The 57,671-nt window shown below is 57.0% G+C and carries 49 protein-coding genes and 2 tRNA genes (1 of these 51 cut by a window edge); 23 read left to right on the top strand and 28 right to left on the bottom strand.

Annotated elements, in window-relative coordinates:
* Together egtB and AC3DKS_RS06635 are read left to right on the top strand one after the other, a co-directional pair.
* On the top strand, positions 1-218 hold the 3' end of the coding sequence (gene egtB, locus AC3DKS_RS06640) for an ergothioneine biosynthesis protein EgtB (protein ID WP_272607554.1). It extends 943 nt beyond the left edge of the window; the window shows 218 of its 1,161 coding nt (coding positions 944-1,161); its start codon lies beyond the left edge, outside the window; its stop codon occupies positions 216-218.
* Positions 219-231: 13 nt separating this feature from the next.
* Positions 232-1,200 carry an L-histidine N(alpha)-methyltransferase gene (locus tag AC3DKS_RS06635; protein ID WP_272607555.1) on the top strand — a complete coding sequence of 323 codons (969 nt, stop codon included), beginning with the start codon at positions 232-234 and terminating at the stop codon, positions 1,198-1,200.
* A gap of 140 nt (positions 1,201-1,340) precedes the next feature.
* On the opposite strand, the gene AC3DKS_RS06630 is transcribed toward AC3DKS_RS06635, so the two are convergent.
* The gene (locus tag AC3DKS_RS06630) at positions 1,341-1,637 is read right to left on the bottom strand and encodes an isoamylase early set domain-containing protein (RefSeq protein WP_015755840.1); all 297 of its coding nucleotides are present in this window, start codon (positions 1,635-1,637) and stop codon (positions 1,341-1,343) included.
* A gap of 320 nt (positions 1,638-1,957) precedes the next feature.
* Positions 1,958-3,043 carry an aminotransferase class V-fold PLP-dependent enzyme gene (locus AC3DKS_RS06625; protein ID WP_015755841.1) on the bottom strand — a complete coding sequence of 362 codons (1,086 nt, stop codon included), beginning with the start codon at positions 3,041-3,043 and terminating at the stop codon, positions 1,958-1,960.
* Positions 3,044-3,091: 48 nt separating this feature from the next.
* Here AC3DKS_RS06625 and AC3DKS_RS06620 point away from each other — a divergent pair, with 48 nt between their 5' ends.
* Positions 3,092-3,481: a 2TM domain-containing protein gene (locus tag AC3DKS_RS06620; RefSeq protein ID WP_272607556.1), complete on the top strand. Its 390-nt coding sequence runs from the start codon at positions 3,092-3,094 to the stop codon at positions 3,479-3,481.
* The gene (locus AC3DKS_RS06615; protein WP_272607557.1) at positions 3,478-3,975 is read left to right on the top strand and encodes a dihydrofolate reductase; all 498 of its coding nucleotides are present in this window, start codon (positions 3,478-3,480) and stop codon (positions 3,973-3,975) included. The genes AC3DKS_RS06620 and AC3DKS_RS06615 overlap by 4 nt, the downstream gene beginning before the upstream one ends.
* Here AC3DKS_RS06615 and murI read toward each other — a convergent pair.
* The 8 genes from murI to AC3DKS_RS06575 form a co-directional block, all read right to left on the bottom strand.
* Positions 3,972-4,772, bottom strand: a complete 801-nt coding sequence (murI, locus tag AC3DKS_RS06610) for a glutamate racemase (protein ID WP_272607558.1) — start codon at positions 4,770-4,772, stop codon at positions 3,972-3,974. The genes AC3DKS_RS06615 and murI overlap by 4 nt on opposite strands.
* Positions 4,773-4,834: 62 nt before the next feature.
* On the bottom strand, positions 4,835-5,344 hold the full coding sequence (locus tag AC3DKS_RS06605) for an OmpH/Skp family outer membrane protein (protein WP_041327340.1): 510 nt from the start codon (positions 5,342-5,344) through the stop codon (positions 4,835-4,837).
* A 45-nt stretch (positions 5,345-5,389) separates the two neighbouring features.
* Positions 5,390-6,217 (bottom strand): OmpH/Skp family outer membrane protein, encoded by an 828-nt coding sequence (locus AC3DKS_RS06600; RefSeq protein WP_015755846.1) that lies wholly within the window; start codon positions 6,215-6,217, stop codon positions 5,390-5,392.
* Positions 6,218-6,321: 104 nt separating this feature from the next.
* Positions 6,322-8,940 carry a BamA/OMP85 family outer membrane protein gene (locus AC3DKS_RS06595; protein ID WP_015755847.1) on the bottom strand — a complete coding sequence of 873 codons (2,619 nt, stop codon included), beginning with the start codon at positions 8,938-8,940 and terminating at the stop codon, positions 6,322-6,324.
* A gap of 4 nt (positions 8,941-8,944) precedes the next feature.
* Positions 8,945-9,685: an undecaprenyl pyrophosphate synthase gene (gene uppS, locus AC3DKS_RS06590; protein WP_015755848.1), complete on the bottom strand. Its 741-nt coding sequence runs from the start codon at positions 9,683-9,685 to the stop codon at positions 8,945-8,947.
* A gap of 11 nt (positions 9,686-9,696) precedes the next feature.
* On the bottom strand, positions 9,697-10,392 hold the full coding sequence (gene porG, locus AC3DKS_RS06585) for a type IX secretion system protein PorG (RefSeq protein ID WP_272607559.1): 696 nt from the start codon (positions 10,390-10,392) through the stop codon (positions 9,697-9,699).
* A 117-nt stretch (positions 10,393-10,509) separates the two neighbouring features.
* A complete protein-coding gene (locus AC3DKS_RS06580) occupies positions 10,510-11,385 on the bottom strand; it encodes an NAD kinase (protein WP_015755850.1) in 876 nt (291 codons plus the stop codon).
* 5 nt (positions 11,386-11,390) lie between these two features.
* Positions 11,391-12,047 carry a CBS domain-containing protein gene (locus tag AC3DKS_RS06575; RefSeq protein ID WP_015755851.1) on the bottom strand — a complete coding sequence of 219 codons (657 nt, stop codon included), beginning with the start codon at positions 12,045-12,047 and terminating at the stop codon, positions 11,391-11,393.
* Positions 12,048-12,132: 85 nt separating this feature from the next.
* On the opposite strand from AC3DKS_RS06575, the gene AC3DKS_RS06570 reads away from it, so the two are divergent.
* The 7 genes from AC3DKS_RS06570 (at position 12,133) to clpX (ending at position 19,215) form a co-directional block, all read left to right on the top strand.
* Positions 12,133-12,846 carry a pyridoxine 5'-phosphate synthase gene (locus AC3DKS_RS06570; RefSeq protein ID WP_272607560.1) on the top strand — a complete coding sequence of 238 codons (714 nt, stop codon included), beginning with the start codon at positions 12,133-12,135 and terminating at the stop codon, positions 12,844-12,846.
* Positions 12,846-13,616, top strand: a complete 771-nt coding sequence (locus AC3DKS_RS06565; RefSeq protein ID WP_272607561.1) for an alpha/beta fold hydrolase — start codon at positions 12,846-12,848, stop codon at positions 13,614-13,616. The genes AC3DKS_RS06570 and AC3DKS_RS06565 overlap by 1 nt, the downstream gene beginning before the upstream one ends.
* A gap of 129 nt (positions 13,617-13,745) precedes the next feature.
* Complete coding sequence (locus AC3DKS_RS06560; protein WP_272607562.1) at positions 13,746-15,248, top strand: SGNH/GDSL hydrolase family protein; 1,503 nt, start codon at positions 13,746-13,748, stop codon at positions 15,246-15,248.
* A 29-nt stretch (positions 15,249-15,277) separates the two neighbouring features.
* Complete coding sequence (locus tag AC3DKS_RS06555; RefSeq protein WP_041327342.1) at positions 15,278-15,625, top strand: phage holin family protein; 348 nt, start codon at positions 15,278-15,280, stop codon at positions 15,623-15,625.
* Positions 15,626-15,720: 95 nt separating this feature from the next.
* Entirely contained in the window at positions 15,721-17,043 is a 1,323-nt protein-coding gene (gene tig, locus AC3DKS_RS06550) for a trigger factor (protein ID WP_012813587.1), read from the top strand.
* A 174-nt stretch (positions 17,044-17,217) separates the two neighbouring features.
* Positions 17,218-17,898, top strand: a complete 681-nt coding sequence (gene clpP, locus AC3DKS_RS06545) for an ATP-dependent Clp endopeptidase proteolytic subunit ClpP (RefSeq protein WP_041326859.1) — start codon at positions 17,218-17,220, stop codon at positions 17,896-17,898.
* Between the two features lie 81 nt (positions 17,899-17,979).
* Positions 17,980-19,215: an ATP-dependent Clp protease ATP-binding subunit ClpX gene (gene clpX / locus AC3DKS_RS06540; RefSeq protein ID WP_272607564.1), complete on the top strand. Its 1,236-nt coding sequence runs from the start codon at positions 17,980-17,982 to the stop codon at positions 19,213-19,215.
* Here the strand turns inward: clpX and AC3DKS_RS06535 are convergent.
* A complete protein-coding gene (locus AC3DKS_RS06535) occupies positions 19,190-19,762 on the bottom strand; it encodes a hypothetical protein (protein ID WP_272607565.1) in 573 nt (190 codons plus the stop codon). The two genes, clpX and AC3DKS_RS06535, sit on opposite strands and share 26 nt — an antisense overlap.
* A gap of 235 nt (positions 19,763-19,997) precedes the next feature.
* Positions 19,998-21,527 (bottom strand): GH3 auxin-responsive promoter family protein, encoded by a 1,530-nt coding sequence (locus tag AC3DKS_RS06530; protein ID WP_272607566.1) that lies wholly within the window; start codon positions 21,525-21,527, stop codon positions 19,998-20,000.
* Between the two features lie 60 nt (positions 21,528-21,587).
* Between AC3DKS_RS06530 and AC3DKS_RS06525 the strand changes: the two genes are divergently transcribed.
* Together AC3DKS_RS06525 and AC3DKS_RS06520 are read left to right on the top strand one after the other, a co-directional pair.
* Positions 21,588-22,382 carry a DUF2797 domain-containing protein gene (locus tag AC3DKS_RS06525; protein WP_272607567.1) on the top strand — a complete coding sequence of 265 codons (795 nt, stop codon included), beginning with the start codon at positions 21,588-21,590 and terminating at the stop codon, positions 22,380-22,382.
* A gap of 96 nt (positions 22,383-22,478) precedes the next feature.
* Entirely contained in the window at positions 22,479-23,189 is a 711-nt protein-coding gene (locus tag AC3DKS_RS06520; RefSeq protein ID WP_272607568.1) for a TVP38/TMEM64 family protein, read from the top strand.
* 8 nt (positions 23,190-23,197) lie between these two features.
* Here AC3DKS_RS06520 and AC3DKS_RS06515 read toward each other — a convergent pair whose 3' ends face one another.
* From AC3DKS_RS06515 to sppA, 3 genes are all read right to left on the bottom strand, one after another.
* A complete protein-coding gene (locus AC3DKS_RS06515) occupies positions 23,198-25,945 on the bottom strand; it encodes an AsmA family protein (RefSeq protein WP_012813596.1) in 2,748 nt (915 codons plus the stop codon).
* A 108-nt stretch (positions 25,946-26,053) separates the two neighbouring features.
* A complete protein-coding gene (locus tag AC3DKS_RS06510) occupies positions 26,054-26,764 on the bottom strand; it encodes a queuosine precursor transporter (RefSeq protein WP_012813597.1) in 711 nt (236 codons plus the stop codon).
* Positions 26,765-26,766: 2 nt separating this feature from the next.
* Entirely contained in the window at positions 26,767-28,521 is a 1,755-nt protein-coding gene (gene sppA / locus AC3DKS_RS06505; protein ID WP_474731613.1) for a signal peptide peptidase SppA, read from the bottom strand.
* A 94-nt stretch (positions 28,522-28,615) separates the two neighbouring features.
* Here sppA and folK point away from each other — a divergent pair, with 94 nt between their 5' ends.
* Positions 28,616-29,773 (top strand): 2-amino-4-hydroxy-6-hydroxymethyldihydropteridine diphosphokinase, encoded by a 1,158-nt coding sequence (folK, locus tag AC3DKS_RS06500; protein WP_272607570.1) that lies wholly within the window; start codon positions 28,616-28,618, stop codon positions 29,771-29,773.
* A gap of 129 nt (positions 29,774-29,902) precedes the next feature.
* On the opposite strand, the gene AC3DKS_RS06495 is transcribed toward folK, so the two are convergent.
* On the bottom strand, positions 29,903-30,439 hold the full coding sequence (locus AC3DKS_RS06495; protein WP_012813600.1) for an RNA methyltransferase: 537 nt from the start codon (positions 30,437-30,439) through the stop codon (positions 29,903-29,905).
* A 170-nt stretch (positions 30,440-30,609) separates the two neighbouring features.
* On the opposite strand from AC3DKS_RS06495, the gene mutS reads away from it, so the two are divergent.
* The 4 genes from mutS (at position 30,610) to AC3DKS_RS06475 (ending at position 35,496) form a co-directional block, all read left to right on the top strand.
* Positions 30,610-33,225, top strand: coding sequence for a DNA mismatch repair protein MutS (gene mutS, locus AC3DKS_RS06490; protein WP_272607571.1), 2,616 nt, complete (start codon positions 30,610-30,612; stop codon positions 33,223-33,225).
* A gap of 140 nt (positions 33,226-33,365) precedes the next feature.
* On the top strand, positions 33,366-35,063 hold the full coding sequence (gene ggt, locus AC3DKS_RS06485) for a gamma-glutamyltransferase (RefSeq protein ID WP_272607572.1): 1,698 nt from the start codon (positions 33,366-33,368) through the stop codon (positions 35,061-35,063).
* A 228-nt stretch (positions 35,064-35,291) separates the two neighbouring features.
* A tRNA-Gly gene (locus AC3DKS_RS06480) sits at positions 35,292-35,367 on the top strand.
* Positions 35,368-35,411: 44 nt separating this feature from the next.
* Positions 35,412-35,496: transfer RNA gene (locus AC3DKS_RS06475), tRNA-Leu, on the top strand.
* Positions 35,497-35,785: 289 nt separating this feature from the next.
* Here the strand turns inward: AC3DKS_RS06475 and AC3DKS_RS06470 are convergent.
* Together AC3DKS_RS06470 and AC3DKS_RS06465 are read right to left on the bottom strand one after the other, a co-directional pair.
* Positions 35,786-37,654: a DUF885 domain-containing protein gene (locus tag AC3DKS_RS06470; RefSeq protein ID WP_420592506.1), complete on the bottom strand. Its 1,869-nt coding sequence runs from the start codon at positions 37,652-37,654 to the stop codon at positions 35,786-35,788.
* Positions 37,655-37,792: 138 nt separating this feature from the next.
* Entirely contained in the window at positions 37,793-38,635 is an 843-nt protein-coding gene (locus AC3DKS_RS06465) for a DUF6503 family protein (protein ID WP_272607574.1), read from the bottom strand.
* Positions 38,636-38,776: 141 nt separating this feature from the next.
* On the opposite strand from AC3DKS_RS06465, the gene AC3DKS_RS06460 reads away from it, so the two are divergent.
* The 3 genes from AC3DKS_RS06460 to AC3DKS_RS06450 all read left to right on the top strand — a co-directional run bounded on the left by AC3DKS_RS06460 (position 38,777) and on the right by AC3DKS_RS06450 (position 41,112).
* Positions 38,777-39,421 (top strand): SanA/YdcF family protein, encoded by a 645-nt coding sequence (locus AC3DKS_RS06460; RefSeq protein ID WP_272607575.1) that lies wholly within the window; start codon positions 38,777-38,779, stop codon positions 39,419-39,421.
* A gap of 80 nt (positions 39,422-39,501) precedes the next feature.
* Complete coding sequence (locus AC3DKS_RS06455) at positions 39,502-40,752, top strand: NRAMP family divalent metal transporter (protein WP_272607576.1); 1,251 nt, start codon at positions 39,502-39,504, stop codon at positions 40,750-40,752.
* Positions 40,753-40,920: 168 nt separating this feature from the next.
* Positions 40,921-41,112: a hypothetical protein gene (locus AC3DKS_RS06450; protein ID WP_012813607.1), complete on the top strand. Its 192-nt coding sequence runs from the start codon at positions 40,921-40,923 to the stop codon at positions 41,110-41,112.
* Between the two features lies 1 nt (position 41,113).
* On the opposite strand, the gene AC3DKS_RS06445 is transcribed toward AC3DKS_RS06450, so the two are convergent.
* The 10 genes from AC3DKS_RS06445 to AC3DKS_RS06400 all read right to left on the bottom strand — a co-directional run bounded on the left by AC3DKS_RS06445 (position 41,114) and on the right by AC3DKS_RS06400 (position 54,786).
* The gene (locus AC3DKS_RS06445) at positions 41,114-43,039 is read right to left on the bottom strand and encodes an OmpA family protein (RefSeq protein WP_272607577.1); all 1,926 of its coding nucleotides are present in this window, start codon (positions 43,037-43,039) and stop codon (positions 41,114-41,116) included.
* 9 nt (positions 43,040-43,048) lie between these two features.
* Positions 43,049-44,044, bottom strand: coding sequence for a PorP/SprF family type IX secretion system membrane protein (locus AC3DKS_RS06440; RefSeq protein ID WP_012813609.1), 996 nt, complete (start codon positions 44,042-44,044; stop codon positions 43,049-43,051).
* Position 44,045: 1 nt separating this feature from the next.
* Complete coding sequence (locus AC3DKS_RS06435) at positions 44,046-48,755, bottom strand: Calx-beta domain-containing protein (protein WP_272607578.1); 4,710 nt, start codon at positions 48,753-48,755, stop codon at positions 44,046-44,048.
* 145 nt (positions 48,756-48,900) lie between these two features.
* A complete protein-coding gene (gene fabD / locus AC3DKS_RS06430) occupies positions 48,901-49,788 on the bottom strand; it encodes an ACP S-malonyltransferase (RefSeq protein WP_012813611.1) in 888 nt (295 codons plus the stop codon).
* Between the two features lie 158 nt (positions 49,789-49,946).
* The gene (locus AC3DKS_RS06425; protein ID WP_012813612.1) at positions 49,947-50,492 is read right to left on the bottom strand and encodes a cupin domain-containing protein; all 546 of its coding nucleotides are present in this window, start codon (positions 50,490-50,492) and stop codon (positions 49,947-49,949) included.
* A gap of 84 nt (positions 50,493-50,576) precedes the next feature.
* The gene (locus tag AC3DKS_RS06420) at positions 50,577-51,020 is read right to left on the bottom strand and encodes a helix-turn-helix domain-containing protein (protein ID WP_272607579.1); all 444 of its coding nucleotides are present in this window, start codon (positions 51,018-51,020) and stop codon (positions 50,577-50,579) included.
* 12 nt (positions 51,021-51,032) lie between these two features.
* Entirely contained in the window at positions 51,033-51,401 is a 369-nt protein-coding gene (locus tag AC3DKS_RS06415; protein WP_272607580.1) for a hypothetical protein, read from the bottom strand.
* Positions 51,402-51,474: 73 nt separating this feature from the next.
* On the bottom strand, positions 51,475-52,005 hold the full coding sequence (locus AC3DKS_RS06410; protein WP_272607581.1) for a gamma carbonic anhydrase family protein: 531 nt from the start codon (positions 52,003-52,005) through the stop codon (positions 51,475-51,477).
* A gap of 53 nt (positions 52,006-52,058) precedes the next feature.
* Positions 52,059-52,787 carry a LytR/AlgR family response regulator transcription factor gene (locus tag AC3DKS_RS06405; RefSeq protein WP_012813615.1) on the bottom strand — a complete coding sequence of 243 codons (729 nt, stop codon included), beginning with the start codon at positions 52,785-52,787 and terminating at the stop codon, positions 52,059-52,061.
* Position 52,788: 1 nt separating this feature from the next.
* On the bottom strand, positions 52,789-54,786 hold the full coding sequence (locus AC3DKS_RS06400; protein ID WP_272607583.1) for a tetratricopeptide repeat-containing sensor histidine kinase: 1,998 nt from the start codon (positions 54,784-54,786) through the stop codon (positions 52,789-52,791).
* Between the two features lie 205 nt (positions 54,787-54,991).
* On the opposite strand from AC3DKS_RS06400, the gene AC3DKS_RS06395 reads away from it, so the two are divergent.
* Together AC3DKS_RS06395 and AC3DKS_RS06390 are read left to right on the top strand one after the other, a co-directional pair.
* Complete coding sequence (locus AC3DKS_RS06395) at positions 54,992-56,182, top strand: vWA domain-containing protein (RefSeq protein ID WP_272607584.1); 1,191 nt, start codon at positions 54,992-54,994, stop codon at positions 56,180-56,182.
* 182 nt (positions 56,183-56,364) lie between these two features.
* The gene (locus tag AC3DKS_RS06390; protein WP_012813618.1) at positions 56,365-57,414 is read left to right on the top strand and encodes an adenylate/guanylate cyclase domain-containing protein; all 1,050 of its coding nucleotides are present in this window, start codon (positions 56,365-56,367) and stop codon (positions 57,412-57,414) included.
* The last annotated feature ends 257 nt before the right edge of the window (positions 57,415-57,671 follow it).

Below are 57,671 nucleotides of genomic sequence, written 5' to 3'. Positions count from 1 at the left end.
ACCGCTGGGAATGGACCGGAAGTGCCTACCTGCCCTATCCGGGATACCGGAAAGCCCCGGGGGCGCTGGGCGAGTACAACGGGAAATTCATGGTGAGCCAGCACGTGTTGCGCGGCGCTTCGGTGGCCACCCCACATGGCCATTCCCGGCCGACGTACCGCAATTTCTTTCACCCGCACCTCCGGTGGCAATACACCGGCCTCCGGCTGGCCCGCTAAATTTCAATATCCGATGCAGCAAAAAACACCCACTGCCACAGAGGCCTTCTCCGAAGCGGTCCGCAAGGGACTGACCCAATACCCGAAAAGCCTGCCCTCCCGATTCATCTACGATGCCCGGGGGGATGCCCTATTCCAGCGCATCATGGAAATGCCCGGCTACTACCTGACCCGGTGCGAAACGGAAATATTCAACCGGCACAAGGAGGCGATCGCCAGCCGGTTTGCCGACACCGGTTCCCCTTTTAACCTCATCGAACTCGGGGCCGGGGATGGAAAAAAGACCCGGTTGCTGCTCCGGGAGTTGCTCCGGCTGGATACCCCTTTCAGCTATATGCCGGTGGATATCAGCGAGAATGCGCTCTCCGGGCTGGTGGCCACACTAAAGCAGGAACTCCCCGACCTCCGGTGTTCCCCCTGGCAGGGTACCTATTTTGAAGTCCTCCGGGAAATCGGCCGGATGAAGGACCAGCGCAAAGTGATCCTTTTCCTGGGGTCGAATATCGGCAACCTGTTGCACCCGCAGGCCCTGTCGTTCTTAAAGGAACTCCGGGAAACTATGGGCCGTGAGGATTATTTGTTTATTGGCTTTGACCAGAAAAAGGACCCGGCCACCGTCCAGGCGGCCTACGACGACCCCGAGGGGATCACCGAAGCCTTCAACAAGAATATCCTCGGGAGGATCAACCGGGAGTTGGGCGGTACATTCGACCCGGGGAAATTCCGGCATTGGGAGGTCTACGACCCGGAGACGGGCACGGCAAAAAGCTACCTGGTGGCCGGGGAACCCATGCGCGTGGAGGTTCGGGATCTGGACCTGGAGGTGGAATTTGAACGATGGGAAACGATCCACACGGAGATCTCCCAGAAGTATGACGACCGGGTGGTGGAATGGCTTGCCCGCGAGGCCGGGCTGGTTATCGACGGCCACTATGCGGATTCCCGCGGGTACTACAAGGACTACCTGTTTCGTTTGGCCTGATGCCGCAGGGCCCGCCCGATCCGTTCAGTCCGTCGAAAACCCGGTTGCCGGAAACGGGCTTCCCCCGCGTAGCCCTATAAAACAAAAACGGGACGCAGCCGAAAGGCCACATCCCGCTTTGCGCTTTGCATTGCGTATTCCTAGATTTCGATCACGGCATTTTCAGCACCGGCAAAATCGTTCCACTGGTAGCGGTCGGCAGCTTCGTCATTGACATAGGCCCCGTCTACCAGGTAGCGGAATTCGTAAGAGCTTTCGCTGGGCAGGTCAAAGGTGCCCTTGAAGGTGCCGTTCTTCAGTTTTTTCAGGAGGCTCCCCTTGGGATTCCAGTTGTTGAAGTCCCCGACGACTGCAACTTTCTTTGCATCTTCGGCCGGGACGGTGAATGTTACCTTACAGACCGGCTTGGTTTTCAGGTATTGTTTTTTAATCGCCATAATTGGAGTGTTTTCAGTGAATTTGTGTACTTGTAAATAACGCGACAAAACAAATCACAAAACCCTTATAAAACAATAAGTTAAAGCAGAATTATGAATTTGATAAAATTGGATTTACAATGCGTCTAAGTTTTTAATAAACCCGGCATTCCATTAGCAGTCGTGTAAGTATTCACCCGACAGGTTTTCGGAAGCGCTCGACAGGTTTTCGGGAGCGCTCGACAGGTTTTCGGAAGCTCTCGACAGGTTTTCAAGAGCGCGCGGCTGGTGTTTCGGGAGCGCGCGGCAGGATTTCGGCAGCCCGGGATCAGGCAACAGGGTTATTTCAGCAGTTCCACCAACTGGTCCAGGTCGTTCTCCGAATTGTAGCAATGGAAACTTACCCGGATCCCTCCCCCCCGCCTGGAGCAGACCAGGCCGGCGCCGCTCAGGCGCTCCATCAGGGCGTCTTCGGAGCGGGGAATGTTGAAAATCGTACTGTGGCGGGGCCGGTGTACAACCGGGGTATCCAGCCCGAGGGATTGCAAGGCCTCTACCACCTGGGCACTCATGGTGCGGCTCTGCGCCTCAATCACATCCAGGCCAATGTCCTGCAGCAATTCCAGGGATTTGTTCAGGCTGCCGAAGCAGAGCAGGTCCAGGTGCCCGGGTTCCAGGCTGCGCGGGAGGGATATCCCCTCCCGTCCCGAAAGGTCGTGTCCCGAGGCGTTAAAGCCCGAGGAAGGAGGTTGGAATCGCTCCGTTGCCCCCTGCCCGAACAGCATAAATCCATTGCCATTTCCCCCCAGGAGCCATTTGTACCCGCTTGCCCCCAGCACGTCGATGCCGCTGGCTGCCAGATCCAACTGGAAGGCGCCGAGATACTGGGTCCCGTCCGCAATGATCAGCAGGTCCGGAAATTCGGATTTCACGCGGGCCAGGAAATCCGGTTCAATCAGCAGGCCGTCTATCCACCGGACGAGGCTCAGCGCCAGCACATCCACGGGCCCTGTGCGCAGCGCCCCGAGGATCTGCTCCTCTGGCGAAGGGTCCGACGGGAGCACCTCTACCCGGAAATCCCGACTGAGAAACGGCCAGTTCAGGGACGGGTAATCCCCTTCCAGCAAAACTACCCGGCTCCCTTTCGGCAGGCCTTCCAGCAGGAGGTTCAGGCCAATGGAAAAGTTCGGGACAAGGGCCACCTGGCCAGCCGGGCAGCCAAAACAGGCTCCTATGCGCTCCCGGGTCCGGTCCAGGATATCCAGGCAGTCCATCTTATGGACGCTGCCGCCAATGAGGTAGTCCAGGTCGTGCTCCTGCCGCCACTCCAGGACGGATTCGTGCAGCAGTCCCCAGGCTGCTGTGTTCAGGTAGGTATATCGCCTCAGGGCGGGGAACTGGTTGCGGAAGTGCCGGAATGGAGTCATGCAGGAGGCTCGAAAAGGGTTATCTTTGCTTTAAAGATAGCCATTCGGATGTTCTCCAAAAACAAAAATAACCGGGAGCTGGACCTGGAACAACACGAACAGGTGGAATACGCCCAAAGCCGTATCCGACAGAAAAAACGGCTTTACGCGCATTTTGTGATCTTCCTGATAGGCAGCGTATTCCTGATCGTCATCAATAAGATCCTGAAATACGGGGCGGAATACGACTGGTTCCTCTGGGCGATGCTCCTCTGGGCCTTCCTCCTGGCGATCCACCTGGTCAACGTCTTCATCACCAACCGGTTTATGGGCCGGGAATGGGAACGCGCCCAGCGCGAACGCCTGGTCCGGAAACAAAAAGAGCGCATCCGGGAGCTGGAATCGGAAATCGCCCCCACCCCCCCTCAAGGCGATACCCCGAAAAAAAAAGCGCCGTGAAAGAGATTATCCTCATTGCGGCTGCAGGGGAAAACAACGAGCTGGGCCGGGAATCCGACCTGCCATGGCACCTCCCTGACGATTTTAAGCGTTTTAAAGAGCTGACCATGGGGCACCCGATGATTATGGGGCGCAAAACCTTCGACACCTTCCCAAAACCCCTGCCCGGGAGGAAACACATCATCCTCACACGAGATCCGGACTATCGGCCAGACCATCCGGCATGTCGCGTGGCGGATTCCATGGACCGGGCCCTGGAAGCAGCGGACGGGGCGGAAACCGTCTATATTATCGGAGGGGGTGAGATCTACCGCCAGGCGCTGCCACTGGCTACGAAAATTGAATTGACGCGTGTTCACGGCACCTTCCCGGCGGACACCTTTTTCCCGGAAATCGACCTGGACGACTGGGATCTCACAAACTCCCACCGGCATCCCGCGGATGCGCAACACGCACACCCCTTTACCTACCAGACCTACGAGCGCAAATCTTAGAATGCTTCTCTCCGGGGAACCAGTTTATGCCCCAATTGCAGAAGCACTTGCCGCATCACGCCGGGATCCCCGTTGGTCAGCAACTCGTGGCGTACCGGGCCGCCGGCGTCCCACAACAGCCCTTCCCTTTCCAGGATAGCCCTGGACTGCCGGGCCACGGGAAGCCCGCAGTCCAGGATCCGGACCCCTTCGGGCAGCAGGTGCTCCAATGTGGGCTTCAACAATGGGTAGTGGGTGCATCCGAGTACCAGGTAGTCGATCCCCTGGAGGAGCATCGGTTTGAGCAATCGCTCCAGGATATCCCGCAATTCCGGATCGTCCGGCCCGGCGGATTCGATGCGTTCCACAAGATCCACCCCTTCCTGCTCCACAATTTCGATGCCCGATCCGAAATTCCGCGACGTAGAGGCGAAGAGGGAGCTGGAAAGCGTCCCCCGGGTGGCCAGCACGCCGATTTTCCCCGATCGGGAATTCAGGGCAGCGGGTTTGATGGCGGGCTCGATCCCGATAAACGGCACCGGGAATTCGGCCCGTAACCGGTCAATCGCATTCGTGGTGGCGGTATTGCAGGCTACCACGATGAGTTTACAACCCCGCTCCAGCAGCCAGCGCGTATTCTTGCGTGCAAGCTCCAGGATGGCCCCGGGCGATTTTCCGCCATAGGGAGCGTTGGCACTGTCGGCCAGGTAGATCGTGTGCTCGGCAGGCAGCAAACGAACCAGTTCGTGCCAGATCGTGAGCCCCCCGACCCCTGAGTCGAATACCCCCACGGGCGCTTCTCTCGGATTTCGTTCCATTACCCGTAAAAATAAAAAAACCGCCCGGGGAGGGGCGGTTTCTCAATCTATTAATTTTCGCGTCAGAAGCCTAGCTCCTGCTTTACGTCGCTGAGCAGGTCCTTGCCGGTTGCCACAATCACCCCGGAACCCGGGCTGGAATCCAGAACGTACTGGAAGCCCTGGGCCGCAGCCACCTTTTCGATGGCAGCCTTGGCTTTCTTGGAAATCGGGTCGAACAGTTCCTGCTGCTTCTTGGCCAGCTCCTGCTGCGCAGCTTGTTGCGCTTCGCCGATATTCCTTTCAAAGCCCTGCAGTTCCAGCGCCCGCTTCTGGTTTTCTTCCTGGGACATGGAACTCGCTTCGTTGTTGTATTGCGTGAATTTGTTCTGCAATTCATCCAGGGAACTCTTGATATCCGCCTGGTAGGTTTCCTGGAGCTTCTTCAGCTCCGCCTGGGCAGCCTTCATTTCCGGCATCTGCTGCAGGAGCTCCGCCACATTGATGTGTGCCGTCTTGTGTTGCGCCTGGACAAAACCGGTGGCAGCCACAAACATAACTACTGCTACTGCTACCTTAATTACTTGTTTCATGATTTCTAATTTGCTATTTGAGTTTACTATTTATTGAATTGCCAGTTAGTTATCCGTTATTGTATCCTTGGCCTGTTCGGTGGCATTCTGCCGTTCTTCCTCCCGGGCCTTGCGTCGGGCCTCCCGCTCTTCGAGGAGCTTCTGGCGCCGGGCCTCGTAGGCCTTTTTCCGTTCTTCCCGCAACTTCAGCTGCTGCGCCCGGTAATCCTCGGCTTCCCTGGCGCGGGCCTCGGCGGCCTCCTCGGCGCGCTGCTGGCGCTCTATCAGGGCCTCCGAAACCGGCTCCTCCGCCTCTTCCGCTTCGAAATCCTCGAGGCGGTCGTTCCGCTGCTGCGGGGGGCTGCTGACCCTCCGCGTCCGGGCGATTGAGCGCAATACCAAGTCGCTGATATCGTGCCTTTTTTCGGAGTACAACATTACAACATCCGCAGATTTATCAAAAATAAAATCATAACTTTTATTGGCTCCGATTTTCTGTACTTCGTTGAAAACCTGATCCTGTATCGGCTGTATCAAACGCTGTTTCTGCAACACCAGATCGCCATTCGGTCCAAATCGATCCTGCTGGTAATCCAGCAATTCGTTTTCCAGGATTGCAATTTCTTCTTCCCGCTCGGCGATCAATTCATCCGTCAACAGTACCCGCTCTGCCTGCAGGTCCTTCTTTTGCTGGTCGATGGCTCGTTGCCGCTCTTCGACTTCCGATTTCCACTGCAGTACCTTGTTGTCCAGCTGGTCACTGGCTTCCCGGTACTCCTCGACGTTCTCCAGGATGTACTCCATGTCCACATACCCGATGCGGACGCCGCGCTGGGCCAGGGCCATTCCGGAAATGCAGAGGGTCAGGGCTGCACAAATAAATTTTGATCGCATCACAGAACTGTTTTGTCTAATAGAAAATATCGTGCCAAAATTATTAAATCTTTTATAATGAACGACTTAACAAATATGGAAATCCGGAAAAACCGATGCGTCGACTAGAATTGCTGCCCGATGATGAAGTGCGTCTGCCACCCGCTGGGCCCCGGATTGCTGTCGGGCCGGAGGTCGTCGTCGAACCCGTACCCGAAATCGATACCCAACAAGCCAAAGGCAGGCATGAAAATCCGCAGCCCCACCCCGGCCGATCTTTTTATTTGAAACGGATTAAACTCCTGAAAATTGTTGAAGGAGTTCCCTGCTTCTGCAAAAATCAGGGTGTAGATGGAAGCGGTGGGCTTCAAAGTGAGCGGATACCGCAATTCCATGGAGTACTTGTTGTAGACAATCCCGCCTTCCTGGTCCTGGGTAAGCGGGTCCACCGGCGTCAGGGAATTGTTCTCGTACCCGCGGAGCTGGATGGTCTCCCGCCCGTCCAGGGTAAAGTTTCTGCCCAGGCCGTCCCCGCCCAGGAAAAACCGCTCAAAAGGCACCTTGCCCACGTCCGAATTGTAGTTTCCGAGGAAACCAAATTCCGCATTCGTGCGCAATACGAGCTTGTCGACGATCCGCGTATACCAGTCCGCCTTGAATTTCACCTTGTAGTATTCCAGCCAGCGGAACCGCTCCTGGTCAATCTCCTCGAGCCGCTGTTGCAGGGCCGGGTCGGAAGGCTGCCCGAGTTGGGCGTCCTCTAGTTGCTGCTGGACGATTTCCTCCCCTTCCGCTTTCAGCGACCCGTAGTCTTTGTCGCTGAAAAAGGAATACGGGGGCGTGAATTTCGCGCTCAGTTCAATGTTGCTCCCGTAAAGCGGAAAGATCGGGCCCGGCCCGGAGGAGTTCCGGGTAATCCCGATGGTGTACGCCAGGGAATTCGAACGGCCGTTGCCAAAATTGAACAATCCGGTCCGGTAATTCTGGAAATCGTAGATCTGGTAGCTCAGCGCATGGGAGATGACGAAAAAGTCGTCCGGCCATTGGACCCGCTTGGCCAGCCCGGCAGAAATCCCGGTGATGGAAAATTGCTGGTCCTTGTCCACGTCAATCTGGCCGCTGCTGTTAAAACTCGCCAGGAACTGTTGCGTTCGGGATAGCGACAGGCTAAAGCGCACGGGTTTCCGACCTCCGAGCCAGGGTTCTGAAAAGCTCAGGGAATACACCCGGAAGGTCCGGCTCGCCTGCAACCTAAGGGCAAAACTCTGGCCATCGCCCATCGGTACCGGCGAATAGGCCTCCCCATTGAATAAATTCTGGATGGAAAAGTTGTTGAAGGAAAGCCCGAGGGTGCCGATAAAGCCTCCGCCCCCGTATCCCCCCTGGAGCTCAATCTGGCTCGCGCCGGATTCCACCAGGTCAAATTTCAGGTCTACCGTCCCCTCGTTCGGGTTCGGGTTTTCGATTTCCGGTTTAATCTGTTCCGGGTCGAAGAACCCGAGTTGCCCGAGTTCCCGGATGGTCCGGATAATATCGTCCTTGCTGTATCGCTGCCCGGGTTTCGTGCGGATATCCCGGTAGATGACGTGGTCGTTTGTCTTGTTGTTCCCGCTAACCGTTACGCGGTCCAGGAAGGTCTCCTTCCCTTCGATAATCCGGATCTCAAAATCGATGGTGTCGTTCTCGGCCGACACCTCCACCGGGTTGATCTGGGAAAACAGGTAGCCGTTGTTCTGGTAGAGGTTCGTCAGGTCGTCCCCGTCCGGTTTCGTGTCGTCGGCAATCCGCTTGCGCAACAGTACCCCGTTGTACGTATCGCCTTTTTTGATGCCCAGCACCTGGCTGAGCTGCCGGTCCGAGTACACCGTATTCCCGACAAAGTCGATTTCGCCAAAGTAGTATTTGTCGCCCTCCTCCACCTGGATGCGGATATTGATATCGTCATTAGACAGGCGTTCGATGCTGTCGGAGAGCACCCGGGCGTCCCGGTAACCGTTCTCGGCGTATTTGTCGATCAGCGACTTCAGGTCTTCCTGGTAGTCGTCTTCGATATACTTGGACTTTTTCCAGAAGCGACCGAACCGCTTCTCCTTGGTATTCTTCATGGTCCGCCGCAACTTGGCGCCGGATAGCTTTTCATTTCCCTCAAAGATTATATCCTTGACCTTTACCCGGTTGCCTTTGTCGATGTTGATCACCATGTTGCGGGCATTCGTCTCGGTGGTATCCACCGAGGTGGCAATGGTTACCTGCGCATTGAGGAATCCTTGTTTGCGATACTTGTTCTCGAGGAAGTTCTTGGTGTTGGCAATCAGGCTCTCGGTGATCTTTTTGCCTTTTTTCAGGTCCGTATCGTCCGCAATATCGGGAACCTTGCGCTTTGGGATGCCGTAAAAGGTCACGTTGTTGAGGGAGGGCCGTTCCTGGATGCTTAGTTCCAAGAAGATTTCTTCCCCTTCCACCCTTTCTATATAAAAGGTCACATCGCTGAACAGGTCCAGGCCCCAAAGCTTTTTGATGATATCGCTGATCTGGTCGCCGGGCACGGTGATGGGCTGGCCCTCGCGGAGGCCCGTGTAGGTTTTGACTGTCTGCTCGTTATAACTTTGCAGCCCGGTCACCTTGAGCCCGCCGAGGATATAGGTCCGGCTGTTCTGGTAGGTGGTTTCCTGGGCGAAGGTCGGTAAGGTTGCTAGGAATGCCAGGGTTAGGAGAAGGCCTCTTAGTGATACGAATGCAGGCATACCACTAATTGAGTTGTTCGCTTGTTTTTCCAAATCTTCGTTCTCTGTTCTGATAATCTTTAAGCGCCTCTATCAGATGTTGTTCACTGAAATCCGGCCAAAAAACGTCAGTAAAATACAATTCCGCATAGGCAATTTGCCATAGTAAAAAATTGCTGATCCGGTGTTCTCCACTGGTGCGGATCAGCAGGTCCACGTCGGGCAAATCGTGCGTGTAAAGATGCTCATTAATAATTGCTTCATCAATATCCCCGGGGGAAATTATGTTATTTTTAACTTTGGTACACAGCGATTTTACGGCGGTTGTCAGCTCCTCCCGGGAACCGTAGCTAAGGGCCAGGGTCAGGGTAGTACCCGTGTTCTTCCCGGTCATCTCCATCACTTCCCGCAGCTCCTTGAGCGCCTTCTTGGGAAGCGATTCGATCCTGCCGATTGCCCGGAGGCGAATATTGTTGTCGTTAAGGGTCTTGAGTTCTTTCCGCAGGGAGGCTACCAGGAGTTTCATCAGGGTTTCCACCTCGAGTTTGGGCCGTTTCCAGTTTTCGGTACTGAAGGCGTAGAGGGTCAGGTATTCGACGCCGATCTTCGCTGCGGTTTCCACGGTCTCCCGAACGGCCTTTACGCCATTTTCATGGCCGAATACGCGTAACTTGCCGCGCTGTTTGGCCCAGCGGCCATTGCCGTCCATAATAATAGCAAGGTGCCGCGGCAGCCGCCCCTTTTTTATTTCCGCTATAGTGCTCATGTCGCTTTTCGCTACTCAAAGCAATCCATACAGGGTTTCCTCCCAAAAGTAAACGTCAGCGTCATCCCCGAAAAAACGTACCAGTCATCGCTGAATACGTTCCCGATCGGGCCGTCGGCCTGCTGTTCAAAATTGGACCCTGTCGGGTTGCTGGCATCCAGGTTATCCGTAAAGGTATACCTGGCGCCGATTTCCGCCCCCAGAATCAAAAACTGGTTCAGGCGGAGTTTGGCCCCGACGGTCATCGGGATGGCAAATGAACCGTCCCGCTGCCCCGTATCAATCATCCGGCCGGCATCGAAATAATTGAAATCGTACCTGAAATAGGTTACCCCGGTATACAGGTAGGGCGTAAATGCCGGCCCGAGTTTGTGGAGGTTGTACTCCACAAAATTAAACTCCAGTCCGGCGGAAGCTTCGAGGAGGCTGTTTTCCATTTGCAAACCCCGCTGCTGCCGCGCCGGAATATCGGATTTCAGATCGTCCGCCTTAAAGCGGGCGTAAATGAGGTGGGCACGCCAGGCATAACGCTTGCTCTTGTTCCACTTAAAGAGCGCCCCGACGGCGGGTCCGGAGGGTGCGATATAATTCATCCTTCCGATGTCCCCGATATTGTTGGCCCCTCCACCGTATAAACCTACTTCATAGGTCTGCCCGTGCACCGCAACAGCGAACAACAGGCAAACAGCGGCAATTACAATCCTCATCGAATCCAAAAGTTTGCAAATATAGCAATTTTAAGCCCTTGACAAGCAGCTTCCATTGCGCTATTTCTGTTTCCTTTGTAAAACAGGATTTACCGCCTTTTATTGCCCGGCCAACCGTCAATTCCGGCGGTCTTCCCCCCAGAGGAGTTTCTTGCGGATGGTTTTGAAAAAGCTCTCGGAGGTGTACTCCACCATCCGGATGGTGAACGGGGCCCTGCGGACGGTGATTTCCGTTCCGTTATCCACGCTGGTAATGCGGGAATCCAGGGATAGCAGGTGTTGTTGCTCCCGGCCGGAGACTCGCAGGCGGATGACCGTGTCGTCGTCGATGACCAGCGGGCGGGCGTTCAGGTTATGCGGGGCGATCGGGGTGATGACCAGGGATTTGGCAGTAGGCGCAATCACGGGCCCCCCGCAACTCAGGGAATATCCTGTAGACCCGGTGGGGGTTGCCACAATCAGGCCGTCGGCCCAGTAGGAAGTCAGGTATTCCCCGTCCAGATAGGTCTCGACGGTGATCATCGAGGTGGTATCCTTCCGGCTCACAGTCACCTCGTTCAACGCAAAATTCAACTGCCCGCCCCCGGGGGTATCGCCTTCCAGGCTGGCTTCAACCAGGCTGCGCTCCACGATGCGGTATGCCCCGGCCCGGAATTCTTCCAGGAGCGACCGCACTTCTTCCTTCCGGAACGTGGACAAAAACCCCAGGCGGCCCGTATTGACGCCCACTATCGGGATGGCCGACTCCCGGATATAGGTGATGGCCCGCAGGATCGTCCCATCCCCGCCAAAGCTGATAAAAAGATCAAAACTCCCGTCCAGGCCACCGTTCTGGTCAAAGGTGTCGTACCCCCTGGAATCCAGCCCGAGATACCGGCAAAATTCAGATTCCAGGGCAACCGTGGATTCCCCGTCATCCAGTTCGTCCAGGATCTCCCGGACCGGCCCGGAAGCATCGTCGTTGTAGGTCTGACCGTACAGCGCGACCTTCATCGGAATTAAACGTTAAGGTATTTGTCGAGGTAGTTGGAGCGTTGCCGGAGGTCTTCCAGGAAGGCATCGTCCGCACTGCCCGTGAGGATCGTATACTGGTACCGGCGGAAGGACTGGATGACATCGTTGATATTCGTTTCTCCCATCTTCAGGGTTATTTGCACCCTGTCGTCTGCCATTTCCGTAATAAAAGCCCCGAGGAGCCGGGTGTTGTTGCTCTCGACAATCTGCGAGATCTCGCTGAAGCTGTAATCCTTCATCGGCTTGGAAACCACCAGGATGGCCCCGGGCTCCGTAAAGAAGGGCATATCGGTAAAAATCCCCACCACATCGCTCAGGTCGTAGTACCCCAGCACCTTGCCCTCAGGCCCCACAACCGGGAGCACGTTGGCCTCGTTGCGGGTAAAAACCTCCAGGATATCGATCCAGCTGGCTTCCAGGGGTACGAAAAAGGATTCGAGCTGGTAGCGGAACTCCTCCACCTGGCTGAGTTCTTCAAAGGCATCCATATCCGCTTCTGCCAGGAGCCCCAGGTATACGCCCTTGTCAGTGACGGCCACGTGGGAATACGTGGAGTGGGTAAAAAAGTGGACCGCCTCCTTTAAAGTGTCGGTCACCTCAAAGACAGGGATCGTGTTGATGATGTGTTCCTGTATGTGCATCTGGTACGCAAATTACTAATTTTTAAACTGCAAAAGGCATGCCTAATTTGTATTTTTGGGCGGTAACCGAATAAAAACCGATCAGATGGTGCGATTAAGCGTCAACGTCAATAAGATAGCCACTTTGCGAAATGCCCGGGGCGGAAATGTCCCCGACCTGCTGCAGGCCGTTCGCGACATCGAGGTATTCGGGGCCCAGGGAATTACCATCCACCCGAGGCCGGATGAGCGGCATATCCGCTACCGGGACGCCAGGGACCTGAAATCTGTGGTGGGCACCGAACTCAATATCGAGGGCAACCCGATTCCCGCCTTCGTGGACCTGGTGCTCGAAGTGGCGCCCGACCAGGTGACCCTGGTGCCGGATGCCCCGGATGCCATCACCTCGAATGCGGGTTGGGATACGGTCCGCCACCGCGATTTCCTGCAGGAGGTGATCGGCAAGTTCCGGGACGCGGGCATCCGCACATCCATATTCGTGGACCCGGACCCCCAAATGGCCCGGGCGGCGGCCGAGACGGGAACCGACCGCATAGAACTCTACACGGAAAGTTATGCAACTCACTACGGAACCGACCCGGAGGCCGCGGTGAAACCCTTCCGTGAAACCGCGGAAGCGGCGGCTTCTGCCGGACTCGGGGTCAATGCGGGACACGACCTGAACCTGGACAATATCGCCTATTTTGCGCAGCAGGTGCCCCACCTGCTCGAGGTTTCCATCGGCCATGCCCTGATCTGCGAATCGCTTTACCTGGGCCTGGAAAATGTCATCGGCATGTATAAAAACCGGCTGTCCTGATGGAAAGACTACATGCGAATGTCCTGGGAGAAGGCACCCCGCTCATTATCCTACACGGTTTTCTGGGGATGTCCGACAATTGGAAAACGCTGGGGAAACGCTATGCAGACAAAGGGTTCCGGGTACACCTGCTCGACCAGCGCAACCACGGCCGGAGCTTCTGGTCCGAGGCATTCAATTATCCGCTGATGGCGCAGGACCTGGAACGATACATGGACCGCAACCAGTTGGGACAGGCCATATTGCTCGGCCATTCCATGGGGGGGAAGACGGCCATGACGTTTGCAACCGCCTTCCAGGACCGGGTAAAGCGCCTGCTGGTTGCCGATATCGGCCCGCGGCAGTACCCGCCCCACCACCAACATATCCTGGAGGCCCTGGAAGCCCTCCCGCTGGGGCAAATCCAGTCCCGGGGCGAGGCAGATGAAAAACTCTCGGAGTATTTACCGGACTGGGGAATCCGGCAATTCCTGTTGAAAAACCTCTACTGGCAAGGGCCGCGCCAACTCGGTTTCCGGTTTAACCTGGACGTGTTGAAGGACAGCATGGAGGCCATCGGGGCCGCTCTGCCCGAATCCGCCTGGTACGACGGGCCCACCCTCTTTATCCGGGGCGGCAATTCCGATTATATCGGCGAATCCGACCGCAAGGGAATCTTAGCGCATTTCCCGAATGCCCGCATTGAATCCGTTCCGGGGGCCGGCCACTGGCTGCACGCCGAAAAGCCCGATGCCTTCTTCCGCCTCAGCTGCGATTTTATGAAATCCTGAAAAATCAGGAGGTTCTATTATGCATGCATAATTTTTTTGCACTCTTTATTGCGGGTGTCGCAATTTTACTTAATTTTGGTAACCGCCTGTAGACAGGCATCTGGCATAGATTCACACAAACTGACTCAAATGAAAAAACACCTGCTATTCCTGGCCTTTTCCGGCCTGTTCCTCCTTTCCTGCAGCGATGACGATACCATCGTAAATCCGGGACCCCAGGATCCGGATCCCGTAAATTACACCAGTGGTTCGGCCGATTTCTCCACCTACGTGGCACTTGGAAATTCGCTCACCGCAGGATATTCGGATGCCGCGCTATTCATCGACGGTCAGGAAGCATCTTACCCCAATATGCTGGCCGGGAGTTTTGCAGAGGCAGGCGGGGGCGCATTTACCATACCTTTTATGGCCGATAACCTGGGGGGAGCCACCCTCGGGGGCACGCCCATCCTGGGCAACCGGCTGATCCTGGATTTCTCCAGCGGCGATCCCACACCGGTTCCCGTAAGTGGGCAGGGCACGACGGAAATCAGCAATACGCTTTCCGGCCCATTTAACAACATGGGGGCTCCGGGTTCTAAAAGCTACCACCTGCTTGCGCCGGGCTACGGCAACGTCGCAGGGGTGGAGGCAGGCCTTGCCAATCCGTATTACGCCCGTTTTGCCTCCGGGCCCACAGCTACTATCCTGGGGGATGCGGCCGCCCAGAATGCGACCTTTTTTACCCTGTGGATTGGTTCCCAGGATGTCCTGGGGTATGCCAGATCGGGTGGTTCCGGGGTGGACCAGACCGGCAACCTGGATCCGTCTACCTACGGCAGCGAAGATATTTCCGACCCGAATGTGGTGGCCGGGTCCATAGACGCCATCCTGCAGACGATGACCGCGAACGGGGCAGATGGGGTCCTTGCCAATATCCCGGATGTCACCACCATCCCGTTCTTCACCACAGTCCCCCACAACCCGGTTCCCCTGGACCAGGCAACCGCGGACTTGTTGAACAACGCCTACGCCGCATATAACGGGGGGCTGGCACAACTCCAGGGCCTGGGCGTGATAAGTGCCGAAGAAGTGGCCCGCCGGACAATTTCCTTCCAGGCTGGCGAAAGCAATGCCGTGGTCCTGATCGATGAAGACCTTACGGACCTGACGAGTTTCAACCCGGCATTGATCAACATGCGGCAGGCCACCGAGGAGGACCTGCTGGTCTTCACTTCCCAAACGATTATCGGGACGCTGGCCAACCCCCAGGATCCGACCAGTATCAACGGGGTGGCCGTACCCCTGGCCGACGAGTGGGTACTCACCCCCGAGGAACAACTGGCGGTCCAAACCGCGACAGCCGCCTATAACCAGGCCATCGCAGGCCTCGCCCAGCAATACGACCTGGGCCTGGTGGATGTCAATGCCTATCTGACAACCGTAGCTACAACGGGCATTACCCTGTCGGATGGCAGCACGGTGACCGCGGAGTACGCCACCGGCGGCGGATTCTCCCTGGACGGGGTGCATCCCTCCCCCCGGGGCTATGCCTTGCTGGCCAATCAGTTCATCGCGGTGATTGAGGCAAAATACGGGGCCGAACTCCCGGAAATCGATCCGTTGGCGTATACCGGACTATATATCAATTAGGAAATTGCCAAATTGACAAATTCAACCCAATGAAATTCATCCTCCGCCTCCTGCTCAGCGCCCTCGCCGTGGTGATCCTCTCAAAGATCCTGCCCGGGGTGTCCGTGGCCTCCTACGGCATCGCCATCCTGGTGGCCGTGGTGCTCAGCCTGCTGAATTTTATCGTCAAACCCCTGTTGATCATCCTCACCCTGCCGGTGACCATCCTGACCCTCGGGCTGTTCCTGCTGATCATCAACGCCCTGATCATCCTGATGGCCGATGGGCTTATTACCGGTTTTGCGGTGGACGGCATCTGGTGGGCATTGCTTTTTTCCCTCCTGCTCTCCATCCTCCAATCCCTGCTTTTCTCATTTTTGAAGGAAGAGAAGAAATAAGCACCAGCAGTTGAAATACAGTCGGTTGAAAACTTGCCGGGTCGGGTGAAATGCGTTATTTTTGCATCCCATTTTTATACGCAAAGGAGAAATAAATGAACATCACCAAAGAGCAGATCGATGAGTTGAACGCCGTCCTGAAGGTGGCTATCACCAAGGAAGACTACCAGGACAAGGTGGATAAAATCCTCAAGGACTACCGGAAAAACGCAAACATCCCCGGATTCCGTAAAGGACAGGTCCCCATGGGGCTGATCAAGAAGCAATACGGGAAGGCCGTACTGGTAGACGAGGTCAACAAACTGCTGCAGGACAACCTGAACAACTACCTGGTAGAGGAGAAGCTGGACGTACTCGGCAATCCGCTGCCCAAGCAACAGGACAACTTCAATTGGGATTCCGAAGAGCTCGCCTTCGAATTCGAACTCGGGCTGGCCCCGGAATTCGAGGTGTCCCTGAAAACCAAAAAAGCGATCCCCCACTACAAGATTGTCGCCGATAAGAAAATGATCGACGACCAGGTTACCCGGATCCGAAAACAGTACGGAAAACTCGTGGCCAAAAAAGAAATTACGGCCGGGGACGAGGTTACCGGCACCTTTGTGAACGAGGCAGCCGAAATTGAACACAAAACCACCCTGGACCTGTCCAAGGTAAAAAGCAAGAAGGCATTGTCTGCCCTGAAAGGCTCCAAACCCGGGGATACGGTGACGCTGAAGACCAAGGGGCTCCTCACGGAGGATTACCTGTTGGCGAGCACTTTGGGAATCGACCGGGAGCAGGCAGAAGACCTGAACATCGAGGTGGAATTCAACATCGAGGAAGTGAATGAGCGGCAGCCTGCCGAATTGAACCAGGAGCTCTTCGACAAGCTTTTCGGCCCGGGCAATGTCACTTCCGAAAAGGAAATGCGCGAACGTATCAAAGAGGATTCGGAAGGGCAATTCCAGCAACAGTCCGACCAGAAATTGCTCAACGACGTCACCGAACAACTGATCGAGTCCACCCAATTCGACCTGCCCCGCGAATTCCTGAAAAAATGGATGCAGACCACCGGGGAAAAACCCCTGAGCCCGGAAGAGGCCAGCGATGAATTTGAGCGCTCCGAAAAAGGGTTGCGGTATCAGCTGATTGAGGGAAAACTCATTAAAGAGCACGGCCTGGATATCCAGTTCGACGAATTAAAAGAATTCGCGAAAGGCTTCATCCGTTCTCAGATGGCCCAATACGGTCAGACGGACCCGAAGGAGGAAGACCTGGAGAATATCGCCGGGAGGGTGATGGGCAACCGGGAGGAAGTTAAACGCCTCTCCGAACAACTGATGAGCCAGAAACTCCTCAGCCTGTACAAGGAAAAGGCCAACCTCAAGGTCAAGGAAGTGAACTACGACCAGTTCGTCAAGGAGGTTTACGGATAACCGCGGGTCCCGGGCACTCAAAAATTGGCCCCCGGGGCGGCGGCACGACCGAAATTCATATCTTTACGGTGCCGGCAGTATCTGTTACGGCACCTTTTTTTTAAGGAGTGCGCCAGGGGTAATCCGGAGAATTCCGGTACGGACGGCGCGCTTGGAAATTACCAGAACGAATCTATGGACTACGCAAAGGAATTTAAGGATTACGCCGTCAAGGACCGCGGCATCAGCAGCCTGCAGCTCGAGCGCGGGCTAACCAGCATGTATCCCGTGGGGATGACCCCGAATATCATTGAGGAGCGCCAGCTCAACGCGATTGCGATGGACGTATTCTCCCGCCTGATGATGGACCGGATCATTTTCCTGGGAACCGGCATCAGCGACCAGGTGGCAAACATCGTCCAGGCCCAGTTGCTGTTTTTGGCCAGTGCGGACTCCTCCAAAGATATCCAGATATACATCAATTCCCCGGGGGGAAGCGTCTATGCCGGCCTGGGGATCTACGACACCATGCAATTCATCAAGCCGGACGTCGCTACGATATGCACCGGGATGGCCGCCTCCATGGCTGCCGTACTGCTCTGCGCAGGCGAAAAAGGAAAACGCAGCGGCCTGCAGCACAGCCGGGTGATGATCCACCAACCGTTGTCGGGGGCCCAGGGGCAGGCGAGCGACATCGAAATTGCAGCCCGGGAGGTTCTTAAAATCAAAGACGAACTCTACCAGATCATCTCAAAACACAGCGGGCAACCGTTTGACCGGATCCAGGAGGACAGCGACCGCGACTACTGGATGAAAGCCGGCGAGGCCCTGGAATACGGGATGATCGATGAAATCCTGGAACGGGACAAGGATTAACCTGAAAAAGAGCGGATACACCTGATCCGGGGACAATTTTTAGGATATTTAGCGTTAGTTTAATACAGCAGGCAACTGATTATGGCAAAGGAGAATTTAGAGTGTTCGTTTTGCGGCCGCAAGAAGCCGGAAACCAACCTGCTGATCGCCGGTCTGGATGCACATATCTGCGATCGGTGCATCGAGCAGGCCCACGGTATCGTGGCCGAGGAGTCCCGTCAGTCGAAATCCGACGACCTCTCCTCCGAGCTCGTATTGAAAAAACCCGTGGAGATCAAGGAATTCCTGGACACCTATGTCATCGGGCAGGAACGAACCAAGAAGGTACTGTCCGTCGCGGTCTACAACCATTACAAACGGCTCCTGCAACCCAGTTCCAAGGAGGATGAGATCGAAATCCAGAAGAGCAACATCGTTATGGTGGGCCAGACCGGTACGGGAAAAACGCTGATGGCCAAAACCATTGCCCGGATGCTCAATGTACCCCTGGCCATTGTGGATGCCACGGTGCTTACCGAGGCGGGCTATGTAGGGGAAGATGTGGAGAGCATCCTCACCCGGCTGCTGCAGGCTGCCGACTACAACCTGGAAAAAGCCGAACGCGGCATCGTCTTCATCGACGAGCTGGACAAGATTGCCCGCAAGAGCGACAACCCTTCCATTACCCGGGACGTTTCGGGCGAAGGGGTACAGCAGGGGCTCCTGAAGCTCCTCGAGGGGACCGTGGTCAATGTCCCGCCCAAAGGGGGCCGGAAACACCCGGACCAGAAATTCATCGAAGTCAATACCGAAAATATCCTGTTTATCGCCGGGGGTGCCTTTGACGGCATCGAGCGGATCATCACCCGCCGCCTGAACATGCAGGCCATCGGCTACAGCGCCTCCAAGCGGGAGGAATCCCTGGATGCGGAAAACGTGCTGCAATACATTATCCCGAAAGACCTGAAGGAGTTCGGGCTCATCCCGGAGATTATCGGCCGGCTGCCCGTGCTCACGCACATGAACCCCCTGGACCGCAAGACGCTTCGCAGCATCCTGACCGAACCTCGCAATGCAATCATCAAGCAGTACGAAAAATTGTTCGCCATGGACGGGATCACCTTTAAGATCACCGACCAGGCGCTCGATTTTATTGTCGATAAAGCGATTGAGTACAAGTTGGGGGCCCGAGGGCTGCGTTCGCTGTGCGAAGCGGTATTCACCGATGCGATGTTCGAATTACCGAGCACCGAAGAGACCGAATTCAAGGTCACCAAGCCCTATGCCGAGGAAAAACTCTCTTTCGAGACAATCAATAAGCTGAAAGCTGTTTCTTAGACTTGCCGCTCCGGTTCTGGATAACCTCCTTGAGTAAATCCTTGCAAACCTTCTGAATAATCTTTTCGTCCGAATACAGTTCCTGGCCGAATTTTGAAATGATTTCGGGCTTCAGGCCTGTCTGGCGGAACCACAGGGGTGCCGGGCGGTTTTCGTGGTATTCCCCGTAAACCAGGGTTACCGGGCACTCCGGGTTGCCCCCAATTTTCTGGAGGCAAAGGGGTGAGACTGCATAGAGCGACTTCACCGGGAGGCCCATCAGGGCTGCCTGCCAGGCAATACTGCCGCCGCCCCCGAATGCGAGGTAGTCGGCCGGTTCCTGCTCTTTGGATAACAACCGGGCTGCCGCTCGTTTCATGCCTGTTTCGGCAAAAGCGTGGTACACGTCCTCCGCTGTATGCACGGGAGGCAGGTCCATGTCGGCCAGTTGCCGGCTGTCGTAATACACAATATCGTAATACTGTTGCAGGTATCCGAGGTAGGAAGTGATCCACAGGCCCTTTTTGGAACCCCACAAGTCCGAAAGGACGACGAGTCTTCTTGCCATAGTTGCTATGTTTAAAGCATGCGCAGGTTAATCTGGTACCCGAAGTTGTTAAATTATTCTGGTATCGCCGCAATTATCGGTTAATCTGGGGCAAATTCTCGACGTACCTTCCGGGGCAGACAGCCTGTATCGTTAAGTGCTATCATATTTACGACAAAATACGCTCGGTGGTTTACCCGCATGCGGATTCAGGCCAAGAGGCTTCGGATAGCGCACAATGAAGCAGGTCCCCGGGTCAGACTTTTTCCACGCCCCGGTCCAGGGCCATGAGCTCCTCAAGATACTCCCGGGTGTTGGATAATCGCGGTACTTTGTGCTGCCCGCCGAGTTTTCCCTTGGACTTGAGCCAGTCGTAGAAGAGGTTCTGGCGCGCCCGGTGGACGGTGGGCGGGTTCAACGTGATGTTGCGGTACCGCTTGGCGGCATAATCGGAATTGAGGTCCTGCAGGTGGGTGTCCAGCAGGCGGGAGAACGCCTGTATATCCGCCGGGGTTTCCCGGAACTCAATCAGCCATTCGTGCGCCCCTTTTTCATTTCCGGACATGAATACGGGCGCTGCGGTATATTCGGCAATACTTCCGCCGGCTTCCCTGCAACTGCGGCGCAGAGCTTCCTCGGCATTTTCAATCACCAGTTCCTCCCCGAATACATTGATGTGGTGCTTGGTCCGTCCGGTGATGCGGATCCGGTACGGGCTCGTGCTTGTAAAGCGCACGGTATCCCCGATCTGGTACCGCCACAGGCCGGCGTTGGTGGTGATGACCAGGGCGTAGTTCACCCCGCATTCCACCTCCCAGAGCGGGATGACCCGCTGGCTGGGTTTCCCGAAACTGTCCATGGCGATAAATTCGTAAAAAATGCCGTAGTCCAGCATGAGCAGCAGGTCCTGGCTGTCATTCCGGTCCTGTATGGCAAAAAACCCTTCCGAGGCGTTGTAGATCTCGTAGTACTGGAAGGATTCCTTTGGCAACAGCTTCCGGTACTGCTCCCGGTAGGGGTTAAAACTGACCCCCCCATGGAAGTATACCTCGAGGTTTTCCCAGATCTCGTGCAGGTGCTCCTTGCCCGTCTCCTGGAGGATGTGGTTGAGCAATACGAGCATCCAGGAGGGCACGCCGGCCAGGCTGGTGACATTTTCCCGGATACTCTCCCGGCAAATGGCCTGCAGTTTGCTTTCCCATTCGCTCATCAGGGAAACCTTGTTGCTGGGGGTGCTGCTGAGTTCCGCCCAGAAGGGCAGGTTGTCTATCAGGATGGCGGAAAGGTCGCCGAAATAGGTGCCGTTGTCCTCGTACAACTCCTTGCTCCCGCCCAAACGCAGGCTCTTGCCCGTGAAGAGCTGGGAATTCGGGTTGTTGTTCAGGTACAGGCACAACATGTCTTTCCCGGATTTGAAATGGCAGTCTTCCAGGGCCTCGGAACTCACCGGGATGAATTTGCTCCGGGCATTGGTGGTGCCGCTGCTCTTGGCAAACCACCGGATTTCGGTGGGCCAGAACAGGTTTTGCTCCCCCCGCCGGGTCCGTTCGATCAGCGGTTCGAATTCTTCGTAGGTAACCAGGGGGACCCGCCCCGCATAGGCTTCATAAGAGGTGATACCCTCAAATCCGTATTGCTGCCCGATTTCCGTTTCTTCGGCAAATTCCAGCAGGTTGGTCAGTACCTCCTGTTGGACCTCGCCCGGGTATTTCAGGAAAAGTTCAATCTGGTGATACCGCTTTTTCAGCAACCACGATGCAATCGAATTGAAAAGCGGGATAGGCATTTTTCGGTATCTTTACGGGCTTTGAAAGCGGCTAAAGATACAATTTTAAAAGAGAAGTGCATGCAATACAAAGGGGTGCTGCGGAAGATGGAAACCGAATGGGACCAGCCCATCCGCTACTATTTGTTGTTTCCGGGAGACTTCGTCCGAATGAATGATTTGCTGGATCGGCAGGTTGGCCTCAGGTTCCTGAAGTACGAGTGCCTCTCCTGCGGGCTGGACAGGCCGATCTACCGCCAGGGGTTCTGCCGTTCCTGTTTTTTCGAAACCCCACAGGCCGGCGAATGGATCATGCACCCCGAGAAAAGCAAGGCCCACCTGGACCAGGAAGACCGGGACCTCGCGTATGAAAAAAAAGTGCAGTTGCAGCCGCATATCGTCTACCTGGCCAATTCGAGCAACGTCAAGGTGGGGGTAACCCGGAAATCTCAGGTTCCCACCCGCTGGATCGACCAGGGAGCCCACGAGGCCATTGAGATCGTGGAGACACCCAACCGGTACCTGGCCGGGATCACCGAGGTGGCCCTGAAGGAACACGTAAGCGACAAGACCAACTGGCGCAAAATGCTCACAAACAATTTGGAGGATGTGGACCTGTTTGCCTGGCGCAACGACCTGAAACCCCATATCCCCGAGGAGGCCCTCCCCTATTTTATCGACAGCACACAGGAAACCCATTTGGAATTCCCCGTGCTCCGGTACCCGGAGAAGGTAAAGAGCCTGAATCTGGAAAAAACCCTGGAATTTACTGGCCGGCTGATGGGCATCAAGGGGCAGTACCTGATTTTTGAGGACCATACGGTATTCAACGTCCGGGGCAGCGAGGGTTATTACGTGGCCCTGGAGATTGCCTAGTACCCGGCCCAACACCCCTGGGGCTGCCCCCCGATTCGTTCAATAATTCAGCGGTTCGGAATGGTCCGGCTACCGGGAAATTGTGATAATTGAACCATGTCGAAATTCCGCGATATACTCCCCGATAACTGGTGGACCTTTGCGCTTTCCGCCGGCATCTTTTGTTTCCTGGTCGGATCCTATTTTTTCTGGCCTCAGGCGCGGGAATTCTACGATCGCGCCTGGGAGGTCCTCACCAGCGGCGACCAGCAACAGGTCCGGGATTGGGTCCGGGGTTTCGGATGGCTTGGGCCCGCAGTCATAGTGGGCAGCATGGTAGTACAAATGTTCCTCATCGTGGTCCCGTCTGTGGTATTGATGATCGGGTCCATCCTATCCTACGGGCCGTTTTGGGGCAGCCTGGTGGTTTTTGTGGCCATCTTTACGGCCTCCACCATCGGATACCTCATCGGCCGGTCCCTGAGTAAACAAACGGTTAAACGGCTCATCGGGGAAAATAGCGAGAAAAAAGTGACCCGGTTCCTCGCGGATTACGGGTTTTGGGCCGTCGTGATCACCCGCGTAAACCCGATCCTCTCCAACGACGCCATCAGTTTTGTCGCCGGGGTACTCGGTATGAATTACTGGAAATTTATCGGCTCCACCCTCCTGGGAATTGCCCCGTTGACGATTGCGCTCGCGCTGGTAGGCGGGTTGTCCGACTCCTTCAAAAACGGGCTAATCTGGGTGTCGGTCATCAGTGCCGTCTTGTTTGCAGCCTTCGTGTGGTGGGATCGCAACAGGAAAAAATCCAGGGCCGAAAAATAGGGGCCGGCCTACTGCAAGGTGTCCTTTGCCGTACCTGCCGTATCCTTTTTCTTGCCCAACAACCCGCCCAGGATCTTCCGGGCCGATTGACCAACCTGCTCCCCGGCCGTGGTCTTTTCCCCGGTTGCGGCCTTTGTGGTATCCTGCCTGCCGGAACCCACTACGTCCTTCAGGACGGAACCCAGGCCGGTTTTTGCCGAATCCGGCGCGCTGTTACGCGTACTGTCCGCAGACCCTTTCAGAAGGTTCCCAATCAGGTCTTTGGCCTTCTCCTTGCCCGACGCCACAAGTTTTTGTTTCTGTGCCTCTACCAGCCTCGAAGTGAGGCTTGCCACGGCCTGTTTCAGGTCGGTTTGTACATTCGGGTCCGAATAACGGCCCCCGATAGTGGCCACCACCGGGACGGTCGCTTCTTTCAGGCCGGGCTCCTGCAGCTCGGTTACCAGGCGGTTAACATCGCTGCCGAGGTACTTAGCCGGCACCTGCAGGGTGGCGGTATAGTTGAGTTGCTGGTCAAAGCTGTGGCTGCCTGCCACAGACACTTCCATATCCCGGTAGGTAAAACTAAAGGGCTTGACAGTTACCAGGCCGTTCTCGAAATTCAGGGCCGTTTTAAGCCCTTTCAGGTCCAGGTCCTCCATGTTGAAAAAGTCCATCCGGGCATCCAGGGCCTCAAGGACCTTCGCCCGTGTACCCGTGATGTCGGACGCCAATACTTCGGCGACCACGTTCCCGGCCAGGGACATCAGGTCCGGGCTGAAATCGCTGTTCAACAGGCCGCTTAGCTGCACCCTGGAATTGAGTTTCCCTTCCACAATCGAAGCGATCGGGGCCAGGGTCTCGAATAATTCGATCGACTCCAGGGTTTCCCGGATACGGAAGCCGTCAATCCCCAGGTCCATATTAAAGCGCGGGAGGCCCTCACCCGTGGCAACTGTCCCATTGAGCGCCAGCTTGCCATCCAGCGCATCGGAACGGACATCCCGGAGCTGGAGCTCCTGGTCCCGGATCTGCAGGTTGCCGGAAACGTTGCGCAAAGGCAGGCCATCGTATACCACGCTGGCGGCCTGTCCTCGGATAGAAACATCGATGGCTGCGGGGATTTGGAAGGCCGGGCCACCGTCGGGGGCCTGTCCGGATGCACGCGCATCGGCCCCCGTCTCCTTTTCAGCCTGGCCAGGGTCCTCCGGGCTCATAAAATCCGACACCAGCAGTTGGTTGGATGTCAGGCTGAACTGACCTTTCAGGATCCCGTCGGCCAGGAGGTAGCCCAGGTAGTCCCGCACGGTGCCGCTCAGGGTAAAATCGCTCTGCCCCAGCGAACCGGAGAGGCTTTCCAGGCGGGCCTCCACCGGGTCGAAACGCAGGCGGGCCTCCCGAATCTTCACCGGTTCGGCAAAATTATCGGCCCGAAAATTCAGGTTGCTCAGTTGCAGGCTACCCGAGGTCCGGGTATTCCCGTACTGTTTATTCTCCACCGAAGCCATGTCAAATGCCGTCTGCACGTCGGCCCGCAGCACCCCGCTCAGGCCGGGTGCCAGTTCCACCGGGTAGGCCTGGTCCAGGCTGGCGAGGTTGATGGTGCCCTTCAGGGCCGCGTCCACCTCCGGGTTGCCCGTCAGGGAACGGATATTCCCGCTCATATTAAAGACGTCCTGGTCTATCCGGAACCCGGCTGCCGGGATTTCCAGGTAGGTATCCCCGGCGATCCCGGTAGTATTCAACAAACGGGCGCTGAAATTGATGTCGTCGATCCCCTTGGGCAGGTCCGGGTAGCGGAAGGCCGCGTCCACGGCTTCCATCCGGATATCCAGGTTGGGGATGCGCGTGTCGTCCGACCGGCCCGTAATGGACCCCTCCAGCGTAAACTGCCCGCTGGTACGCACCTCCTCCAGGCTTTTGGAATACGCCTCGGGAATCAGCGCCAGGAAATTTTTGAAATCGGAACTGGGCGTACGGAAATCCAGGTCAATCTCCTGGCCTTCTTCAACGAGCTGGACACTTCCCTCGAAAACCAGGGGCATCTGGTTGATCAGGCCCTCGTTCTCCAGAAAGGTATAGGTATCCGTTTCCAGGTCAATACCGATGCGTGCATCGAGTTGCAGGCTGTTCCGGTCCAGATACTGCACGCTGTCCATCCCCAGGCTGATCCGGGCGTCCGTGCGGGTTTCCAGGCGGGACTCCGCAAGGGAGAGGTCCCCGGAACCCGTATGCTGTATATCCTCGAGCAGGAAGCTGATCCCGGACGATTGGTCCATATAGGAAATCTTCGAATCCGCAATTTGATACCCCTGCAGGTCGAAGGTAAATCCATCCGAGGCGGCTGTGGCCCCTGTCGCGGCCGGGTCTTCAGCAGCAACCAGGTAATTCGGGCGCTCCTCCGCGTCGAGGCGAAGCCGCAGGTCGGCCCCCGACACGAATAACTCCCTTATGCCAATGGGCTCGCCCGCGCCCTTGAACAATTCCCCGATTCCCATCACCAGGTAGGCTTCCCGGGCCTTAAAAAGCGTATCCCCCTCAAACGGGGCCGCCGTGGTCAGGGTAATATCCCGAAGGGAAACCCGGGCATTCGGGAAATTTCGGATCAGGCTCAGGTCGGCCTCCCGAAAATCGAAATCGCCCGTGATGGAACGGTTTACATTCGAACGGAGTATGGGGCCGATTTTGGCCTCCAGGAACAACGGGATGCCGATAACCAAAAGCAGGAGGAATACCAGGATGCCGGCAACTATTTTCAGCAGTTTTTTGCGTTTCATATGGTGTGATCTGTATGGGGTCCCATCCGGCGGGACGCTCCGGTATAATTAACGCGATCCGTTGGGAATCCGTATGTCTTATTCGATAAATGGTTTGTCCGGATGCTGTCAGAAAGCCAGCGGCAGTTCCTCGTTTGGAGCCAGGCCGAAGCGCTTCCTGAAGATATATACGAAAAGATAGAGCAAAGGCGTGTCGAGAAATGCTATAAATATCTTAAATATCACCCCGGACACAAAAAGGCCATAAAAGGCCTCCCAGGGCAGGACGCCAAACGTACACAGGAGGAAAATCACGGTAAAAGTATCGACGATCTGGGAGGAGAATGTTGAAAAGTTGTTGCGGAGCCAAAGGTAACGGCCCCGGGTTAGCCGTTTCCAGAAATGGTATATGGCAATATCGATGTACTGGGCAAACAAATACGCCAGCATGGAGGCCAGCACCGCGATGGGGGAAAGCGCGAATACCTGGCTGAAAACTGCATCGTCTACCGGCGATCCCGCAATGGCGGGGACCCGGTCTGCCAGCAGGACGATGCCCATGGAAAAAAACGAGGCGAAGATCCCCGCGGTAACAACCTGGTTTGCCTTTTTGCGGCCGTATATCTCCGAGATCAGGTCGGTGATCAAAAAGGTCACCGGATAAGGGAGGATGCCTACCGACAATTCAAAGAGGGGTGCCCCGAATACCTCCACTTCCCCAAAGGGCTTCCAATAAAAGAATTTCTGAAAAATCAGGTTGGACACCACCAGGGAGGTGATGAACAACGCCCCCAGGAATAGGTAGGCCTTGTAGGCAACCCGCTGGTCGGCCTGCTTCATCCTTAGCGGATTTCCAGGATAAAGGGAAGACGTGCCTGCACGCCCTTGCGCTGCAGCTGTTCCCGGATCTGCTCCAGGATACCTGCCCACTCGGCCCCCAACCGATCCGTCAGTGCGGCCTGCCCGGCCGCCTCCCCGGCCCCGCCCAGATCTTCCATCAACCGTTCGAGTCCCGATTTGTACTTGGGCAGGCTCAGGGTCCGGTACGATTCAACGCCCGCCAGTTCTGCCGCGGTATCCAGGGCTTCCGGCATGCCTCCCAGGGCATCCGCCAACCCGAGGCGCACCGCATCCGTGCCGCTCCACACGCGGCCCTGCGCCAGGCTGTCCGCCTGCGCCACACTGATGCCCCGTCCGTCGGCCACCCGTTGCAAAAAGGTTTCGTAGGTGTCCTCGATACCTTCCCGGACCACCTCCCGGAAATCATCGCCCATCGGCTCAAAAAAGGAATAATCCACGGACATGTCATGGGTTCCCACCTGCTCCGCATTGATTCCGATCTTTTCCGAGAGGCCGCTGATATTGGGGATGGTGGCGAAAACCCCGATGGATCCCGTAATAGTAGTGGGTTCCGTCACGATCCGATCCCCGGCCACCGCCATGTAATACCCCCCGGAAGCGGCTACGTCGCTCAGGGAAACCACCACGGGTTTCTCCTTGCGCGTCTCCATAATTTCGCGCCAGATGATCTCGGAGGTCAGCGCGCTGCCCCCCGGGGAGTTGATCCGGAGAACCACCGCCTTGATATCTTCATCTTCGCGTACTTTTTTAAATACTTCCTGCATCCGCACCTGGCCGATGTAGTCCGGGCCGCCTTCACCGTAAAAAATCTCCCCCTGGGCATAGACAATCGCAATCCGGGAATCCCCCGTATGCAGCCGCTTGTTCTTGGTCGCCCGGATGTAGTCCTGGAGCGTGACAATCTTTGGGTCGTCCTCCCCGCGGCCCGAAGCCCTGGCCAACAGGTCGTCGTACTCCCCCCGGTAAATCAGCGCGTCCACCAGGCCGGTGGTCACCGCCCGTTCCGGGGTGCGCGCCAGCAGGCCGTCGGCAATGCGGTCCAGCTCGTCAACCGACAGGCCCCGGCTGGTCGAAATTTCCTCCCGGATGCTCGACCAGATGGAGGCGAGCAATTCCCGGAGTTGTTCCCGGTTGTCATCGCTCATCGAATCGCTCAGGAAGGGCTCAACAGCGCTCTTGTACTTCCCGTGCCGCACCACTTCCATCTGTAAACCGGTCTTCTCCTGGAATTCCTTGAAGTAAAGCACTTCTGCTGCAAGCCCCTTGAAATCGACCGTCCCCACCGGGTTCAGGAATACGCTGTCCGCCACGCTGGAGAGGTAATAGTCCTTCTGCATGTAAAAGTCCCCGTAAGCGTAGACGAATTTGCCGGTTTCCCTGAATTCGGCAAGTGCCTGCCGGATGGCGCGGGTCTGGGTAATGCCCGCCAGCAGGTAGGGCCCGCCCAGGCTGATGCCGCTGATCCGGTCGTCCGTGGCTGCCAGCCGGATGGCTTTGGTGATTTCGTCCATGCCCTGGGAGGCGTCGAACAGGCCAGCCAGCGGATCGCCCGGGTCATTGCCGCTGTATTCGTTTATCGGGTAGGGGAAACTGAGTTCCAGTACGGAATCGTCCGGGATGCGGACGGGCTCCTGGCTCCCGGCCAGGCTGACGAAAATCAGGAACATTACAAATACGATCCCCAGGGCCACCAGGGTGCCGAGGATTGCTGCAAGCAGGTTTCTTAGAAATGCCATTGTTGTTGGATCTAGCTGCAAAGATAACCATAAGCAAGCGATTTACGGGGGGTCGCCCCGGTGCGAATCGGGATGTTTTTACGTAATTTGCGCTGTGGAAAAATCACGCGAAACCGCCTATCTCTCCCTGGGAAGCAACCTGGGTCATCGCGCCTGGCTGTTGCAGCAGGCCGTGTTCCGGATTGGGGAACGCGCCGGCAGGGTCAGCCGCATCAGCCCGGTATACGAGTCGCCCTCCTGGGGGTTTGAAGGCGGGGACTTTCTGAATCTTTGCGTGGAAATCCAAACCAGCCTGTCGCCCGTGGAACTCCTCGGGACCCTCCTGGGCATCGAGAAAGACCTGGGGCGGGAACGGGACGGGACCCCGGGGTATACCTCCAGGAAGGTGGATATCGACATCCTCTATTACGGAAATTCCACCCTGTCGGCTACCGGGCTCGAAATCCCGCATCCGCGGATACCCGAACGCGCATTCGTCCTGAAGCCCCTGGCGGACATCGCCCCCCAATACTACCACCCCCTGCTGGGCAAAGATACCCGTAACCTGTTGCAGGCTTGCAGGGACCGGTCGGGCGTCACCCGATCCGGAATCAAGATTTTTCCGGACCGGGCCTCACAGTTTGCAGATCTCGGCTACATAGCCATCGAGGGGAATATCGGGGCGGGGAAGACCACGCTGGCCGGAAAAATCGCCGAAGATATGAATGCGAAACTGATCCTCGAGCGATTTGCCGACAACCCCTTCCTGCCGAAATTTTACCAGGACCAGGCGCGGTACGCCTTCCCCCTGGAGATGTCCTTCCTGGCCGAACGCTACCAGCAATTTACCGAGGACACGCGCCAGCTGGACCTCTTCAAACGGTTTATGGTGAGCGACTACGACATTTACAAAAGCCTGATTTTTGCCCGGATCACCCTGCAGGAAGATGAATTCCTGCTGTACCGCAAGCTCTTTACATTGATGTATCAGGAGGTCCGGAAACCGCGCCTGTACGTGTACCTGTACCAGCACACGGACCGGCTGCTCCGGCAGATTGCCAACCGGGGACGCGATTACGAACGGGGAATCCCGGCCGAATACCTGGAGAAAATACACCGCGGCTACTTTGACTTTATGCGAAATTCCCCGGAACTCAATACGCTGGTGATCGATGTAAGCGAACTCGATTTCGTGGCCAACCCGGAAGATTACGAGCAGGTCCTGAACGAGATGTCTGCCCGGATCCTCCGGGAGGGGGATGTTAAAATCTAGGCAATCCTTGGCGGATTCTGCAGCTTTTATTTTCTTGCGGCTCCCTTTTACGGGAAGCTGACTAACTCAAATATCATAAAACCCCGGCCTCGCGGCCGGGGTTTTTGCTTTTGTATTGGAAATCCCCGCTTATTCCAGGTCCCGGGCCTGTTTTAAATAAAAATCCCAGAGGAGCACGCCGGCAGCCACTGAGATATTCAGGGAATGCTTCGTCCCCAACTGGGGGATTTCAACCACCCCCCGGCAGCGGTCTATCACTGCCTGGGAAACCCCTTTCACCTCGTGGCCGAGGACAAAGGCGTACCGCTTACCGGGCTCCGGCCGGAATTCCCCCAGGGACACCGCACCTTCCGCCTGCTCCAGGGCCCAGCACTCGTGGGTGGTTTCCAGCCGGTCCAGGACCTGAAGCGTATCCCCTGCGTATTCCCAGGCAACACTTTCCGTGGCCCCCAGGGCCGTCTTGCGGATATCCTTGTGGGGCGGCTGGGCCGTGATTCCGCAGAGCCAGACCTTTTCCACCCGGAAGGCATCGGCCGTCCGGAATACGGAACCTACATTGTGCAGGCTCCTAATATTGTCCAGAATGAGCACGGCAGGCGTTTTGGGCGCTTCCTTAAAGGCTGCGACATCCAGTCTGCCGAGTTCTTCGTTTTTCAGTTTACGCATGGCATGTATTCCTTCCGGGACCAAAAATAGAACTTTTCGCGGCCCCGGCCTTTACTTCGCGCCTGCAGCGTCCTGGCATCCCGCGCCGAAGTTATCCCAAAATATCAACATCCATTGGGTGCGCCGGGCGAATCCCTTATTTTCGTTCCGCACCCTGTAACCATTTGATTTTGGCAGCCAAAAAGAAAAAGGAGACCCCGCTCATGCAGCAGTACAACGGGATCAAAAAACGATACCCGGATGCCCTGCTCCTGTTTCGCGTAGGCGATTTCTACGAGACCTTTGGTGCAGATGCCGAGCGGGCAGCAGAAATCCTGGACATCGTCCTGACCCAGCGCAACAATGGGGGCGACCAGACCGCCCTGGCGGGATTTCCCCACCACGCGCTGAACACCTACCTGCCCAAACTCGTCAAGGCCGGGCAACGGGTGGCCATCTGCGACCAGCTCGAGGATCCGAAACAAACCAAGACCATCGTCAAACGGGGGGTAACCGAACTGGTGACCCCGGGGGTGGCCCTGGGCGACGACATGCTGCAGGCAAAATCCAACAACTTCCTGGCTGCCGTACACTTTGGCAAATTGCGGATGGGCATTTCCTTCCTGGACGTATCCACGGGGGAATTCTTCGTCAGCGAGGGCAACCGGGAAACCACGGACAAATGGCTCCAGAATTTCAGCCCGAAGGAAATACTGGTCTCCAAGAATCACCGCACCGACTTCAGGGAGCAGTTCGGCACCGCCTACCATACGTTTAACCTGGAAGACTGGGTGTTCCAGGAGGACTACGCCCGGGAGACGCTGACCGGCCACTTTAAGACCAGCAGCCTGAAGGGTTTCGGCATCGATGCCCAGCCGGACGGGATCGTTGCCGCGGGGGCTGTTTTGCACTACCTGGGCGAAACACGGCACCGGCAACTCGGGCACATTGGCGGGGTGCGCCGCCTCGCCTCGGAAGACTATGTGTGGATGGACCGGTTTACCATGCAAAACCTGGAGCTGTTCCGCACCCGCGACCCCGGGGGCGTTTCCCTGCTCGACGTGGTGGACCATACCCGATCCCCCATGGGCGGGCGCCTGCTCCGGCAATGGCTCGCATTGCCCCTCAAGGACCTGGAGGCCATCCGAAAGCGCCACCGCATTGTGGCGCACCTCAACTCCCACCCGGAGGAACTTGGGCCGATGCGGGAACAGCTCCGGCAAATGGGCGACCTGGAACGGCTGATTGCCAAGGCAGCCGCCGGCAAGATCACCCCCCGGGAAACCGTCCATTTAAAAAATGCGCTGCAGGCCGTAATCCCCGTGAAACAACGGGCTGCTGCCGCTGCAGAACCCGCGCTCCGGGACCTGGCCGGCAGCCTGGACGATTGCCAGGCCCTGCGGGAACGGATAGGGGCCGTCCTGCTGGAAGAAGCCCCGGCCATTATCGGCAAGGGACGTACGGTAGCGCCCGGTTTCTCCGAAGAACTCGACGAGCTCCGCAACCTGGCCGGATCCGGCAAGGACTACTTGGAGCAAATGCTGAAACGGGAACAGGAACGCACCGGGATTACCTCCCTGAAAATCGCCTCAAACAACGTCTTCGGGTATTACATCGAAGTGCGCAACACGCACAAGGATAAGGTGCCCCTGGAATGGATCCGCAAGCAGACGCTGGTGAGCGCCGAGCGCTATATCACCGAGGAACTCAAGGAATACGAGGCCAAAATCCTGGGGGCCGAAGAACGCATCCTGGACCTGGAGCAACAGCTCTTTGCCCAACTGGTGGTCTGGATGCAGGAATACATCGCCCCCGTACAGGAAAATGCCCGGACGCTGGCCCGGCTGGACTGCCTGTGCGGCTTTGCAAGCCTTGCGGGGCAACACGGGTATGTGTGCCCCGAAATGACCGATGCCACCGACCTGCTCATCAGCCAGGGCCGCCACCCGGTCATTGAGCGCCAACTGCCCCCCGGGGAATCCTATGTGCCCAACGACCTCCACCTGGACCGGGAGCAGCAGCAGATCCTGATGATCACGGGCCCGAACATGAGTGGGAAATCGGCCATCCTTAGGCAGACCGCCCTGATTGTGCTGCTGGCGCAGATTGGGAGCTTTGTGCCCGCGGAGGCTGCCCGGCTGGGCGTCACGGACAAGATATTTACCCGCGTGGGGGCCAGCGACAATATTTCCCTGGGGGAATCCACCTTTATGGTAGAGATGAACGAGGCGGCTTCCATCCTGAACAACCTCTCGGAGCGCAGCCTGATCCTGCTGGACGAAATTGGCCGGGGCACGAGCACCTACGACGGCATCTCCATTGCCTGGGCCATTGCCGAATACCTCCACCAGCACCCGGCCCGCGCCAAGACGCTTTTCGCCACCCACTACCACGAACTCAACGAAATGGCCGGCAGCTTTGCCCGGATCAAAAATTACAATGTGTCCGTAAAGGAGCTCCGGGACAAGGTGCTATTCCTTCGCAAACTGGAACCCGGCGGCAGCCACCACAGCTTTGGCATCCACGTGGCGCGCATGGCGGGCATGCCGGGGGAAGTGGTCCGCAAGGCCCAGAAAATTCTTGTTCAGCTCGAAAAATCCCATGCGGGGGAAGAACTCACCGACGGGTTGCACGCGGTAAAGGAAGACATGCAGCTGAGCTTTTTCAACCTGGACGACCCGCTTTTGGAACAGATCCGGGAGGAAATCCTGGACCTGGACATCGATACGCTCACCCCGGTGGAAGCCCTGATGAAACTCAACGAGATCAAGCGGCTGCTCAAATCCAAGAACCGGGCCTCTTCCTGAACCTGCTGCTCTATCGGCCCTACCCCATCGGCCGACAGAATCGAATCACTCCCGAAATCGAATCACTCCCGAAATTGAATCACACCCAAATAGGGAACCCATATTTTTAATAGCTTTAGGAAACACCAATCCACCATCCCATGAAAAAGTTCCTCATCCTTATTCCCATCCTGGCATTTACCTTTTCCACCTCGGCACAGGACCGCCTCACCGGGGAGACCCATACCACCCGCTCCGAAATCCTGGCGCGAAACGGCATGGCCGCCACCAGCCAGCCACTGGCCACACAGGTAGCCCTGGACATCCTCAAAAAAGGGGGCACAGCCATGGATGCAGCCATTGCCGCCAATGCGGTATTGGGCCTGGTGGAACCGGCAAGCTGTGGTATAGGCGGGGATATCTTTGCCATCGTCTGGGATGCGGATGACCAGAAACTCTACGGTTTCAACGGTAGCGGCCGGGCACCCCAATCCCTTTCAATCGACTATTTTATGGAGCGCGACATGCGTTATGTGCCTTTTAGCGGCCCATTGCCGGTAACCGTCCCCGGCTGTGTGGACGGCTGGTTTGCCCTGCACAAAAAATTTGGCGAACTCCCCATGAAGGAAATCCTCCAGCCCGCCATCGACTACGGCCGGGAGGGCTTCCCGGTATCCGAAGTCATCGCCTATGAAATGGAACGCTCTTATGCGTATTCCCAGGACCAGCCCGGCTTTGCCGAGACCTATATGCCAAATGGCAGGCCCCCGAAAAAGGGGGAGGTCTTTCAAAACCCGGACCTGGCCAGCACGTATGAAATGATCGCCAAGGGAGGTCGGGATGCCTTTTACAAAGGCGACATCGCCCGTACCATCGACAGCTACATGAAAAAACACGACGGGTTTCTCTCCTACGAGGACCTGGCCGCCCACACTTCCAACTGGGTGGAGCCGGTAAGCGTCAATTACCGGGGTTACGACATCTGGGAACTGCCCCCGAACGGACAGGGGACGGCAGCGTTGCAGATGCTCAATATCCTGGAGGGCTTTGATATTGCGTCCATGGGATTTGGCAGCGCGGACTACCTGCACGTGCTTACTGAAGCGAAAAAACTGGCCTACGAAGACCGGGCAAAATTTTATTCGGACCCTGAATTCAACGACATCCCCCTGGAAGAACTCCTCTCCGATGCCTATGCGGACCAACGGCGGTCGCTCATCGATATGGACCGGGCTGCGGATTCCTATCCGGCCGGCGATATGGAAATCGAGGCGGGGAATACCACCTACCTGACCGTGGCGGATGAGGACGGGAACATGGTCTCCCTCATCCAGAGTATCTATTCGGAATTTGCCTCGGGGATGGTTCCCGACGGGCTGGGGTTTGTATTGCAGAACCGGGGGCAGATGTTCAATGTACAGGACCCGGGTCACGCCAATGCGCTGGAACCCGGCAAGCGGCCCTTCCACACCATCATCCCCGCTTTTATAACTAAGGACGGGAGGCCCGTACTCAGCTTCGGCCTGATGGGCGGGGCCGTGCAGCCCCAGGGACACACGCAGATCGTGGTGAATATCGTCGACTTCGGGATGAACCTGCAGGAAGCGGGCGACGCCCCCCGGATGCGCCACAGCGGCAGTTCCCAGCCCACAGGTTCTAAAATGACCAACGGGGGCACCCTGAACCTGGAAAGCGGGTTCGACTACCAAACGGTACGCGAACTGGAGAAAAAGGGGCATGCCGTAGCCTTTGCCGTGGGCATCTACGGCGGCTACCAGGCCATCGGCGTGGATTTGCCGAATAAAGTATATACCGGTGCCTCCGAATCCCGGAAGGATGGGCAGGCGGCGGGTTATTAAATGGGTTCCTCCCACGTCCGGCACTGGAAATTGAAGCCAGATGAGCCGGATCCGGACACGGTTAATTGACGTTTAATAAGTGCCTGGAGGCTTGCAAAATTTCGCGATTCCGTACGGGAATCCCACCCGGGATTTCGGATCCTTTTTCGCCAAATTGTTCTTGGGTTTTCGCCAAAATGTTTTAAATTTGCCTCCGCGTCTTTCAAAGACACACGTTCACATTTTACTGCGAAAATAGCTCAGTTGGTAGAGCGCCACCTTGCCAAGGTGGAGGTCGCGGGTTCGAATCCCGTTTTTCGCTCCACGCACAAAAAACGCTGCCTGTCAGCGTTTTTTTGTTCGCAGTCCGCTCGGGTGGTGGAATTGGTAGACACGTTGGACTTAAAATCCAATGGCCATTGCGGCCGTACGGGTTCAAGTCCCGTCCCGAGTACGGATAAGAAGAAAAGCCGGCGCTGAAAGCGCTGGCTTTTTGGTTTTAACGCCGAGCCAAGCTTGCTTGAGCGAGAGCGGGAAAACCAAAACGCCAACGCCTGCGGAGCAGGCGGGCTTTTCTTCTTTCAACACGTTCGGGCGGGACTCGCGAGGCTTTGCCGAGCAATTCCCGCATGAAGCAAGTTGAAGGCTTTGGCTTTCGGGCGGGACTCGCGAGGCTTTGCCGAGCAATTCCCGCATGAAGCAAGTTGAAGGCTTTCGGGCGGGACTCACCGAGCCGCCAGTCCCTACCCCTCCTTAATCGGCGGGGTGGCCGCCTTGGTTTCCCGAATCCATTCATTCACGCGACGCTCCAGGAGTTCAAGCGGCATAGCGCCCCCACCCAGGATCGTATCGTGGAAGGCGCGGATATCAAACTGGTCGCCGAGTTCCGTTTCGGCCTTTTGGCGTAATTCCTGGATTTTCAGCATCCCGATCTTGTAGGCAGTAGCCTGCCCGGGCATCACCATATAGCGCTGTACTTCCGCCTTGATGGCCCCGGGTGCAATCGAAGAGTTTTCCTCAAAATACCGGATGCCGTCGGCCTCGGTCCAGCCCTTGGAGTGCAGGCCGGTATCCACCACCAGGCGGATGGCCCGCCAGATTTCGTTTACCAACCGGCCAAAATCGTAATAGGGGTTCTCATAGCCGCCCATTTCCCCAGCCAGGGTCTCCGAATACAGGCCCCAACCTTCGCTGTAGGCCGTAAAACCGGCCTGGGTGCGGAACTTGGGCACGGATTCCAGCTCCTGGGCGATGGATATTTGCATGTGGTGCCCGGGGACGCCTTCGTGGTAGGCCACCCCTTCCATGGTGGACTTGGGCATGGCCGTCATATCCGACAGGTGGGCGTAGTACGTGCCGTTTCGGGAACCGTCCGGGGTGCCCGGGTAATAGTGTTGCGGGGCGCCGTCCTGCTCGCGGAAGGCCTCCACGCGCTTTACGTCCAGGCCCGCCTTGGGCAGGATTCCAAAATAGTCCGGCAGCTTGGCGTACATGGCATCCAGGTAGGCGGTAGATTCGTCCAGGTAGGCCTGCCGGCCTTCATCGGTATTCGGGAAGAAAAACTGCTCGTCCGTGTTGACGAATTCAAAGAATGCCTTTAAATCGCCCTCAAACCCGACCTCTTCCATGATGGCCCGCATCTCTTCCTGGATCCGGGCTACCTCGTCCAGGCCAATCTGATGCACCTCGTCGGCGGTCAGGTCGGTAGTGGTCGATGCCTTCAGCCGGTGGTTGTAGTACGCCTCACCGTTCGGATGGCGGCTCACGCCGGTGGGGCTTTCCGGTGCATTCGGCATCTCGGCCTCCAACCAGGCCACCAAATCGCGGTACGCCGGTTCAAAGGAGGTTGTCAGAGCTTCCGCCGCTGCCTGGCCCAGGGAATCGGCCTGCTCCTGGGTAATTTCCCCTTTCTCCTGCAAGGCGGCGATTTTCCGTTCCATATCGGCCAGTAGCGGAGCACTGTCGCCCGAATCCGTAAAAGGCTTCCCCTCCAGCAGGGCCCGGGTTTGTTTCAATACGGTTTCAAATGCGAATTTCGGCGGCAGGATCCCGTCGGCTGCCTGTTCCCGGGCCCTGGCAGTTAGTTGCTCCATGGCACGTCCCAATTCCCCTACCCGGGAAATATAAGCCTCCATATCCGGCAGGCTGTCCACCCGGTGGAAGTTGATCAGAAAATTCGGAAGGGTGGTATGCATGCCGCGCATCTGGTCGAACACGTAATTCATCCCCCAGAAAGGTTCGCCCGCTTTCTCCATTTCGTACTGGTAGATCCAGAGGTCGTAGGAGGTCCTGTCCGTTTCGTCCAGGCTTTCGTAATCAAATTTCGAGCGGAGTTCCTCCACGGTGGCCTCCTTCCAGGCCAGGTGTTCCGCCTGGGCCTCCAGGCTCATGTCGTCTATCTGGTCGTAGAGTTCCTTGCGGCCCATGACGGTGAGCTGCAACGGGCTCATCATGAGTTCCTCTTCGAATTTTTCGTCAAACCAGGCGTTCAGGGCTTCTTTCTGGTCGGGCGCCGATTCGGTTTCCTCCCCGCAGGAGGCGAGAAGCACAAAAGCAAAGAGCACGGCCGTCAGGCGCAGTGGATATTCGGTGGGCAGTATACGGGAAAGCATGTCCAGGATTTTAGGTTATTTCCCCGAGAATGTAGATTGAAAAAGGCAGGAATGCAAATAATATTTCTGCATGCCCCTGAACGGTATGCCAATACGGAGAAACGGGCGTTGTCCCACCGGTTCTGTCCGTCAGCTATCCTATTCCTCCTTTTTAAAAAACTCCGCCCCTTCGGGCTTCTCATAGTACCCTTCCGGGCGGGCTGTTTCCTCCAGGGCAACTTGCTCAAAGGGCACGGTATTCCGCCGATCCCCGATCTGGCGCCCCTGGTATTCGTACCAGGAAATCGAAGCGGGCAAGAGTACTCCCTCTACCGGTTGCCAGTTGTCGTAGCGGATCCACTTGACATTGTCCGAAGGCTCCCCGGTCCGGTACGTCACCGTATACCCCAGCCAGGCCATTTGCCCGGTGTCCGGGTCGTAGTGCAAATAGTATTCGTCCTCCGGGGTAATCCCCACACCTTCCCCGTAGCTGATCCGGATGCCCGGGTAAGCCTTCCCCTCGAATTCCAGGTCCGGGGTGGAGCCGTAATGGATCCCGGGGTCGGCCAGAACAAAGGGCATGGCGTAGAAATAGAACATCAGGTTATGATAGAACTCCGGATTGCCCTCATAGGTGCCATCCGGATCCAGGATCCAGGTGCGTCCCCCGTCAAAGCCCATGGAATAGTCGTCCGTGTCGATGCGGTCCTCCCGGGTCTTCAGGTCGATGGTATGGGTTTCCGACAGGGTTTCTTTCGGCATCACATAGGTCAGGGTGCGTTGGGCCTTCCAGGCGTCGAGTCCGCCATGGGCTTCCAGGACGCGGCTCAGGGCTTCCGGATACCGGTTTTCGGTTGGGCCGCCCTCCCCCTTTGGTATTTGCGCCTGGGTGCCTGCGTCGGCCCCCTGGGCAGCATCCGATGCGGCGGTATTGTTTTTAGACTGTTCCCCGCAGGAAGTGAGCAGGATCAAGGAAATGGCAATTAGTGCGAATGGTTTCATCAGGTGAAGGTACAGTTTTGCAGATTAGAAATCGGTTCGGGGGTTTGGTCGTCCTGTTTGGCCAAACATTACATACTCTTTGAATACGTACCTTTATCCCCACCGAACTGAAAGTAAAACCGAAACGTTGCAGCTAACCCAATGCCCGGTATTATAAAGAAATGGCTCCGGCGCCTTCTGCCCGTCCTGTTGGCACCCCTGGTGCTGATTGTGGTCTGCAATGCCGTTATCGAGGTGGCGACCGCCGACCGCCTCTACTCGGACCCCGATGCCATTCCCTACTCCCGGGTGGGCCTGGTACTCGGCACGGCACGCCACCGGGCCGAAGGGGGCATGAACCCCTTTTATGAAAACCGGATCGCAGCGACCCTGGCCCTGTACCGCGCAGGTAAAATATCTTATGTGCTCGTAAGCGGGGACAACGGGACCATCTATTACAACGAACCGGACACCATCAAGAAGGACCTGGTGGCCGGCGGGATCCCGGCAGAACGGATTTTCCTGGACTACGCGGGATTCCGGACCCTGGACTCCATGGTACGGGCCAAGATCGTCTTTGGGCTGGACACGGTGACGGTCATCTCACAGGAATTCCACAACGAACGGGCGCTCTATATCGCCGGAAAAAAGGGCCTGTACGCCCGGGGGTTTAATGCCCGCGGAGTTGCAGGCGGAGCCGGAACCAAATTACAGGTGCGCGAATACTTTGCCCGCGTCAAGGTGTTCCTGGACCTGCTCTTCAATACGCAGCCCCGGTTTTACGGAAACCGGATAGACATTGAATAACCAGCCCATGGCAAAACGAGCCGAATTCGTACATTAGGGCCAACCGACGAAGGCGTATGAATACGCTATAAACACAAACCATGTCCCGATTCCGAACGCTGCTGAAAAACCTGGGGCCCGGCCTGCTTTTTGCCAGCATGGCCATCGGCACCTCCCACCTGGTCCTGTCCACCAAGGCAGGCGCCACCTACGGCTGGTTGATGGTCATCCCGATCCTCCTGGCCAATTTGCTGAAATATCCCTTCTTCGAATACGGTATCCGGTACACAAACGTGACGGGCCGCAGCCTGGTGGAGGGTTATTCCCGCCTGGGCCGCGGCTGGATGTGGCTCTATGCGTTTATCACCCTGGTAACCACCTTTACGATCCTCGCCGCACTCTACGTGGTTACCGCCGGGTTGCTGGCCAACCTGTTCGGGATATCTGGGGTATCCGTCTCCCTGATTGCCCTCGGGCTTTTTGCCTTTATCAGCGCAGCCCTGATTATCGGCCGCTACAGCCTGCTGGAGACCACCTTGAAATTCGTGGTGACCATCCTCTTTGCCGCCTTGCTGGTAACCACGGTGATGGTGCTATACAAAGCGCCCGTGGAAGCCGTGGAAGGATTCCGGCGTCCCCCGCTGATGGACAGCGTCGGGGTCCTCTTTCTGATCAGCCTGATCGGGTGGATGCCCACGGCGGTAGAGGCCAGCAGCTGGATCAGCCTCTGGAGCCTTGAAAAGTACAAGGGGAAACACGGGAAGCCGAGTCTGAAGGACGCCTTGCAGGAATTCAATACCGGGTATGTCACCACCGCCCTGCTGGCCGTATTTTTCCTGGTCATCGGCCACCGGACGCTCTACGGTACGGGTACGGAACTCAGCGGGAACGCCGTGGTTTTTGCAGATCAGGTGGTGCAGCTCTTTACCACGCATATCGGGGACTGGGCGTATATCTTTATCGCCGTTTCCGCCTTTGCCACCATGTTCAGCACCTGCATGACCGCCCACGATGCGATTGCGCGCGTCAGCATCGACGTGCTGGAGTACCTCCGGCCCAAGCGCAGGCAGTTTGGGAAAAGATGGCACTACGCCATGGCTATTTTGGTGCTTACCGGGGTAAATTTCCTGGTACTGACGGCATTTGGCGCCAATATGGGGAACCTGGTGGCCCTGGCCACGTTTATCTCCTTTGTGATGGCCCCGTTGGTAGGGTATATGAACTTGAAAAATGTGACCGGAGGCGATATGCCGGCCACAGCCAAACCCGGGAGGGTGCTCCGGGTCCTCACCTATGCGGGCATCCTATTCCTGAGTCTTTTTGCCGCCTATTATTGCTGGCTGCTCCTTTAGTTTTACCCTGTTTGTCGCAGGGTGCTCATCTGGAGGAACAGCTACGCATCAGGCCTGGAATCCTTCCTCTCTAAGCCCTTTTACCATGGGGGATCCGGGCGTATTCGACGAACGGATTTGACATGAATGCCTGATTTGCCGATATTTGCATCTGAAAACACCAATCCTATGAAACTCTTCAGCGTTGCCCGCAAAACGCGCAACGAATTGCGATTCACCCCCCGGATGGGTCGCCTCGACACCAAAGTCACCTATATCCGCAAACACATATTCGGCATCCCGTTCCGTACGCTGCACAAATATCGCCAGACCTATTACGGGGAGGTAAAGGCGTGTACGGATTGCCAGCTCGAACGCTGATTCAGAGGCTTTCGTAATTGGTAACCACGAGCGGGTAGCGCTCGTTTTGGCGGTGCAGGATTTCCAGGCAGTAGACCCCGTCCTCACAGTGGTTTTGCAGCTGGGATTCCCCAAAGCCTTCAATCCCCTCGATACGCTCCGCATCAATGCCGTTTTCCACCAGGTAATCCCGGATGGCCTCCGCGCGCTGATGGGATAGGCTCAGGTTGGCCTGCTCGCTTCCCCTGCTATCTGTGTGGGCTTCGATCCGGATGTGGAGCCCCGGGAAATCCCTGAGGGCTTGCAGCGGCTCCTGGAGCGCTGTCCGAATTTCATCCGTAAGACGGCTGCTCCCCCTGCCAAAATAAAACTTCTCCGCTTTCAGCTCCTGCCGCTCGCGAACGGAGCGGACGACTTCATCCACGGACCTCAGCGCAATGCGCGCCGGCACGCCGCTAATGATGGAATCCTGCCCGGGACCGCCCAGGGCAGCCGAGGTATACCGGGGCTTGTCAATACTCAGGCGCATATTCTCCTGCCAGGGGATTTCAATGCGAAATGCGCCATCCTGCCGGGTATAGGTTTCCCGGACCACGCGGTCTGCCTCATCGAGCAACCGGACGCGCGCCTGCTGCACCCCGGCATCTTCAGAACTTACCACCTGCCCGCTTACCACGAGGGTTTTTAAACCGGGTTTTTGAGTGGTGGTAAACCCGTAAATATCGTCGCTGCCGCGTCCCCCGGGACGGTTGGAGGCAAAGTATCCTTCAAACCCGCCCCCGGCCGATTTGCGGAGAATAAAACCAAATTCGTCCTGTTCCGTATTGATCGCCGGGCCCAGGTTGGCCGGGATGCTATAGGTGCCGTCCCCCTGGATCTCCGCCTTGTAAATATCCATTCCCCCGAGCCCGTAGAAGACGTCTGAGGAAAAAAACAGGCTGCCGTCTACCAGAAAAGGCGCAATTTCATTTCCGGGCGTATTGATACGCGGCCCCAGGTTTACCGGGGCGGACATGATAAGCCCCTGGTTGGTGACCACGTAATAGAGGTCCGTTCCCCCGTACCCCTGCTGGAATTCGGCCGCAAAGTACAACCGGCCGGTCGCTTCCTCGTAAAACGGGTAATAAAAGGAGATGCCCGGATCCCGGAGCAGGGTCTGCAGCTGCCCGTTGCGCTTGCTGAGCACGAGTGCCAGGGAATTCTTGCCCTTTGGGTTATAGGTCAGGGCGCCATCCTCCGAATTCGAGCGCACGTAAAACACCCCCTGGAGCGATTCGCTGTAATAGGGCGTGGCCTCGTGGTATTTAAGGGGGGGAAGGGAATTCAGGGGGTTGGGGTTCCCGAGTTGTCCGCCGGATTGCAGCGCTGCTACGTAAATGTCCGTAAACGCCTCGCCGGTTGGAATATAGGTGTCCTTGCTATCCTGGGGACGGGACGAACTGAACAGGAGCCGGTCCTTGCCATAAAAGGCCGGGGAAAAATCCGCCTGGGGGGAATTCCCGTTGGCCGGAAAGATCGTATAGGCCGTCTCGCCGGTAGCAGTATCCTCCAGCAATTCGTCGTTGAAGGAAGCGTTTTCCAGCAACTCGTCTGATAATTGGGAGCTACGCGTACTGAGGAACGCCTGTACCCGTTCTTTTTCCGAGCTCTTGGACAGGGCCTGCAACATCTTGTTAAAGTGATGGTTGGTCATCACGCTGTCCTCCCGGTAAATCCGCACATACTGGTCTGCCGCCTGCTTGTACTGGCGTTCGCGGAAATACGCTTCCGCCAGGTTGAGTGCCTGCTGAGGGGACAGATGGGATTTCCGCTTCTCTTCCAGGTATTCGGCTATGGCCGTTTTGTAATCGTACTCAAAAAACGCCTGGTCGCCCCGGGAAGCTTTTTGCGACATACCGCATACCGCCCAGAGGGTCATAAAAATCGCTATGTATGGCTTCAATTTCATGTCAGGCATTTAGAAAAACCTCGGGCTGTCGATTTGCTTGCCCTTTTTCTTGCTTTTTCCGGAGTCCGGGTCGCGGTCCGAACCGCCTCCGCTTCCAAGATAAAATTTTACGATGATTTCGTGGGTGCCGCTGTTGTAACCGCCCAGCCCGTTCGTATTGTAGTCGTAGCCGTATCCCATAAACACATTGTCGGAAATCTGGAAACCCGCCAGGCCGCTCACCGCATTGTCAAAGCGGTAAGCCGCCCCGGCCGTAACCACATCGCTGATGAGGAAATTTGCCGAAACATTGGCTGTTACCGGCGCGCCGGCCATGTAATTCACCAGGAATGCCGGCTTGAATTTAAGGTTGTCCGAGAATTCAAAGACATAGCCGCCGATAAAGTTGAACTGCAACTGGTCCGAAACAATCTGCGCCACCTCGTTGCTGTAAAGCGCATCGGTCAGGAAATTGGGCACGGACACCCCCACATACCAGAAATCCTGGTAGAGGAACAGCCCCGCCCCGATGGTCGGATAGAATTCGTTGATGTTTTGCTGGTCCAGGATGGGTTCCCCGGGGTTCTCGAAAGTCCCCTTGCTGAAATCCGTATTGAGGAACGTCCCCCCGGCATCCAGGCCAAAGGCAAGGTATACGTCGTAGGTAAATTGCACCTGGAACGAATAGGAAAAATCCACAAAGGTCTGGGAGGTGGGGCCCAACTGGTCATTCACCGCATTGAAGCCCAGCCCGTGCTTCCGGTTCCCCAGCGGCACATTGGCACCAAAGCGGATGGTGCGGGGCGCCCCCGGGATATCGATCCACTGGGCGCGGTAGAGCAGGGACAGGTCCGGGCGCTCCACACTGCCCACATAGGCGGGGTTAAAGCTCCCGATATTGTACATATATTGGGTGTAGAGCGGCTCCCGCTGCGCGTGGGCAACGGATGCCCCTGCCAGCAACAGCACAAGCGCGCCGAGGACGCGACAGGTATTCCAGATGGATCGGGTAGGTTGCTTCTGCATATTATCGAATCAGTTGGATCCAGCCCTTTTGGGTTACCTGAACCGGTTCCGGGTTGATCGAAGTGGTATAGGTATAGGTTAGAATATAGAAATACGTGCCTTCCGGGGCCTGCTGATTTTTGTGGTTCCCATCCCAGATCACCGGGGACGTCTGGTTTATCGCCTCGTGGACGAATTGTCCGTACCGGTTGAATATCTGGATGGAATACGCGCTGATGGTCTGCGTCACGCCCGGATCTTCGCTGTCCCGGTTGAGCTGGATGGTCAAAAAGTCGTTGGTCCCGTCCCCGTTTGGCGAGAACTGGTTGAAAAGGGGCGTTCCTTCATTCCTTTCGCTCACCACCACCAGGACGTCATCGGCATTGTTCGAATCGTCTGCGTCGGCCGCCGGGCTGAGGATCCGGGCCGTATTCGTAAACTGCGTGGCCAGCCGGACATACCCCGGGATGCTCAATTCGGCGGTGGCCCCCGGGCTCAGCGTGCCAATATTCCAAATCCCGGTATCCCGGTTGAAACTTCCCTGGGTCGGTATGGGGGTAAGCACCTCAAAGCCCGTATCCGCCTGTTCGGGTAAAATATCTTCCACGAGGATGTCCGCCACCGGGTCCTCCGAGTTATTCGTAACGATGATGACAAACCGGATGCGGTCATCCACCACCGGGGCAATGCGTTCGCCGCTGAAAACGCCATTCGGCGTAATCTGCGCGGATTTCTGCAAGGATAAATCCGCATCCTCCGGAAGCACAATCTCCACAGTTACCGTACTCGTATCGTTATCCGGGTTGCCGTCAAATGGGGTGGAGGCCAGCAACTCCGCGGTATTTGTGTAGTCCCCGGCGGGTTGGACGGTTGCGGTTATTTCAAGGGTCTCAACGGACTCCGCGGCGATCAGGTCTACGGTCCAGATTCCCGTTTGCGGATCGTAGGCTCCGGCACTGGCTGTGGATTCCACAAACTGGAACCCGGTTTCCAGCAAATCGCCCACCTGGATATCCTCCACCTCGATAACGCTCAGGTTGCTGAGGGTAATCGTAAAGGTGACATCCTGGCCAATCACGGCCTGGGGATTATTGACCGTCTTGGACACAGACAGGTCCACGTCGCAATTCCCGGCATCCGCATTCGGGATACAGGGATTGTTATTGGCCGGGTCCTGCTGGTCATTCACCCCGTCCTGATCGGCATCGGCCGTATTGGAATCCAGGGCATCGATAATTCCGTCCCCGTCCTCGTCGAGCGGGTTGTCCGTATCCGGGCCTACCTCGGTCCCGTCCCCGATCCCGTCATTGTCGGTATCCGTCTCGTTGGGGTCCGTCCCCAGATCGGCCTCCACGCCGTCCAGCAAGCCGTCCCCGTCCGTATCCACGTCGCAGGTGGTTACCACGATGTCAATCACCACGGTTTCCTCCGTACAGGGTGCTTCGGCGACATTCGTGGTATAGCGGAAGGAATAGGTGCCAACCGGCAGGCCTTCAAAATCCACCAGGTTACCGGGTTCGATGGACAGCTGTCCCCCGGATGGATCGGTTTCCACTGTCCAGTTCCCCGGGTCCGCACCGGTTAGCCGATCGTCCAGGTCCCGGATGGTAGGGCCAAATTCCGCGACGCTACAGGCCGACCCGTTCGTGGCCGTCCCCGTGGTTACCAGGGGGGAAACCAGGGCAGTGACTTCTTCCCGGGGTGAACTGCAACCATTGGCAAAGGCCTCCACATAGAACGTCGTGGTCTCGGAGAGGCTCGGTGTGAAGTTCGGGCCGGTAAAGACCAGGGTGCCGCCGGCGGGGGCATCGTACCAGTTCAGGTCCGGGTTGTTCCCGGAGCCTCCCGGGATGCTGCCCGCGGCAGTAAGGGTTACCGTGCCCGGCCCGCATCGCTCATCCCCGGAAAAACTGTCGATTACCGGGGTGGAATTCCTCACGATGGTGATGGTGAATAACGGACTGGCGCAATTGTTGGCCGAGTCGTAATAAAAAGCGTAATAGGTCCCGGCTACCGGGTTGTCGATTTGCTGTTGGTTCAGGTGGTTGGAAACCACGAGCGGATCCGGGTTCTGGCTGAAGGTCAGCACCGTGTTCGTCGGTGGGTTGCTGACGACAAAATCGGTCAGGGGCGGGATGATATCCCCCGTACAGAAGGTGGTATCCTCGTCGGAGGCTGGTTCAGGGGCCACATCGCCCGCATCGCACTGGTCGTCGTTCTGGATGGTCCCTACCCCCGTAACGTCCCCCGGCTCCGCATTGTCGATATTGTTGATCTCTACCGAAAACGTCTCCGCCGGTTCCAGATCCGTATCCCCGTTGACCGTGACGCTGATGGTCGTGCTGGTTTCGCCTGCGGCGATGCTCCCGCTCCCGTTGCTGACGCTGACATAGTCTTCTCCAGGGGTTGCCGGGTTGGCCCCGCTCGGAAACGTGTCGTATTCAAAGTCGATCTGCTGCAGGGCCACGGCCCCGTCGTCAACAGTCACGGTAAAAATGAAATTTGTGGTCCCGGAATTCCCTTCATTCTGGGTGACGTCCCCGATACTGATGCGGTTCACATCGTCATTCAGGATGGTCCCGGTTCCCGTGCCCTGGGCGATAAACCCGCCCTGGGGGTTGCTGAGCACCACGGTAAATGTCTCGTTCTGCTCGGCCTTCTCGTCCCCAAGGACCGTTACGGGGATATTCACGCTCGACTGGCCGGCGGGCAACGTCCCGCCGATATTGGTCAGCCCCTGGTAGTCCCCGTCGGCCACGGTGGCCGTCCCGTCCTGGGTGCTATAACTGAAGTCGATGTCCTGCAGCGCATTGCCGCCTCCGGAAATACTCACCTGGAAGGTAAAAGTGATATTGCCCGAATCTCCTTCATCCCTCGATACATTGTTGATTACCAGCCCCTGCTGGTCGTCGTTCTGGATGGTCCCCACTCCGACGTCGTTTGCTCCAATAGCCGCCCCGGCCGAAGGCTGGTCGATTTCCACATCGAACGTTTCATCGGGTTCCGCCTGGTCATCTGCCACCACGCTTACCGGAACCACAACGCTGTTCTGTCCTGCCGGGATTGTAAACGTCTGGTTCTGGATCCGGGCGTAATCGGAGGGTTCATCTGCAGAACCATCCCTGGTATTCACCCGGAAGCTCAGGTCCTGCAGCGCGTTTCCGCCACCGACAATGGAGACGGAGAAATTAAAGGCCGTGGTGCCGCCGCCCGACCCCTCGGCCTGGCTTACATTGTTAATTTGAAGTTCCTGGTTATCGTCGTTCAGGATCGTATAGGTAGTGGACGTCGTGGACCCGAGGGTGGCGTCGCCGGTGGGGGCACTCAGGCCCAGGACGATGGTTTCCGAAGGTTCCGGCGTAGCGTCGTTGACGATGGAAAGCGTGGGGATCGGGATATCCGTGGCCGTTGTCCCGTCGTACACCCCTGCGGGGATGTTCACCACCTGGGGGGAGGAAAAGTTGTAATCGATTCCCCCGCCGTTGGCCGTGCCGCCCGTGGCCGTTACCGTAACCGTGGTCGTCGCGGTCACCGTCCCGGTTACAAAGAGGGTGGGCAGGTTGGCCCCTGTATTTTCGTTTCCTGAAGAGGAAGGCGCGGAGAAATTTACAACCACCGTATCGTCGTCCAAAATAGTCCCGGTAGCCGACGAAGGCGTCCCGAGGCTTACCCCGTTGGTGGGCCCTGAGAGGGTAACGGTAAAGGTCTCATCCGCCTCCACAATGGCGTCGTTGTTCAGCGGCACGCTGATGGTTTCCGTTTCCCCGGCCGTCCCGGCAAAATCCAGGGTGCCCGGGTTTCCGGTGTAATCCACCCCGCCTCCCGAGGCCGTCCCGGGCGTAAAGGAGTAATTGACCGACGTACCCCCCTGCACGGCATTGTCCAGGGTCACGGTGAATTCCAATGGGCCCGTACTCTCTCCTTCCGAAGCATCGGCTATACTCACGGAGGCCGCATCGTCGTTCTGTATGGTCCCGGTTGCAGTCGGGGTGGCCCCTGTCCTCCCGTTACTGACATTGCTGATGGTGCCGGTAAAATTTTCATCGGGTTCCAGGGTGGTGTCGCCGTTGACCGAAACGGTCACGGTGGTGCTATTGGAGCCTTGTAAAATCGTCCCGCCGCCCCCGCTGACCGCTGTATAGTCGCCGCTCCCCGCGGTTGCCGTACCGTCGGCAGTATCAAAACTAAATCCGATATCCTCAAATGCCGCACCCCCGCCGTCGACACTAACCGTAAAACTAAAACTGGTATTGCCCGCATTGCCCTCGGCCTGGGACAGGTTGGAAATGCTGATGGCCTGGTCGTCGTCCAGGATGGTACCAATGGCTGTATCGTCCGAGATGGTTCCGGCACTCGGGTTACTGATCACAACGGTAAAGGTTTCAGAAGGTTCCGGAACCAAATCCGGAGTTATCGGAATACTGATGGTTGTATTGTTGGGGATAAATGCGATACTGCCAGTGCCCCCGGAGACACCGGTGAAATCGGAACCATCGATAGCAGTACCGGAGAAGGTATCATACTGAAAGGTAACACTCGTAAATGCAACTGAGTTGTTAACAGTAAATACCAGATTGGTCCCACCGCCACTTCCTTCTACCACCTGCGCATCGCTGATGGACAGGTTCTGCCCAATGGCGCTGACACCTGTAAATAACATGAATGCCGCCCACAGGAAGTTCCTGCCAGGCAACCGGAAGGCGGGGGACATATCGGGAAGACGTATATTCATAGCGTCCGCTTGCGTTAAGCGTCTGGTGTTCAGGCTACAGCCCATGGCTGCAGGGGCTTTAAGGTTGGGGACCAATATTACTAAAAAAAGGGGTGCCCCCCCAATTTAGCGGTCGAAATAACCCATTTTCGGGTTGAATACGACCTCAACCCGGAAGTTGGGCGGATTCAGCCGCAACACCGGACTCGATCTTTTTGACCAGGCCCTGCAGGACCTTGCCCGGGCCTACCTCAATAAATTCGGTGGCCCCGTCGGCCACCATTTGCCGTACACTCTGGGTCCACCGTACCGGGGCCGTCAGCTGGGCAATCAGGTTGTGCCGGATGGCATCGATGTCGGTGACCGCAGACGCGGTGACATTCTGGTAGATCGGACAGGAAGGTTCAGAGAATTTGGCCTTGGTGATGGCTTGTGCAAGCTCTTCCCGTGCCGGCTCCATCAAGGGGGAGTGGAAGGCACCTCCCACCGGCAGGATCAGGGCACGGCGGGCCCCGGCTTCCTTGAGCTGCTCACAGGCAGCCTCCACAGCCGCGACTTCGCCGGAAATCACCAGCTGTCCGGGGCAGTTGTAGTTGGCTGCCACCACAGTGCCGTCCACCCTGGCGCATACCTCCTCTACAACTGCATCTTCCAGCCCGAGGACCGCGGCCATCGTACTCTGCTGGGCCTCGCAGGCCTTCTGCATGGCCCGGGCGCGCTGGGAAACCAGTTTCAACCCCTCTTCAAAAGACAGCGTGTTATTGGCAACCAGGGCAGAAAATTCCCCGAGGGAATGCCCGGCTACCATGTCGGGGGCAAAGGAATCCCCGAGTACGCGGCTGAGGATGACGGAATGCAGGAAAATTGCAGGTTGGGTGACCTCGGTTTTCTTCAGGTCCTCCGCCGACCCGTTGAACATCACCTCGGTGATTGAAAACCCGAGTATATCATTGGCTTGTTCAAAAAGTACCTGGGCCTGGGGGAACTTGTCGTAAAGGTCTTTACCCATTCCGGAAAACTGGGCGCCCTGCCCGGGAAATACATATGCTTTCATAATACTGGCTGTTCAGTTGCCACAAATGTAAGCATTTTTCATACCCCGCTTTGCCGGCCCGCCACTTCGGGCCGCCGGGAATTTTCCTGCCGGAGCCAGTTATAGCAGGCGCCTGCCGAAGCCGGGTTTAGCGTGCGCCATCCAGGGTCGCTAGGCCGTCAGACGAAGCGTATCCCCTGTTTCGCGCAGATTTCGGCCACCTTCGCCAGGTCGGGCGGGCCTTCCGGCAATGCGGCCAGCTCGTAGAACATGTCTTCGATCCCGGACGGGAAGGCACTGGTGATCATTTTGGCCTTCGCGGTACCCACCACTTTCCAGGCATGCGGGATATTCCGGGGGGCAAAGGCCATATCCCCCGCCTTCAGGACGCTTACCTCCCCGTCTACCATAATCTCGACTTCCCCTTGGACTACCCGGAAAATCTCATCTTCCCGGGTGTGGATATGGGGCGGGATTCCAGCCCCGGGCGGGACATTGTCCACCCATTCCGTGATCTGGCCTCCGGTATCGGCACCAACCAGTTTGTGGGTTTGGATGTCCCCGATAACATTGTGCACGTTTCCGTCGGCATCCCGCACCAGTTTCGGTTCCAGCTCGTTGCCGGAGGCCATAAAGGCACGGGTACGCGCCGCCACTCCGCTTACGGGAACCAGGGCCATCCCCAGGCCCGCCCCGGCGGTTTTCATAAATTTTTTGCGATTCATCTTGATTGCTTTTTGGCAAGTTACCCAGCGGAAGCCTGGCAAATCCTTGAAAATCGCGGTAAAACCCCCGGCATATCCGAAGTATTAGCTCCTGCGGATCATCGTAGGGGTCATCCCGGTGTGTTTTTTCAGGAAAAAGCCGAAATAATCCGGGGAGGAGAAACCGAGTTCATAGGAGATTTCCTTGATGGCTTTATCGGAGAATTTCAATAAATGGCGGGAGCGCATAATGCGTTGTTCGTCAATCAGGCTCTTGGCATTTACCCCGAGGACTTCGTTGACGCATTCGTTCAGGTATTTATCGCTGATGTTGAGCAGGTCGGCGTAATCCCGGACTTCGTGGCAGGTTTCGAAACGCTGGTAAATCAGTTTCTTGAACCGAAGGACGATGTTTTTTTTGGAATTCCTTTCGGCCGCTACCGACCGCACATTGCACTGGCCGTCCAGATAGATAAAAAACGTGTTCAGCAGGGATAAGATGGCCTCGTCCCGGTGGTTCAGGTGCGAACCGGCCAGTTCGTCGAGCATCTCCAGCAAATCCTAGATGCGGCGGGCAATGCCGGGTGCCGGGTTTACCCGGGGAATCTCGTTCCCGGCCAGCAGCCGGACCTCGTTGATATGGAGCCGGCTCATGCGCGGGTCGTTCATTAACCGGTAGGGGATATAGAGTACGTATCCCGGGTTGGTATTTCCCGCGCCAGGGTCCAGGCACCAGTGGGTGGAATCGCTTAAGAAAAACAGCGAATTTCCCACCGATTCCTCGAGGTATTCCCCGATGCGCAGGCTGGGGATTTCATCCTGAATCCAGCAAACGGCATAGTACCCTTCTTCCGGGCCCAGGTTTTTTCTCCCGGAAATCGGCACGATCCGGACGGAAGATGTATTTGCGATAACGGATTCGGATTTCATAACGCAGTACGGTTGGCAGGGCCTAACAGGGCGGCCCGCAGGTCCAAGATAACAAAACCCGGGGAACCCACCCCTAGTCTTCCGGGCTTCCTTCCCGGAACCAACCGGAATAGCGGGTATAAGCCTTTGCGATCCGTTCGATCTCCCCGGTGCGCAGTTCCGGGCGAACCTCCCCGATTTTCCGGGCCGGGACCCCGGCGTAGATGGACCCCTCCGGGATCACCGTGCCCTGGGGGACCACGGCTCCGGCCGCTATGATACTGTAAGACCCCACATCGCAATGGTCCATCAGGATACTGCCCATACCGACGAGAACATTATCCCGAACGGTACATCCGTGGACAATCGCATTGTGACCAATGGATACGTTGTTCCCGATGCGCGTGGCTGCTTTTTCAAAGGTGCAGTGGATGACGGCCCCATCCTGCACGTTTACCTGGTCGCCCATCCGGATGGTATTCACATCCCCGCGGACCACCGCGTGGAACCAGACGCTGCAACGGTCTCCCATCTCCACATCTCCAACAACCACGGCCGTCTCGGCCAGGAAGCAATCCGCCCCGAATACGGGGGCCTTTCCCCTTACAGGTTTTACAAGACTCATAGTGTTGATTTATCCCGGGAAAATCTGTACCCGGGGTCTGCCCGAATTTACGCTTATTCAAAAAAACTGAGCAATTGTTTCTTTCGGGAGGGCGCCACAGCTACTTCTTTCCCGGAAGACAGCACCACGCTCCCCCCCTTCCCCTTCCGGTAACGGACAATTTCCGCCACGTTCACCAAATAGGATTTATGCACCCGGGCAAACGCGTGTTCCCGGAGGGTTTCCTCAAAATATTTCAGGGTTTTGCTCACCAGGATCTTTCCGCTTTTGAGATAGATTTCCGTGTAATTGTCATCCGCCTGGCAATACAGGATATCCGCAACCTCCAGGACCTGGAATCCGTCGAGCTGTGGGATGGTAATCTTGCCGGACACCGCCTGTACCCCTTGTAATACCCGGTTGTCCAGGCGTTCTTCCCGGCTTTTGATATCGCGCACATAATCCACAGCTGCCACCAGGGCATCGATGGATATCGGCTTCATCAGGTAATAGGCTGCGTGACTGTTGAGCGCATCCATGGCGTATTGCTGGTAGGCGGTTACGAAGACGGTTTCAAAACTGCGTTCCGGGAGTTGTTCCAGCAGGTCAAAAGCATTGCCAAAGGGCATCTCCACATCCAGGAAAACCAGGTCCGGCTTTTTGGAGCGGATAAGCTCCAGGCCGGCCTCAATGTTGGCGCCTTCGCCCAGCACTTCCACATTTTCACAATATTTGCCCAGATAGGCCCGCAGTATTTCGCGGCTCTGCGCCTCGTCGTCGATCAGTACGGCCCGTAATTCCATATTATTTGCTTCTCAGGTTGAGAACCACCCGCGTCCCGCTGCCGTCCGGGTTCAGGTCGTATACGGAGACTGCAATCCGGTCGCCGTACATCTGGTTCAATATTTCGATTCGCCGGCGGATGTTCCCCATTCCCCGGGACTTTTGCCGCTGCTGGTTTTTGGTTTTCAGGGCGGCCGAGCGCTTGCGACCCACCCCGTTGTCGGAAATGGAAATGCTGATGGTCCGGGGGCCGATCGGTCGCACCTCCACCTTCAGAAAGCCCTTTTCCTCCTTGTATCGGAGGCCGTGCCAAACCGCATTTTCCAGGTAGGGCTGCAGGAGCATGGGCGGGATGTGGTAGGCTTCCACATCCACCTCCGGGGCCACCTCAATTTGGTAGTCGAACTTATCCGGAAACCGGTCGTGTTCGAGCTTCAGGTAGAGCTCCAGCAGTTCCAGCTCTTCGCTCAGGGGGATAAAATCCTTTTCCGAATGCTCCAGGACGGTCCGCATGAGCAGGGAAAAGTCGCTCAGGTAGCGATTGGCACTCCGCTCGTCATTGCGAGCGATAAAGTTGTTGACCGAATTCAGGGCATTGAAAATAAAATGGGGGTTCATCTGCGACCGGAGGCCTTTCAGGGCCAGCAGGTGGTTGGCGAGCTCCTTTTGCCGGTTGCTGCGGTAGTAGAAAAATGCGGCCAGGCCGGTAAGCAGCAAGCCTAAGACCAGCGAGTAAATAATATACTTCTGCCGTTTATTGACCTCCCCGGTGAGGCGTTGCTCTGCCAGGGCCAGGTCGTATTTGCTCTGAGACAGCTCCCGCTCCTGTTCCAGGGTACGGATCCGGCTTTGGCTGCTGGCCATTTCCCGGCTAAACCGCGCCGCCTGCTCGAGTTCCTGTTCCTTGCGCGTATAGAGGGTGTCCACCAGGGCGACATATTGCTGGTACAATTCCAGGGCCCGTTTGTAGTCGCCCCGGTTCCGGTACACCTCGGAGAGCCTGCGGGTAGCGTCCTTTTCCACAGCCAGGTCGCCCCGGGAACTCGCCTCTGCCATGCTCTGGGCCAGGAAGGGGATGGCTTCCTCCTGTTTATCCTGGGCCAGATACGCCTGGCCGATCTTGAAGTTGACGCCCTGGGGGGTGATGGAATCCGGTGCGGGTGCCTCCCGGCCCGGCGGCAGGTTGCGCAATTGCTCCAGGCTTTGCTTCCGCAGGGCAATCTCCTCGGGGTACCGGCTGCGCTTGCTGTAGAAATCGGCCACTTTTTCGCTTTCCCTCAAGGCGCGGGCCGGGTTTTGCTCCCGGGCCTGCCGCAGGGAATTCCCGTAGTAGGCTTCGGCTTCCTGGGTCCGGTTGGCCTGGTCAAAAGCTTCGGCAATTTTTGAGTTCAGGTCGGGTACCCGGGCGGCCATTTGGTTTTTATCGGCAATCGTCAGCGCGTACTCGTAAAAGGATACAGCCGTGTTCACCCGGTCGAGCCCCCTGTGGGCATCGCCCATTATTTCGTGCAGGTCCGCCAACTGGTCCGGGGTCCACCCCGGCCGGCCCCTTTCCGGATCCAGCAGGTCCAGGGCGGCCTGGTATTCCCCTCCCAGGACATACGCCCTGCCCAGCAACAGGGTGGTCCGCATGGACGGGGCCGTTTCAATCGACTCCCGGTAACTGTTGACTGCCAGGTCGTATTGCCGGTGGAACTGGTAAATCTCCCCGAGCTTCGTCAGGGACCGTGCGAGTTCCCGACGGTTGCTCCGGTTTCCCAGTATTTCGATGGAACGGGTAACAAAATCAAGGCTTTTGCGAATATCCCCGGCCATGTAAGCTTCGGCGGAATCCAGCAGGCTTCGGTGCAGGGCGCCCAGGTTTTCTCCTGAGGCGTCCCGGTCTCCGGCGGTTGAGCGGCCCGCAGGTTGACCGGCCTCCTCCAGCACCTCGTTATGGGCGGGACGCAGGGAGTCCTGCTGCGCCGCCGCTGGCATGGCGAGCATCAGGCAAATCGCGAAGAAAAGGTTCCGGCCCATGGCTTAAATACGTTAAACTTAGTCCATTTCCCCCAGTTGGTAAAACGCGTTTCCCCGCCTTATCCCCGGAAGGAAGCGCCATTTCGCGGCTTGGCTAAAACGCCTGGCCCGTTACCTAATCAAAAGGCGTGCCTGGCTCATTCCCGCTGGCAGGTTTAAAAAGTTGCCCCTAGTTTGTGCGGAAAATCAATAAAACAAATCCGCTATGAAACAGCCTCTGAGAGATACCCACAGGCCCCGCCTCACACCTACCCAAAACCGTTTCCGCTTCCGGCTTCTATCCATCCTGGCGCTGCTGCTGCTGGGGGGCATCCTGCCGGGGGGCAAAATACTGGCCGCCCCCCCGGAAAAAAACCCCGGGACGCGCGTCCAGATTGCCCTGCTGCTCGATACGAGCAACAGCATGGACGGGTTGATCGACCAGGCGAAGGCGACCCTTTGGGACCTGGTCAACGAATTCAGTTATGTGCGCTGCCGGGAAAACCGGGTCCCGGACCTGGAAATTGCCCTGTATGAATACGGCAATGACGGCCTTTCCCCCCGGGAGGGCTTTATCCGCCAGGTCCTCCCGTTCAGCAGCGATCTGGATGAAATTTCCGGGAAACTCTTTTCCCTTCGGACAAACGGCGGGGAGGAATTCTGCGGGCAGGTCATCCAGAGCGCTGTAAAGCAGCTCCGGTGGAGCCGGGATGCCCGCGACCTGAAATTTATTTTTATCGCCGGGAACGAACCCTTCAACCAGGGGCGAACGCCCTATGAATCCGTCATCCGGGATGCCGCCGAAAAGGACGTGGTGGTCAATACGATCTTCTGCGGGGACTACCGGCTGGGTGTAAACACGCTCTGGGCCGACGGGGCCCGACTGGGACAGGGGGATTATACAGCCATCGACCACAACCGGGCCATCGTCCATGTGGCAACCCCCTATGACGACCGCATCATCCAGCTAAACAAACGGCTCAACAAGACATACGTTGCGTATGGGGCACTCGGGGCGACCAGGAAACAAACCCAGGGCGAACAGGATGCGAATGCAGCAGAAATGGAAGAAGCCGTGATGGTGGAACGGGCCGTCTCCAAGAGCTCGTCGTTTTACCGGAATGAAAGCTGGGACCTGGTGGATGCCTACCAAGCGCGCAAACTCAACCTGGAGGAACTCAACCGGAAATCGCTGCCCGGCCACCTCCGGGAATTGGATACCGACGGGCTCCGGGATTACCTGGAGAAGCAACAGGAAGAACGGGCAGAAATCCAGGAGGCGATCCGCCAGGCGGACGCCCGGCGAAAAGCGTATCTGGCGAAGCATCAGACAGATTCGGCCGAAGGCCTGCAGGGGGCCCTCCTGGAGGCCGTGCGTAAACAGGCCCGGCGCAAGGCCTATACCTGGGTGCAATAAGCTTGTTGGAAGGTGTGGTAGGGAAACTCCCGGCGGGCCGCTTACAGGCCGGCCGGGTGTTTCATTTAAAACAGTGGATATGGGAATCCGGCCGAAGTGCGTAAATTACCCGCAACAACAAACCGGCCATCCTGCTGTCTCCAATCACAAAGCGTAAAATTTCGCGGGTCCTGCCCTTTGGGGTGATCTGGCTGGTGCTGGGCTGGTTTGTGCTTTTTATCCAGGAAACGGCCACCCGGAGCGAAAACCTGAACCCCGATTCTACCATCACCCTGACGCCGGCGGTTTTTGCATTCGCAAGTCTTGCAGTGGCCCTAATCGGGTTCCTGGTTGGAATCCTGGAGGTATTCTGGTTAGGCAACCGGTTCCGTTCCCGGAGTTTTTCCCGTAAACTCCTCTACAAACTGGCCTTTTACAGTTGTTTCATGCTGTTGGTCATCCTGATCGCCTACCCCCTGGCGGCAGCCCTGGAATTGGGGGCCTCTCCACTCAACGAGGCCGTCATGGAGAAATTCTGGAACTTCCTGAGCAGCGTGGAGTTCCTCAGTACCATGGTGGCCATCGCTTTCAGCCTTTTCCTGAGTCTGTTTTATTCGGAGATCAGCGACAACATCGGCCATGGGGTGCTGATGAATTTTTTTACCGGTAAATACCACCAACCCCGGGAGGAGTACCGAATTTTCCTTTTTTCGGATATGAAATCCTCCACGTCTGTAGCGGAATCCCTCGGCCACGCGCGGTACTTTGAATTCCTCCGGGCCTATTACTCGGATTTTTCGGATGCAATCGTGCGCCATTCCGGCGAAGTCTACCAGTATGTGGGGGACGAGGTGATCGTATCCTTTACCCACGCCAACGGGGTTCGCGGGGCCAACTGCATCCGGTGTTTCTTTGCCATGCAGGCAGCCCTTGACAAAAATGCGCAGTGGTATATGGACACCTTTGGCATCGTCCCGGAATTTAAGGCGGCCCTGCACGTGGGCCGGGTAACCACCGGAGAAATCGGGGCGCTCAAAAAGGCAATTTTCTTTACGGGCGATGTGCTCAATACCACGGCCCGGATGCAAGCACTGTGCAACTCCTACGGGGTAAAAGTCCTGATTTCCGGTGAATTGCTGGGCGATTTGCCCCTGGATGGCCGGTATACCGTTGCCCCCCTGGGCACCCAAGACCTGAAGGGCCGTGAGAAGCCCGTCGACCTGTTTACAGTCTCCCCTGCGGCGGAAATGTAGTAATGCTGCGTAAAGTCGCGGGCACTTGCGTTGCGGAACACCGGCCAGGGCCTTTACAGCCGGCCGCAATAGCAAACGAACTCTAATCTGCCGAAGGGCAGGAACCCGGGAAGGATGCGTCCATGAGGGCGAGCGAAAAGGGACTGGCCAAGGCGCGCGCCGCGAAGTTTCCGCAGGCGTAGCAGCGCTACGTCGAGGACAGCTTGCGTTGCGGAACACCGGCCAGGGCCTTTACAGCCGGCCGCAATAGCAAACGA

Source organism: Robiginitalea sp. (assembly GCF_982776155.1).
This window is presented reverse-complemented; position numbering and strand designations above follow the sequence as displayed.

What these genes read in the sequence shown, in the direction of transcription:
- AC3DKS_RS06635 (WP_272607555.1), top strand. Translation starts at nt 232, where the DNA reads ATGCAGCAAAAAACACCCACTGCCACAGAGGCCTTCTCCGAAGCGGTC.
- AC3DKS_RS06630 (WP_015755840.1), bottom strand. Translation starts at nt 1,637, where the DNA reads ATGGCGATTAAAAAACAATACCTGAAAACCAAGCCGGTCTGTAAGGTA.
- AC3DKS_RS06625 (WP_015755841.1), bottom strand. Translation starts at nt 3,043, where the DNA reads ATGACTCCATTCCGGCACTTCCGCAACCAGTTCCCCGCCCTGAGGCGA.
- AC3DKS_RS06620 (WP_272607556.1), top strand. Translation starts at nt 3,092, where the DNA reads ATGTTCTCCAAAAACAAAAATAACCGGGAGCTGGACCTGGAACAACAC.
- murI (WP_272607558.1), bottom strand. Translation starts at nt 4,772, where the DNA reads ATGGAACGAAATCCGAGAGAAGCGCCCGTGGGGGTATTCGACTCAGGG.
- AC3DKS_RS06605 (WP_041327340.1), bottom strand. Translation starts at nt 5,344, where the DNA reads ATGAAACAAGTAATTAAGGTAGCAGTAGCAGTAGTTATGTTTGTGGCT.
- AC3DKS_RS06600 (WP_015755846.1), bottom strand. Translation starts at nt 6,217, where the DNA reads ATGCGATCAAAATTTATTTGTGCAGCCCTGACCCTCTGCATTTCCGGA.
- AC3DKS_RS06595 (WP_015755847.1), bottom strand. Translation starts at nt 8,940, where the DNA reads ATGCCTGCATTCGTATCACTAAGAGGCCTTCTCCTAACCCTGGCATTC.
- uppS (WP_015755848.1), bottom strand. Translation starts at nt 9,685, where the DNA reads ATGAGCACTATAGCGGAAATAAAAAAGGGGCGGCTGCCGCGGCACCTT.
- porG (WP_272607559.1), bottom strand. Translation starts at nt 10,392, where the DNA reads ATGAGGATTGTAATTGCCGCTGTTTGCCTGTTGTTCGCTGTTGCGGTG.
- AC3DKS_RS06580 (WP_015755850.1), bottom strand. Translation starts at nt 11,385, where the DNA reads ATGAAGGTCGCGCTGTACGGTCAGACCTACAACGACGATGCTTCCGGG.
- AC3DKS_RS06575 (WP_015755851.1), bottom strand. Translation starts at nt 12,047, where the DNA reads ATGCACATACAGGAACACATCATCAACACGATCCCTGTCTTTGAGGTG.
- AC3DKS_RS06570 (WP_272607560.1), top strand. Translation starts at nt 12,133, where the DNA reads ATGGTGCGATTAAGCGTCAACGTCAATAAGATAGCCACTTTGCGAAAT.
- AC3DKS_RS06565 (WP_272607561.1), top strand. Translation starts at nt 12,846, where the DNA reads ATGGAAAGACTACATGCGAATGTCCTGGGAGAAGGCACCCCGCTCATT.
- AC3DKS_RS06560 (WP_272607562.1), top strand. Translation starts at nt 13,746, where the DNA reads ATGAAAAAACACCTGCTATTCCTGGCCTTTTCCGGCCTGTTCCTCCTT.
- AC3DKS_RS06555 (WP_041327342.1), top strand. Translation starts at nt 15,278, where the DNA reads ATGAAATTCATCCTCCGCCTCCTGCTCAGCGCCCTCGCCGTGGTGATC.
- tig (WP_012813587.1), top strand. Translation starts at nt 15,721, where the DNA reads ATGAACATCACCAAAGAGCAGATCGATGAGTTGAACGCCGTCCTGAAG.
- clpP (WP_041326859.1), top strand. Translation starts at nt 17,218, where the DNA reads ATGGACTACGCAAAGGAATTTAAGGATTACGCCGTCAAGGACCGCGGC.
- clpX (WP_272607564.1), top strand. Translation starts at nt 17,980, where the DNA reads ATGGCAAAGGAGAATTTAGAGTGTTCGTTTTGCGGCCGCAAGAAGCCG.
- AC3DKS_RS06535 (WP_272607565.1), bottom strand. Translation starts at nt 19,762, where the DNA reads ATGGCAAGAAGACTCGTCGTCCTTTCGGACTTGTGGGGTTCCAAAAAG.
- AC3DKS_RS06530 (WP_272607566.1), bottom strand. Translation starts at nt 21,527, where the DNA reads ATGCCTATCCCGCTTTTCAATTCGATTGCATCGTGGTTGCTGAAAAAG.
- AC3DKS_RS06525 (WP_272607567.1), top strand. Translation starts at nt 21,588, where the DNA reads ATGCAATACAAAGGGGTGCTGCGGAAGATGGAAACCGAATGGGACCAG.
- AC3DKS_RS06520 (WP_272607568.1), top strand. Translation starts at nt 22,479, where the DNA reads ATGTCGAAATTCCGCGATATACTCCCCGATAACTGGTGGACCTTTGCG.
- AC3DKS_RS06515 (WP_012813596.1), bottom strand. Translation starts at nt 25,945, where the DNA reads ATGAAACGCAAAAAACTGCTGAAAATAGTTGCCGGCATCCTGGTATTC.
- AC3DKS_RS06510 (WP_012813597.1), bottom strand. Translation starts at nt 26,764, where the DNA reads ATGAAGCAGGCCGACCAGCGGGTTGCCTACAAGGCCTACCTATTCCTG.
- sppA (WP_474731613.1), bottom strand. Translation starts at nt 28,521, where the DNA reads ATGGCATTTCTAAGAAACCTGCTTGCAGCAATCCTCGGCACCCTGGTG.
- AC3DKS_RS06495 (WP_012813600.1), bottom strand. Translation starts at nt 30,439, where the DNA reads ATGCGTAAACTGAAAAACGAAGAACTCGGCAGACTGGATGTCGCAGCC.
- ggt (WP_272607572.1), top strand. Translation starts at nt 33,366, where the DNA reads ATGAAAAAGTTCCTCATCCTTATTCCCATCCTGGCATTTACCTTTTCC.
- AC3DKS_RS06470 (WP_420592506.1), bottom strand. Translation starts at nt 37,654, where the DNA reads ATGCTTTCCCGTATACTGCCCACCGAATATCCACTGCGCCTGACGGCC.
- AC3DKS_RS06465 (WP_272607574.1), bottom strand. Translation starts at nt 38,635, where the DNA reads ATGAAACCATTCGCACTAATTGCCATTTCCTTGATCCTGCTCACTTCC.
- AC3DKS_RS06460 (WP_272607575.1), top strand. Translation starts at nt 38,777, where the DNA reads ATGCCCGGTATTATAAAGAAATGGCTCCGGCGCCTTCTGCCCGTCCTG.
- AC3DKS_RS06455 (WP_272607576.1), top strand. Translation starts at nt 39,502, where the DNA reads ATGTCCCGATTCCGAACGCTGCTGAAAAACCTGGGGCCCGGCCTGCTT.
- AC3DKS_RS06450 (WP_012813607.1), top strand. Translation starts at nt 40,921, where the DNA reads ATGAAACTCTTCAGCGTTGCCCGCAAAACGCGCAACGAATTGCGATTC.
- AC3DKS_RS06445 (WP_272607577.1), bottom strand. Translation starts at nt 43,039, where the DNA reads ATGAAATTGAAGCCATACATAGCGATTTTTATGACCCTCTGGGCGGTA.
- AC3DKS_RS06440 (WP_012813609.1), bottom strand. Translation starts at nt 44,044, where the DNA reads ATGCAGAAGCAACCTACCCGATCCATCTGGAATACCTGTCGCGTCCTC.
- AC3DKS_RS06435 (WP_272607578.1), bottom strand. Translation starts at nt 48,755, where the DNA reads ATGAATATACGTCTTCCCGATATGTCCCCCGCCTTCCGGTTGCCTGGC.
- fabD (WP_012813611.1), bottom strand. Translation starts at nt 49,788, where the DNA reads ATGAAAGCATATGTATTTCCCGGGCAGGGCGCCCAGTTTTCCGGAATG.
- AC3DKS_RS06425 (WP_012813612.1), bottom strand. Translation starts at nt 50,492, where the DNA reads ATGAATCGCAAAAAATTTATGAAAACCGCCGGGGCGGGCCTGGGGATG.
- AC3DKS_RS06420 (WP_272607579.1), bottom strand. Translation starts at nt 51,020, where the DNA reads ATGCTCGACGAACTGGCCGGTTCGCACCTGAACCACCGGGACGAGGCC.
- AC3DKS_RS06415 (WP_272607580.1), bottom strand. Translation starts at nt 51,401, where the DNA reads ATGAAATCCGAATCCGTTATCGCAAATACATCTTCCGTCCGGATCGTG.
- AC3DKS_RS06410 (WP_272607581.1), bottom strand. Translation starts at nt 52,005, where the DNA reads ATGAGTCTTGTAAAACCTGTAAGGGGAAAGGCCCCCGTATTCGGGGCG.
- AC3DKS_RS06405 (WP_012813615.1), bottom strand. Translation starts at nt 52,787, where the DNA reads ATGGAATTACGGGCCGTACTGATCGACGACGAGGCGCAGAGCCGCGAA.
- AC3DKS_RS06400 (WP_272607583.1), bottom strand. Translation starts at nt 54,786, where the DNA reads ATGGGCCGGAACCTTTTCTTCGCGATTTGCCTGATGCTCGCCATGCCA.
- AC3DKS_RS06395 (WP_272607584.1), top strand. Translation starts at nt 54,992, where the DNA reads ATGAAACAGCCTCTGAGAGATACCCACAGGCCCCGCCTCACACCTACC.